Origin of the sequence: Achromobacter sp. Marseille-Q4962, assembly GCF_943737005.1 — a bacterium.
Classification (GTDB): Bacteria; Pseudomonadota; Gammaproteobacteria; order Burkholderiales; family Burkholderiaceae_B; genus Achromobacter.
On record NZ_CALSFU010000023.1, the window covers coordinates 1 to 57,225 of the forward strand.

The following is a 57,225-nucleotide window of genomic DNA, read 5'->3' on the forward strand; positions in this document are numbered from 1 at the left end:
CCGCCGCCCCGTTCGGCCCCACTGATGGCGTTGACGGATGGGAGCGTCGAATGTCGTCGTACAACATTCTATTCGTATTGGAATACGCTGGGACGATTCGGCGTGAACATGCTGTTTTATTGAGCTATTGCGGTGCGATGTTGTACGATGACAAGCTGTTTTCATCGACCACCCCTGCCCAGGACCCAGCCCATGACCCACCCTCAGGATCTCAAAGCCATCATCTCCCAAGGTCTGCTGTCTTTTCCCGTGACCGACTTCGACCGCAACGGCGATTTCGACCCCCGCGGCTATGCGCAGCGGCTGGAATGGCTGGCTCCCTATGGCGCCAGCGCCCTCTTCGCCGCCGGCGGCACGGGGGAATTCTTCTCGCTCGCGCCGCAGGAATATTCGGAGGTCATCCGCACGGCCGTGCAGAGCTGCGCCGGCAAGGTGCCCATCCTGGCCGGCGCGGGCGGCACCACCCGCACCGCCATCGCCTATGCGCAGGAAGCCCAGCGCCAGGGCGCGCAGGGCGTCCTGCTGCTGCCTCACTATCTCACCGAGGCGCCCCAGCAGGGCATCGCCAACCATGTGGAGCAGGTATGCAAGGCCGTGGACATCGGCGTCATCGTCTATAACCGCGCCCAGTCGCGCCTGGGCGCGGACACGCTCGCCGCGCTGGCCGGGCGCTGCCCCAACCTGGTGGGGTTCAAGGACGGCGTGGGCGACATCGAGGCCATGGTGCGCATCCGCCGCAAGCTGGGCGACCGTTTCGCCTATCTCGGCGGCCTGCCCACGGCGGAAGTCTATGCCTCGGCCTACAAGGCGCTGGGCGTGCCGGTGTATTCGTCGGCCGTGTTCAATTTCGTGCCGCGCACGGCCATGACGTTCTACCGCGCGGTCGCGGCGGACGACAGCGCCACGGTGAACCGCCTGCTGGACGACTTTTTCCTGCCGTACCTGGAAATCCGCAACCGTGTGCCCGGCTATGCCGTCAGCATCGTCAAGGCCGGGGCCCGGCTCGTGGGCCACGACGCAGGGCCGGTGCGCGCGCCCCTCACCGATCTCACGCCGGACGAAACGGACCGGCTGGCCGCCCTCATCGGGAAGCTGGGGCCGCAATAGCGGGAACCCCCGGCGCGGAAAGCCCGGTTGCACGGCCCCGCGCCGCCGGGACGACGCGCGCCGGATCAGGCCCCGCCGCCTTCCCCGGCCGGCGCGCCGGCCAGCGTCACGGCCTGTTCCAGCCGCAGCGCCGCCCTGGCGGTGTCCAGCGTGACGGTCGCGCCCAGCGGCAGGGTCAGGTTGGGCTCGATGTGGCCGCTGGGCCAGTTGGCCAGCACCGGAATGCCCAGGGGTTGGAAATGCGCCTGCAACAGCGGATACAGCGCGGCCTGGGCCGACTCGTCGTCCGAGCCCTGGCCGAGCAGCCGGCTGAACCGCCCCGCCAGCACGCCCTTGAGCCCCGCGAACTTGCCCGCCGCCCGCAATTGCGACAGCAGGCGGTCGATGCGGGGAATGGCCTCGTTCACGTCCTCGATGAAAAGAATGGCATCGCGCGTATCGATCGCATGGCGCGAACCCGTCAGCGCGCCGATGAGGGCCAGGTTGCCGCCCACCAGCCGGCCGGTGGCCACGCCGGGCGCGAGCGCCACCGGAGGCGAATCCGCCGGGGGCTCGATCCAGCTCCCCTGCCCCATCTGCCCGCCGAGCATGGCCCAGAGTTCCGGCTCGCTGCCGGCATCGGGCGCATCGCCCAGGCCATCCTGCGCGGGCATCGGGCCGTGGAAGGTGACGAACCCCGCATGACGCTGGATGGCCAGGTGCAGCGCGGTGATGTCGCTGTATCCGATAAAGGGCTTGGGATTCGCGCGCAACAGTCCGTAATCGACCTGGTCCAGCAGGCGCCAGGACCCGAAGCCGCCTTGCAGGCACCACACCGCGCCGATGGCGGGGTCGGAGAACGCCGCGTGCAGGTCCTGCAGCCGCGCCGCGTCGGGTCCGGCCAGGTAGTCGAATGGCGCGGGCATGCGGGTGCGCGCCGCCGGCATGACGACCGGGGCGAATCCGCGCGAGGCCAGCCAGATGGCGGCCCGGTCGGCGGCGCCCGGCGCGGCCGAAGCCGGCGCGACGATCGCGATCTGCGCGCCCGCGCGCAGCGCGGGCACCGGCGCCGCGGCCACCGCGCCCTGCCCCGCGCCGGAAGGCGGCATGGCCGGCCCGGCGCCCGGCCCGGGCGGCCGCCGGGCCGGGCGCGCGGCGCATCCCGCCAGGCCCGCCAGCCCCAGGGCGCCCGCGCCCAGCAGCAGGCGCCTGCGCGATGCGTTCGCGGTCCCGTCCGTATCGCGCCCCGCTTCCGCGCGCGCCGCTGCGCGCGCCGCCTCCGTCTGCCGCATGCCGCCTCGTTCCATTCCGAAAGAAAGAGCACATGGTAATCAAATCGCGGCCGGCGCGCCGGCCGGCACGCCAATTGCTCCTGGCGGCATGTGCCGCCCAGCCGGGGGCGGACTTTTCCGGCGCCGGCCGTCTCCGAGGAACAGAGCCATGCATCCCATACGCAAAGCCGTTTTTCCCGTCGCGGGGCTGGGCACCCGCTTTCTGCCGGCCACCAAGGCCATGCCCAAGGAAATGCTGCCCATCGTGGACAAGCCCCTCATCCAGTACGCGGTGGAGGAAGCCGTGGCGGCAGGGATGACGGAACTGGTCTTCGTTACGGGCCGCAACAAGCGCGCGATCGAAGACCATTTCGACCGGGTGCCCGAGCTGGAACAGGAGCTGGAGTCCCGGAACAAGACGGCGCTGCTGGAAACCGTGCGCAATGTCATCCCCGCTCACGTGAACTGCGTGTACACCCGCCAGCATGCCGCGCTGGGCCTGGGGCACGCGGTGCTGTGCGCGGCCAGCATCGTGGGCGACGAGTCTTTCGCCGTGCTGCTGGCCGACGACCTCATCGACGCGCCGCGTCCCGTGATAGGAGAAATGGCCAAGCTGGCGCGCGAATTCGGCGGCAGCGTGCTGGCCATACAGCGCGTGCGGCCCGCGCACACCGGCCAGTACGGCATCGTGGCGGGCCGCCCGGCCAGCCGCGGCGTGCTGCGCGTGGAGCAGATCGTGGAGAAGCCCGATCCCGAACACGCGCCCTCGGACATGGCCGTGGTGGGCCGCTACGTGCTGGACCCGGCGATCTTCCGGATGCTGGAGCGCACCGAGCCCGGCAAGGGAGGCGAAATCCAGCTCACCGACGCCATCGCCGTCCTGATGCGCGAGCGCCGCGTGTACGGCTACGAATACGAAGGGGTGCGCTACGACTGCGGCAGCAAGCAGGGGTTCTATCGCGCCACCATGGACATCGGGCGCAAGTATCACCAGCTCGGCGGCGGCGAGCCCGATTGATAATATGTCCCTGGTTTTGTCGGCCAGTCCGGCGCGCCGGACGGCCATCCGGAGGCCGCGGCTCCTCCCGCTGGACGAGGCGCGGTATTACAATGTTTGGCTCATGGCACCGCACCTTTCCGGGGGACGCGCCTCGCGCGGCCAATAACGGGCGGGCGGCGCCATGTCGAGCAGGCGCTTTCCGTTGCAAGCATGGGCGCGTCCGCTTTGCCGCCTTCTTCATGCGCCCAGGCGCCGGGCGGCCAAGCGAACGCGTCCGCGCGCGGCCATGCCGCGCAGGCGCCCGCCGAAAAGAACGACAACCACTCTTCGACAACATCTACGGCCTATGCCGCATAGCATGTCCGGGCGCGCGCCCCGCGCCGGCCGGGCGGATTCAAGGATCATGTCTCTTACTCCGAAGATTATCTATACCTTTACCGACGAAGCTCCGGCGCTGGCGACCCGTTCTCTGCTGCCCATCGTCCAGACCTTCGCCAAATCCGCCGGCATCACGGTGGAAACCCGCGACATCTCGCTGGCAGGCCGTATCCTCGCCGTCTTCCCCGACTACCTCGACGAACAGCAGAAGCAGGGCGACGCCCTGGCCGAGCTGGGCGCCCTGTGCCTGAAGCCGGAAGCCAACATCATCAAGCTGCCCAACATCAGCGCCTCCATGCCGCAGCTCAAGGCCGCGATCAAGGAACTGCAGGAACAGGGCTACAAGGTGCCCGACTACCCGGACGCCCCCGCCAACGACACCGAGCGCGACATCAAGGCGCGCTACGACAAGGTCAAGGGCAGCGCCGTGAACCCCGTGCTGCGCGAAGGCAACTCCGACCGCCGCGCCCCGCTGTCGGTCAAGAACTACGCCCGCAAGCACCCGCACAAGATGGGCAAGTGGACGGCCGACTCCAAGGCCCACGTGGCCCACATGGATAGCGGCGACTTCTACGGCACGGAAAAATCCACCCTCATCGAAGAAGCCGGCGACGTCAAGATCGAGCTGGTCGCCGCCGACGGCGCCGTCACCGTGCTCAAGGAAAAAACCCCCGTCAAGGCCGGCGAGATCATCGACGCCGCCGTGATGTCGGCCGCCCAACTGAAGCAGTTCCTGCAGGCCCAGATCGACGACGCGCGCGCCCAGGGCGTGCTGTTCTCGGTGCACCTGAAGGCCACCATGATGAAGGTGTCCGACCCCGTTATCTTCGGCCATGTGGTTTCGGTGTTCTACAAGGACGCGCTGGCCAAGCACGCCGACGCCCTCGCGCAGGCGGGCTTCGATCCCAACAACGGCATCGGCGACCTGTACGCCAAGATCTCGTCGCTGCCGGCCGAACAGCAGGCCGCCATCACCGCCGACATCGACGCGCTCTACAAGACGCAGCCGGCGCTGGCCATGGTGAATTCCGACCGCGGCATCACCAACCTGCACGTGCCCAGCGACGTCATCGTCGACGCCTCCATGCCCGCCATGATCCGCGACTCGGGCAAGATGTGGAACGCCCAGGGCGAGCTGCAGGACGCCAAGGCCGTGATTCCCGACCGCTGCTATGCCGGCGTCTACCAGGCCGTCATCGAAGACTGCAAGCGCAACGGCGCCTACGACCCTGTCACCATGGGCAGCGTGCCCAACGTGGGCCTGATGGCCCAGGCCGCCGAGGAATACGGCTCGCATAACAAGACCTTCGTCATCCCGTCCGACGGCACGGTGCGCGTCACCGACGCCGCCGGCAAGGTGCTGCTCGAGCATGCCGTGCAGGCCGGCGACCTCTGGCGCATGTGCCAGACCAAGGACGCCGCCATCCAGGACTGGGTGAAGCTGGCCGTGACCCGCGCCCGCGCCACCAAGACCCCGGCCGTGTTCTGGCTCGACGAAAACCGCGCCCACGACGCCCAGGTCATCGCCAAGGTCAAGCGCTACCTCAAGGACCACGACACCAGCGGCCTGGACCTGCGCATCCTGGATCCGGTCGAGGCCACCAAGTTCTCGGTCAAGCGCATCCGCGCCGGCCAGGACACCATTTCCGTCACCGGCAACGTGCTGCGCGACTACCTGACCGACCTGTTCCCCATCATGGAACTGGGCACCAGCGCCAAGATGCTGTCCATCGTGCCGCTGATGGCCGGCGGCCAGCTCTTCGAAACCGGCGCGGGCGGCTCGGCGCCCAAGCACGTGCAGCAATTCCTCGAAGAAGGCTTCCTGCGCTGGGATTCGCTGGGCGAGTTCATGGCCCTGGCCGAATCGCTGGACCACCTCGGCAAGACCTGCAAGAACGGTCGCGCCGAAGTGCTGGCCAGGACGCTGGACCAGGCCACTTCCAAGTTCCTGGACGAGAACAAGTCGCCGGAGCGCAAGGTGGGCGGGCTGGACAACCGCGGCAGCCACTTCTACCTGGCAATGTACTGGGCCCAGGCCCTGGCCGCCCAGACCGAAGACCGCGAACTGGCCGCCCTCTTCGCCCCGGTTGCGACCGCGCTCTCCGAGAACGAAACCCGCATCCTCGACGAGCTCAAGGCCGCCCAGGGCAAGCCGCAGGATATCGGCGGCTACTACCGCCCCAACGAGGCGCTCGCCAGCAAGGCCATGCGCCCGAGCCCCACGCTGAACCAGGCCCTGGCCTCCATCGGCTGACCCCCTGCCCCGGCTGTCCGCCTCGCGCGGACAGCGCCGGCGCAAGAGAAACCGGCTGTCTTTCGGGGCAGCCGGTTTTCTTTTTGGCGCGCGCCTGCCCACACCCCGGGCTGGCCGGAATTACCCCCCGCACAGGCGTTGCCGCAGCGCGGCGTCCGCCTCCAGGCGCCACACGGCGCGCCTGCCTTGGGCGTAGACGGGGGCCAGGCCCGCCAGCGCCGGGTAGCGCCGCGCGTCTTCGGGCACGCCCCAGACCCAGAAGCGCGCGCCATCGGGCGCCGCGCACAGGCGCTCGCGCCATTGCGCCTCGGAAACCAGGTTGCGCGCGCCCATGGCCGGGTCGAAGCCGGCGGCGTCTTTCAGCTCTTTGCGCCAATTGTCGCGGCGCGCGATGTCCGGGTCGGACCAGTCGTCCACGACCCAGGGCGCGTTGGCGCTGCGGGTGTAAAAGCCGAGGTCGAAGGGATAGGCGTGCAGCGTGACGATGACGTCGCCGCCTTGCATTTCGCCGCGCAGCGCCCGGGCCGCGGCGCTGGCGCTGTGGCGCGGCTGCGCGGCGGCGATCGCGATGGCGGCCGCGCACAGGGCCGACGCACCCGCGGCGGCCAGGCGCACGGGCCGGCGCGATCCGGCGGCCCAGCGCGGCGCGATGACCTCCCCCAGCAGCAGCGCCGCCGCCGGCAGCGCGGGCAGCACGTAGCCGATGAGCTTGGACTGCGGCATGGAGAAAAACGCCACCACCACCGCCATCCAGATGAGGGCCAGGCGGCGCAGCCCCTGCGGATCGGCCTCGCGCCAGAACGCCCGCCGGAACCAGGCCAGCGCCCAGGCCGACCAGGGCAGGCACAGCCCGGCCAGCACGGGCAGGTAGAACCAGAATGGCTGCGCGTTGTTGAAGCCGCCCTGCGAGAACCGCTGCAATTGCTGGTAGACGAAGAAATAGTGGAAAAAATCCGGATAGCGGACCTGCATGAACCAGAACCAGGGCACGGCCAGCACGGCGAAGAGCGCCAGCGCGGGCCACCACAGCAAGGCCCGCATTCCCGCCCCGTCGCGCCGCAGGCACAGCCAGCCCAGCACGATGGCGCCGGGCAGCGCCACGCCGATCAGCCCCTTGGCCAGCACCGCCAGCGCGGCCAGGGCCGCCGCCGCCAGCGACATGGCGCGGTACGGGCGTCCCTGCGAGCGGCGCAGCGCGGTATCGGCGGCCGCCAGCACGGCGAGCGAAATGAGCGCGGCCACCAGCATGTCCAGGTTGGCGAATTGGGCCGCGCCGTAGTAGAGCGGCATCAATCCCAGCGCCAGCACGCTCAGGCGCGCCTGGCGCGGGTCGCGGTAGCGGCGCACGAAGGCGTAGAGCCCGGCGCCGGCGCACCATGCGGCCAGCAGCGACGGCAGCCGCGCGCTCCAGGCGTGCAGCCCGAAGACCGCATACGAAAGCTGCGCCAGCCAGTAATACAGGGGCGGTTTGTGGAAGTACGGCATGCCATCCAGCAGCGGCACCAGCGGCGAGTCCGCGCGCAGCATTTCCCAGGCCACGCCGGCGTAGCGCCCTTCGTCCGGCAGCGCGAGCGCCCGGGCCCAGGCCAGGCATGCCAGCCACGCCGCGAACGCGGCAAGCACGCGCCAGGCAGGCCAGGCGGGCGAGGAGGCGGCGGGCGCGTCGCGGCGCAGTGCGGCGCTGGTCATGCCCGGCTCCGGCGCGCGGGCGGGAAAACAGGAACGGCGGGAAAACGGCTCATGGACGGCGGACTCCGGAATCGAAACAGGCCCCGGCACGGGGCCCGGCGATTATCGGAAGCCGGCCGTCAAACTTTCATGAAATCCGGCCGATGCCCGGCTACAGCATGTGGGCCAGGAATTCGCGCGTGCGGGGCGCGCGGGGCGCGCGGAAGAATTCCGCGGCGGCCGCCTCTTCCACGATGCGGCCCTGGTCCATGAACACCACCCGGTGCGCGGCTTCGCGCGCGAAGCCCATTTCGTGCGTGACCACCAGCATGGTCATGTGTTCTTCGGCGAGCTGGCGCATGGTGCGCAGCACTTCGCCGGTAAGCTCGGGGTCGAGCGCCGAGGTGGGCTCGTCGAACAGCATGATGTCGGGCTCCATGGCCAACGCCCGTGCGATGGCCACGCGCTGCTTCTGCCCGCCGGACAGCCTGCCGGGATAGTTGTCGCGCTTGCTGAAGAGCCCCACCTTGCGCAGCAGCTCCTCAGCCTGGGGCACGATGGCGTCGCGCCGCATGCGCTTGACGGTGATGGGCGCCTCGATGACGTTCTGCAGCACCGTCATGTGGGGAAACAGGTTGAACGACTGGAACACCATGCCCATCTTGCGGCAGATGCGCCGCACCTCGGCGTCGTTCGCGTAATGGCTGCGCCCATCGGGCCCGGGAGCGGCCAGGGTTTCGCCCTCGATCTCGATGCCGCCCTCGTCGATGGTTTCCAGGTGGTTCAGGCAGCGCAGGAAGGTGCTCTTGCCCGAGCCCGAGGGGCCGATGACCGCCACCACCTCGCCCTTGCCCAGCGTGAGCGACACCCGGTCCAGCACGCGGTTGGCGCCGAAGGACTTGACGATGTCGCGCGCGGCGATCATGACCGGACGCCCCGCCGGCTCCGCCTTATTCGTCGTATTTGGCATAGTGTTTTTCCATACGCTGGAAGAGCCAGGTCAGGATCAGCGTCATGAAGAGATAGAACACCGCCGCCACCAGGAACGGCGACGTGGTGAAATCGCGCTGCACGATGCCGCGCGCGGTGCGCAGGATGTCGTTGAGCGCGAGCACGTAGATGAGCGAGGTATCCTTCACCAGCGTGATGGTTTCGTTGCTCATGGGCGGCAGCACGCGCTGCACCATTTGCGGCAGCACGATGCGCCGCATGGTCTGCAGGTAGCTCATGCCCAGCACCTTGCTGCCCTCGTACTGGCCCCGGTCCACCGACTGGATGCCGGCCCGGAAGATCTCCGCGAAATACGCCGCGTAATTCAGCGCGAAGGCAACGACCGCCGCGGGAAAATCCGGCAGCCGCACGCCGACCACCGGCACGAAGGGCAGCGCGAAGTAGATGAACAGCATCTGCAGCATCAGGGGCGTGCCGCGCATCAGCCAGATGTAGCCGTTGACGAGCTGGCTCACCAGGCGCCACTTGGAGATCCGCAGCAGCGCCAGCACCAGGCCCAGCGGAACCGCCAGGGCCAGGGTGATGAAGAACAGCGTCAGGGTCACTTTCGCGCCCTGCGCCATGGGCCCCAGAAGGGAGAGTACGTAGTCCATGCGGAGGAGGATTCAAGGGCAAGCCCGCCGGCGCGCGGCGGGCGCGGCGGCGGGCTGCGGAAAGTCCCGGCCGGCGGACGGCCGGCGCGGGCGCGTTACTTGACGATATTGGCGCCGAACCACTGGGTGGCGATGCGGCCGGCGGTGCCGTCCTGCTTCATGGCGTCCAGCGTCTTGTTCAGCGCCTCCAGCAGCGCCGTGTCGTCCTTGCGCACGCCCACGCCGTAGTCTTCCGTGCCGAAGTTCTCGTCCAGCACGCGGTATTCGCCCGCGCGCTTGCTGATCAGGTAGCGGCCCACCACCTCGTCCACCACGATGGCGTCCAGCCGGCCGGCGGCCAGGTCCATCAGGGCGGTGACGTTGTCGCCGAATTTCTTCACTTCCTTCAGGCTGGCGGCTACGACGGCATCCTTGGCGATGGCGTCGACGGCGCTGCTGCCGTCCTGCGCGCCCACCACCTTGCCGGCCAGGTCGGCCTTGGTCTTGATGGGCGAGGCGGCGCCCACGATGACGATCTGGTGGTTGGCCATGTAGGGCGCGGTGAAGCTGATGTTCTTCTTGCGCTCCTCGGTGATGGTCAGGCCGTTCCAGAGCACGTCCACGCGCTTGCCGTTGAGCTCGGCCTCTTTCGCGCTCCAGTCGATGGGCTTGAACTCGACTTCCATGCCCAGGCGCTTGCTGGCTTCCTTGGCCATGTCGATGTCGAAACCCACGATCTGGTTCTGTTCGTCGCGGAAACCCATGGGCGGGAAGTTGTCGTCCAGGCCCACCACCACTTTCCGGGCCACGGCCGGCGCCTGGGCGCTGGGCTTGGGAGCCTCGTCGCCCTTGCCGCAGGCGGTGAGCATGGCGGTAGCGGTAATCAGGAGAACGGCTTTGAGTTTTTTCATCATTTTCAGGGGGCGCTTTGCGCGCGCAGGAAATACGCCGACAGGCTCGGCGGGCCGCGAGGCGGGTATTTTAGCCTTCTTGCGCGGCGCGTCCCGCGCGCGCCCCCGCCCGCGGCCCGGCGGACGTATTCAGGCCGCCGGCGGCGGACCGGTCCAGGGCAGGACGCGGCCTTGCGCGTCGGCCGCGCCGCGCAGCCGCACCCGCTGCCCGGCGCGGACGGGCGGCCCCGCCACGCGGGCCACGAGCTGCGGCCCGCGCGGCAGCGCCCGCAACGTGGCCAGCACGGTGTCTCCCTCCGGGCCCGGTACGCGGGTGCAGGCCAGCACCTCGGCCTCGTCCACCGACGCCGGGCGCGCTTGCCGGCCGCCGCAGGCCGGGCACCACAGGCGCCGCGGATACACGCGGTGCCCGCAAGCCCGGCATTCCCAGACGGCAAAGCCCGCGCCGCCGATTTCCGCCGCCCGCGCGGCGCCCGGGTCCATGCTCATGCTCCCTCCTTCAGCAGCACGGCCGCGTTGGCGCACATGCCGTAGCGCGTCTGCACCATGCCGTAACCGGTGGCGACGCCCACGCGGGCGCGCGGCACCTGGCGCGCGCCCGCCCGGCCCAGTAGCTGCCGCGCCACTTCCGCCAGGATGTGCATGCCGCCCGCCGTGCCCGGCTGCCCGGCCGACAGCTGGCCGCCGCCGGTATTGACCGGCAGGCGGCGGGTGGCGATATGACGGGCGACGAAGTCCGCCAGGCCGTCGCGCGGCGCCAGGCCGAGATCGGCTAGCTGGGCAAGCACCATGGCGGGATAGTCGTCGTAGACGCCGGCCACCTCCACCGCTTCCGGGCCCAGGCCCGCTTCCCGCCACAGCCGCGCGGCGAAGTCCGCAATGCCGGTCGACAGCCCGTCTCCCTCCTGCTGGTCGGCGTTGTAGCGCGCGCCGCTTGCCGCCAGCCGCACGCGCACGCCGTCGGCGCGCGCGGCCAGCACCAGCGCGCACGCGCCGCTCGCCACCGGCACGCAGTCCAGCCGGCCCAGGGGGTCGGCCACCATGGGCGCGGCCAGGTATTCCGCGAGACTCAGCGGCGCGCGGTAGGCGGCGTTGGGGTTGTGCGCGGCCCAGGCGCGCTGGGCCACGCACAGCGCGCCGTAGTCTTCGCGGCGCAGCCCCGCGGCCGCCATCTGCCGCTGCGTGAGCATGGCGAAAAGCGGATTGGGCCCCGCGCAGCCCAGCGGACTGAGGTAGTCGCGGGCGCTGCGGTTGTAGTCGCGCACCAGACCGGCGAAATCGTTCCGGGTGAAATGATCGCCCGCCACCAGCACGATGACGCGCGCCTGGCCCGCCTGCAGCGCGAGCCACGCCTGCCTGAGCAGGTTAATGGCGCTGGCGCCTCCCATCTCGTCCTGCATGCACCAGTTCAGCCGCAGCCCCAGCCGCCACGCCAGGTCAATGGCGCGGTCGGGCCGCAGCGTGAACGACGCCAGGCCCAGGCCGTCGACCTCGGCCGGCGCGATGCCGGCCTCCTCCAGCGCCTGGCGCATGGCCCGCGCGATCAGGCCCGCCGTGTCGCAGTCTGGCGGCGGCCGGCGCATGAAGGGCGTCTCGCCCACGGCCACGATGCCGGGCCCGGGGGCGCCGCCCGAGGCGCGGCCCTCGCGCCGGCCATGCCGGGGCACGCCCGGGAAACGGCCCGGCCTGCTCACGCCCGGTCCCGCCGCGCCGGCTCGCGCGTGAGCAGCAGCGTGATTACCGTAATCGCGGCCAGGCCCACCAGGAACCACGCCACCGGCGTGGCGCTTTCGTATTTGCGCAGCAGCGCCATGGCGATCAGCGGCGAAAGCCCGCCCGCGAACACCGACGCCAGCTCGTGGCCCAGCGCCAGGCCGGTGTAGCGCACTTCGGGCGGGAAGAGTTCGGCGAAATACGAGGGCTGGGTGCCGATCATGGCGGCATGGCAGACCGTGTTGCCCAGCAGGAACGCGGCGAAGATCCAGAACGGCTCGCGCGTCTCCACCATCCAGAAGAACGGAAACGCCGCCGCCATCAGCCCGGCCGAGCCCAGCAGGTACACCGCGCGCCGCCCGATGCGGTCGGACAGGTGCCCGAACCAGACCAGCGTGCCCAGCTCCACGAACATGGACAGCAGCACGCCGCCCAGCATGAGATCGCTGGAGATGCCCAGGAATTTGCCGTAAGCCAGGGCGAAGGCCAGGAAAATGTATGAGCCGCCGTTCTCGGCCACGCGCAGCCCCATGGCCGTGAACACCTCGCGCGGATAGCGGCGGAACACTTCCACCGCCGGCATGCCGCGGCGCGCCGTCTTGCGCGCCTGGACGAACGCCTCGCTTTCCGGAATGTGGCGGCGGATATAGAGGCCGATGCCGAAGATGAACACGCTCAGCAGGAACGGCAGGCGCCAGCCCCAGCTCATGAAGGCGTCGCGCGGCAGTTGCTGCGCCAGCATGAAGACGGCGGAAGACAGCACGAAGCCCCCGGCCACGCCGAGCTGGCTGAACGATGAAAAGAACCCGCGCCGCCTGCCCTCCACGGCTTCGCTGATGAGCAGCACGCCGCCGCCCCATTCGCCGCCCGCGGCCGCCCCTTGCAGGATGCGCAGCAGCACCATGGCCGCCGGGGCCCAGAATCCGGCCTGCGCGTAGGTCGGAAGCAGGCCGATCAGGAAGGTGGAGGCTCCCATGATGCCCAGCGTCCATTCGAGCGCGATCTTGCGGCCGCGGCGGTCGCCGATGTGGCCGAACACCACCCCGCCCAGCGGCCGGGCCAGAAAGCCCACGGCAAAGCCCGCGAAAGCGCCCATGGTGCCCAGCAGCGGATCCGTGCCCTTGGGAAAGAACAGCTCGCCGAACACCAGCGCGGCGGCCGTGCCGTAGATGAAGAAGTCGTACCATTCCATCGCGTTGCCGGCGATGGACGCCATCACCACCCGCCGCGTCCTGCGCCGCTGCGCCTGGCCCGCGGCCGTGGCCGCCGCGCCCTCGTATGCCATTGTCATTGCCGCCCCTTGATTGTGTGTATGCGCCGCGACGCCCGCGCGGCCCGGTCAGGCGCTGCGCGCCCGGAGGCGCGCCACCTGGTAGCCGGCGGCGTCCCTGTCCCAGGCGTCGCCGGTGATTCCCTCTTCGCGCAAACTCGCCTTGCGCACCTTGCCGTTCTCGGTGCGCGGCAGATCGTCCAGAAACCGCAGATAGCGCGGCACGGCGAAATACGGCATGCGCGGCTGGCAGAAATCGAGCAGCGCCTCCGGGCTCACGCGGCAGCCCGGCCTGCACACCAGGGCGGCCATGACCTCGTCTTCGGCCAGTTCCGAGCGCACCGCATACACGGCCGCCGCCGCCACCGCCGGATGCGCAAGCAGCGCCTGCTCCACTTCGTACGAAGAGATGTTCTCGCCGCGCCGCCGGATGGCGTCTTTCATGCGGTCCAGAAAGCGGAAATAGCCCTCGGCGTCGCGCACCACGCGGTCGCCGGTGTGGAACCAGAGGTTGCGCCACGCCTGCACGGTCTGCTCCGGCATACCGAAATAGCCGGTCGCGATGGCGAAGGGAGCCCGGGCCCGCAGCAGCAGCTCGCCCGGCACGCCATCGGGCACGGGACGGTCGTGCTCGTCGGCCACGCAAGCATCGAACTCGGGCGCCGCGCGGCCCATGAAGCCGGGGCGCTGGCCGGCCAGCGTGCCGCCCAGCGCGAAATTGGTTTCGGTGGAACCGTAGCCTTCCAGCAGCGCAATGCCCGTGCGATCGCGGAAAGCGCCGTGGAACCGTTCGGGCACCCCGGGCGCCAGCGCGATGCGTGTGCGGTGCGCCCGCTCGGCCGGCCCCGGTTCGCGCGACAGCAGCATGGGCACCATGGCGCCCAGCAGATAGGTCACGGTCGCCCGCGTGGCCGCCAGTCGCTCGAAATAGCGGCTGACCGAAAAGCGCGCATCGCACACCAGCGACGCGCCCGTCACCAGGGCCTGGAAACAGGCGTTGAGCGCATTGGTGTGAAACAGCGGCAGGCTGGTGTAGAGCACGTCGTCCGCGCCGATTTCCAGGTTGCGCGCCGCCAGCACGCCCCACCAGTAGAACTGCGCGTGCGGGCAGCACACGCCCTTGGACGGCCCGGAGGTGCCCGAGGTGTAGAGCACCGCCAGCGTGTCCCCGGGCGACAGGTCGGCCGCCGGCGCGCCGGCGGGCGGCACGGGCGGCAGCGGCTCGACGTCGCAGCCCGCGACACGCCGCGCGCCGGGCTCGCCGTCCAGCAGCCAGATGCGTCGCAGGGCCAGGCCGGACGGATCCAGGCCGGCCAGCGCCTCCAGGCTGCCGGCGTCGGCCGCCAGCAGCTCGCAGCCGCTGTTGGCCAGGATGTGGCGCAGCTGCAGTCCGCGCGAGGCGGTGTTGATGGGCACGGCCACCGCGCCCAACCAGCCGCAGCCCAGCACCAGCGACAGGAACGGCATGCCGTTGCCCGCCATGATGCCGACGCGGTCGCCCCGCGCCACCCCGGCCTGGGCCAGCAGCGCCGCCCAGCGCGCGGCGTGCGCCGGCGCGCCGGCGAAATCGAGCGCGCCTCCCGGCGCTTCCAGCCAGCGGCGCGCGCCGTGGCGCCCGCCCTGCTCCTGCAACAACGACGGCAATGTCAAAGGCTGCATGGACCGATCTTCCCCTTGTGTCGGCGCGCTGCCCGCCCGAGGCGGGCAGCGCCTGAAAATCAGTCTAGGAATCAACTATTTATGTGTCAAATTTATAGGTATTATTTTTCTTATAAACGGCACTGATTTGAGGGGCGCGCGCCATGTTCGATCTCAATCTCATGCGGGTTTTCCTGAGCGTGATGCAGGAGCGCAGCGTCACCCGCGCCGCGGCCCGCCTGCACCTGACCCAGCCCGCGGTGAGCTATGCGCTGGCGCGGCTGCGCGAACAGTTCGACGACCCGCTGTTCATGCGCACGCCGGCGGGCATGCAGCCCACGCCCGTGGCTTTCGCGCTCGCCGGCCCCATCGAACGGGGCCTGCACAGTTTCGAGGAAGCCGTGAACCTGCGGGCGCGCTTCGATCCGGCCGCCAGCGCGCGGCGGTTCCGGCTCTCGATGTCGGACATCGGCGAGATGGTGTTCCTGCCCGCGCTCATGGCCCGCCTGCACGCGCTCGCGCCGCGCATCCAGGTCGAGGTGCTGGAGGTGCCGCTGGAGCGCCTGGCGCAAGCGCTCAACGAGGGCGAGGTGGACCTGGCCATCGGCAACCTGGCCGGCCTGGGCAGCCAGACGCGGCACGCCGGTCTTTTTTCCGAGCGCTATGCCTGCATGGGGCGGCAAGGCCACCCGGTGCTGGCGCACGGCCTGACCCGCGCCCAGTACCGCAAGCTGGACCACATCCGCGTGGCGTCGCGCGCCAGCGCGCACCGGCTGCTCGACGACGTGCTGGCCGGAGGCCGGCCTGCCGCGCGAGCCCTACCTCACCCTGCCGCACTTTTCGGCCGCGGCCGAGATCGTGCGGCGCACCGACCTCACCGTCACGCTGCCGCTGCGGGCCGCCGAATGGTTCAACCAGGGCGGCGGCTTCGAGATCCGCCCCCTGCCCGTCGCGCTGCCGCCCCTGTGCGTGACGGTGCACTGGCATCCGCGCTTCGAGCGCGACCCCGGCCTGGCCTGGCTGCGCGACCGCGTGGTGGAGACGCTGGCCGACCCGGACTGAGCCGCGCCGGCCGGGCGCGCTACGCCCTGGCGGCCAGCATCAGGTCCAGGTTCTGCACGGCCGCGCCCGAGGCGCCCTTGCCCAGGTTGTCGAACACGGCCGACAGCAGGAACTGGCCGGCGGCCTCGTTGGCGTGCACCGCCAGGCGCAGGTTATTGGTGCCGTTTTCGGACTGCGGGTCCAGGCGCTCCAGCGCCGCGGTTTCCGCCTCGTCCGCCACCCGCACGGAGCGCGAGCCCGCGTAGCGGGACGCCAGGCAGTCGCGCAGCCGCGCGCCGTTCACGCCGGCGGGCAGCAGGCGGGCCTGCAGCGCGATCGTCAGCACGATGCCCTGCCGGAACGCGCCGTACGACGGCAGGAAGACCGGCCGCTGCGACAGGCGCGCATGGCGTTCGATCTCCGGGGTGTGCTTGTGGGCCAGCCCCAGCCCGTAGACCTGGAAGTCGGGCGCTTCGCCGGCGTCGGGCCCCTCATAAGCCTGCACCGCCGCGCGGCCGCCGCCCGAATAGCCCGACACGGCGTGGATGGCCAGGGGGCAGTCGGAAGGCACCAGGCCCGCGTCGACCAGCGGCCGCAACAGCGCAACGGCCCCGGTGGGGTAGCAGCCCGGGTTGCTCACGCGCCGCGCGCGGGCAATGCGTCCGGCCTGCTCTTCCTCCATTTCCGGAAACCCGTACACCCAGTCCGGGTGCGTGCGATGGGCCGAGCTGGCGTCGATCACGCTGACCGCCGGGTTGACGATGGAGGCCGCCGCCTGGCGCGCCGGCCCGTCCGGCAGGCACAGGATGGCGATATCGCAACTGTTGATGGCCTCGGCGCGGCGCGCCGGATCCTTGCGCCCGGACTCGGGCAGCGTCAGCAGGCGCAGATCGTCGCGGCCGCGCAGGCGTTCGTGGATCTGCAGGCCGGTCGTGCCCTGGTCGCCGTCGATGAATACCAATGCTTGCGCCATGATGCGGCGTCCTCCGTGGATGGTGTGTGGGTTGCGCCATGATGCGCCCGGCGCAAGCGCCAGCAAAGTTGAATATCATGATTCTTTCATTCAGTTTTTCTGAACCTCGCGACGGCCGGGCGGGCAAGGCGCGCCCGCGGCGAGGCTTCATGGCGAAACGATCGGGGAAGACATGAGGGAAATCAGCCTGGACCGCCTGCGCACCCTGGTCGCCGTGGCCGACCTGGGATCTTTCGCCGAGGCCGCGCGCGCGCTGCACCTGGCGCCGCCCACGGTCAGCCTGCACGTCAGCGACCTCGAAGCCCGCGTGGGCGCGCCCCTGCTGACGCGGCGGCGCGGCCAGGTGCGCCCCACGCCCATCGGGCAGACGCTGCTGGAACGCGCGCGCCGGCTGCTGGCCGACGCCGAGCAGGCGCTCGAAGACGTAGAGCGCCAGGTGCGGGGCCTGGCCGGGCGCGTGCGCCTGGGGGCGTCCACCGGCGCGCTGGCGCACCTGCTGCCGCAAGCGCTGGAGGCGCTGGGCCGCCGGCATCCGGGCATCGACGTGCAGGCGGCGGTGCTGACCTCGCAGGAAAGCCTGCGCCGCCTGGCGGAAGGCACGCTGGACATCGGCCTGGTGGCCCTGCCCCAGCCGGCGACCGGCGGGCTGGACATCCGGCCATGGCGGCGCGATCCCGTCATGGCGTTCCTGCCGGCCGCGTGGCGCGCGCCCGCCCGCGTCACCCCGCACTGGCTGGCCGGCCAGCCGCTCATCCTCAACGACGCCAGCACCCGGCTGTCGCGCCAGACCGCGGAGTGGTTCGCGGCGGCGGGCCTGGCGCCTCGGCCCCGCATCGAGCTGAATTACAACGACGCTATCAAGAGCCTGGTAGCGGCGGGCTACGGCGCGGCGCTGCTGCCGCACGAAGCCAGCGCCCCGCCGCCCGAGGCCCGCATCGCCATGCGTCCGCTGCGCCCGCCGCTGTGGCGTCCGCTCGGCATCGCCCATCGAACCCGAGGGCTGGAACCCGCCACGCGCCACGTGCTGGACGTGTTGTGGGAGCTGCGCGAGCAGTCTGCGGCCTGATGCGCACCCGCCCCGGCGGCCTCCGTAGGGCTACGGATGCCGCCGCGCGCGCCCGGGCGGGCATAATCCCCATTGTGAAATTCCATTCCTTGCCACGCGCGGTCCTGCCATGGCTGCTGATCTTCGGCCTGGGCGCGGCCTGGACCGGCTGGCGCGCCTACGCCGATGCCCTCGACCGCTTCCTGCAGGACACCAGCATCGCGCAACGCATGCTGAGCCAGAAAGCCGTGCAGCATGAGGCCGTGCTCGCCACGCTGTCGGCGCTGTCGCACCCGCCCGCGCCCGAGCGCCTTTACCCCAGCCTGCAGCCCGCCATGCCGCAATTGCGCGGCATCGGGCAGTTGCGCGACGGCGCCTGGACCGGCAGCCGCGCCGAACCGCCCGGCCTCGCGGCCGCGCTCGGGCGGGCGCGCGCAGCCGGCAGGCCCGCTGCCCTGGCCCTGGACGAAGCGCGCTACTGGCTGGTGGCGCCATCGGGCTGGAGCCTGCTCGTCGACGCCCGCGGCCTGGTCGCGCCCGCCGACCTGCCGCCCGGGCTGCGCAACCTCGACCTGTCGATAGGCGCGGCCCCGCTGCGGCTGCTGGACCGCCAGCCCGGCGAGGTCCGCGGCATCGCCATGGAATTCGACAAGACGCTGGGCGCGGCCAGCCAGCCCTTCCGCCTGCGCAGCGCGCGCACCCTCACGGCCGCCGACGCGCCATGGGGCGCGTGGGGCGCGTGGGCGCTGGCCAGCGCGCTGCTGGCGGCAGGTCTGCACGCCTGGCGCCGCAACCGCGCCGATACCCGCCGCCGCCAGGAAGAGGCGCGGCTCGCGGCCCTGGCGCGGCTGGGCACGCTGGGCGAGATGACGGCGGGGCTGGCGCACGAGCTGAACCAGCCGCTCACCGCCATCCTCGCGCACACGCGGGCCGCCGCGCGCCTGCTCGACGACGAAGACGAGCGTCCCGCGGTACGCCAGGCCCTGGCCGCCAGCGCCGAACAGGCGCGCCGGGCGGCCGGCATCATCAGCCGGCTGCGCGCGCTGGTCAAACCCAGCGGGCCGGCGCGGCGCGCGGCGGTGGACCCCGACGCCCTGGCCGCCTCGCTGCGCTTTCTGCGCGAGGCCGATCTGCAGGCCCGGGGCATACGGCTTTCCTGGCGCAATGCCAGTCCCGGCGCGCGCCCGCTCGGCGATCCGGTGGCGCTGGAGCAGATTCTGCACAACCTGGTGCAGAATGCCGCCGACGCCCTGGCCGGCGCGCCCGGCGCGCGCCAGATCGCGTTGCAGGGAGAAGCGCAGGACGCGGCCTACGCCTTCAGCGTCTCGGACACCGGCCCCGGCATCGCGCCCGATGCGCTGCCGCGCATCTTCGACCCCTTCTACACGACGCGCGCCCAGGGCATGGGGCTGGGCCTCACGCTGTGCGAAACGCTGGCCGGCTCCATGGACGGCCGGCTGGAGGCACGCAACCTGCAAGGCGGGGGCGCTTGCTTCACGCTGCGCCTGCCGCTGGCCGGAGCCGCGCCATGAACCGGGCCGCTGTCTCGCAAGACCCCCTGGTGTACCTGGTGGACGACGACGACGCCGTGCGCGACGGCCTGGCCCTGCTGCTGCGCAGCGTGGGGCTGCGCAGCGCGGGCTACGGCGATCCGCTGCGGTTCCTGCAAGAGCTGGCTCCCCAGGCCATCGGCTGCGTGGTGCTGGACATACGCATGCCCGGGGCCGGCGGCCTGGACGTGCTGGCCCGCCTGGCCGAGGCCAGCGACCTGCCCGTGCTCATGCTCACCGGCCACGCCAGCGTGGACCTGTGCCGCCGCGCCTTCAAGGGCGGCGCCATGGAGTTCCTGCAGAAGCCGGTGGACGACGACGCGTTCCTGGACGCCGTGCAGGCCGCGGTGCGCACGCACATCGCCAGCCGCGGCAGGCTGGCCGCGACCCAGGCCGCGCGCGACCGCCTGGCGCGCCTGTCCGGCCGCGAGCGCGAGGTGCTGCAATGCGTGGCGCAGGGCATGAGCAACAAGGAAATCGCCCGCCTCTACGCCCTTTCGCCGCGCACGGTCGAAACCTACCGCGCCCACGTCTTCGAAAAGCTCGAGGCCGACACCCTGGCGCAGCTCATCCGCCAGTATGCCGCCCTGCTCGACTAAGCCGCCTCCGTAGCGCTACGGAGGCGGCACCGTAGCCGGCCGCATACCGCCGGCGCGCGGATTTGGAGACACTGTCCTTTCCCCGATTTTCCCAAGAAGGACACAACGCCATGATCCGCACCCTTGCCGTTTTCGTCTCCGCCCTCGCCTGCGCGGGCGCCCACGCCGCCGTGCTCAACGAAAGCAACCTCGCCACGGCCGACGCGCAGAAACTCGCCGCCGCCGCGGTGGCCGCCTGCCGCGCGCAAGGCTACAGCGTGAGCGCCTCGGTGGTGGACCGCGCGGGCCTGCTCAAGGCTTTCTTACGCGACGACAACGCCGGCCCCCACACCATCGAGGCCAGCCGCGCCAAGGCCTACACCTCGGCCTCGGCCAAGGCCCCCACGCTGGCCATGATGGAAAACGCGCAGAAGAACCCCGGCGCGGCGAACCTGACCGACATTCCCGGCTATCTGCTGCTGGGCGGCGGCGTGCCCGTGAAGGCCGGCGACAAGGTGATCGGCGCCATCGGCGTGGCCGGCGCGCCGGGGGGGCACCTGGATGCGCAGTGCGCCGACAAGGCGCTGGCCGACCACGCGGCCCTGCTGCGCTGACCGCGCGCGGCCGGCCCGCCCCCGCCGCTACGGGCGGGCCGCCAGTTCCTGCGCCAGCAGCAGGGCCTGGCGCAGGAACGGCGAGGTATCGTCCTTGCGGTAGCTGACGATGACCGGCGACACGAAGGATTCCGCCTCGATGCGCACGTGGGCCACGTCCTGCCGCTGCAGGCGCTGCACCGAGGCCGGCACCACCGCCACCCCCAGCCCTGCCGCCACCAGGCCGATGGCGGTCTGCAGCTCGTTGGCTTCCTGCACCACCTGCGGCGCATGGCCCGCCGCGCGGAACAGCCCCAGCACGTGGTCAGAGAAATTGGGTCGGGGCCGCGCCGGATACAGCACCAGCGGTTCGCGCGCCAGCCGCTCGACCGTTACGCCGGCCTGCCCGGCCAGCGCATGGCCCAGCGGCACCGCCGCCATCAGCGGTTCCGTGAGCAGCACCCGGCGCTCCACCGCCGGGTCGTCGAACAGGATGCGGCCGAAGCCCAGGTCGATGCGCCCGGCCTTCAGCGCCTCCAGTTGCGGCAACGTGGTCATTTCCGACAAGCCCACGTCCACCAGGGGGTCCGCGCCCCGTAGCCGCCGGATCAGCTCGGGCACGAAACCGTAGAGCGTGGACGGCACGAAACCGATGCCGAACCAGCGCCGCTCGCGCCGCCCCAGCCGGCGCGTGCTTTCCACCACCTCGTCCAGCCGGGCGGTGAGCAGCCGCGACTGCTCCAGCAGGAAGCGTCCGGCCTCGGTCAGCCGCAGCGCGCGCGTGCTGCGCTCCAGCAGCGCCACCCCCAATTCTTCTTCGAGCTGGCGGATCTGGCGGCTTAGCGGCGGCTGGGCGATATGCAGCCGCTCGGCCGCGCGCGTGAAGCTGCCCTCCTCCGCGACCGCCTGGAAATAACGCAAATGCCTGAGTTCCATAAGATGAATACCTTAAAGGTATGAATCGCAACCCATATAGTCTTGGACATTGCGATAAATCTCAAGGGATACTCGCCCGCATTCGCATTCCGGCCGCAAAAAGTATCAATTGCGCCCGCACCGGCCAGGCCCGCCGGCCCCGGGCGGGAAAGCGCGACGCGCCCGGGACGGACACACACTCAGGAGACGACATGAATCTGCAACGCACCCTCGCCCGGCTCGTCCGCGCCAGCCTCGGCGCGGCGCTTCTGGCCGGCGCGGCCGGCGCCCATGCCCAGGCCGGCGCCTATCCCGACCATCCCGTGAAATGGATCGTGCCCTTCCCGCCCGGCGGCGCGATGGACAGCATCGCCCGCACCCTGGGCGAAGCCATGGGCAAGGAGCTCAACACCTCGTTCATCGTGGAAAACCGCGCCGGCGCGGGCGGCAATATCGGCTCTTCGGCCGTCGCCCGCGCAAAGCCCGATGGCTACACCCTCCTCATCGCGGCCAACGGCATGGCGGTGAACCCGGCGCTGTACAAAGACCTCAACTATGATCCGATCAAGGATTTCGCGCCCATCTCGCTGCTGGCCGTGGTGCCCAACGTGCTGGTCGCCAATCCGGCGCGCAACGACGTCAAGAGCGTGGCCGAGGTCATCGAAAAGGCGCGCGCCCAGCCCAACCACTACACCTTCGCCTCGGCCGGCGTGGGCACCTCCATCCACCTGGCGGGCGAGCTCTTCGTTTCCATGGCCAAGGTGGACATGCTCCACGTGCCGTACAAGGGCAGCGGTCCGGCCATGGCCGACCTGCTGGGCGGCCAGGTGGACTATATGTTCGACAGCATCACTTCGGCCAAGCCGCACATCGAGGCGGGCAAGCTGCGCGCCCTGGCGGTGACCACGAGCAAGCGATCGGCGGCCCTGCCCGGCGTGCCCACCGTGGCCGAGGCCGGCGTGCCCGGCTACGAACTGATGCCCTGGTTCGCCGCTTTCGCGCCGGCCGGCACCCCGCCCGAAGTCGTGGCCCGGCTCAACGCCGCCATGCGCAAGGCCCTGGCCGACCCCAAGGTGAAAAACACCCTGGACTCCATCGGCGCCGAGCCCATCGGCGGCTCTCCCGAAGAACTGCGCGACCACCTCGCCCGCGAGACGGCGCAGTGGAAGGTGCTGGTCAAGGAACGCAACATCAAGATCAACTGAGGACGCGGGCGCGCGGCCCCCTGCGCCTCAATCGACCGAAGCGCCCGATTTGCGCACCACCTCGGCCCAGCGCGGGATCTCGGCGGCCATGAGGTCGCGCAGTTCCTCGGGCGTGCTGCCCACGAGTTCCATGCCCATGGTCTTGCCGAGTTTTTCCTGCACCTCGGGCTCCTTGACGATGGCGGCGATTTCGCGCGCCAGGCGGTCCAGGATGGGCTTGGGCGTGCCCCTGGGCGCGTAGACCGCCTGCCACGACGCCATCTGGAACCCGGGCACGCCGGCTTCGGCCATGGTGGGCACATCGGGCGCGAGCGCGATGCGGTTCCGGGTGGTGACGGCGAGCAGCTTGAGCTTGCCGTTCTGCAGCAGCGGCAGCGCGGCGGTCATCTGGTCGAACATGAAGGTCACCGCGCCGGACGACACGTCCACCATGGCCGGCGGCGTGCCTTTGTACGGCACGTGCGTGAGCGGCACGCCGATCATGCTGGAAAACAGTTCTCCCGCCAGGTGCGTGGAGGTGCCGGCGCCGGACGAGGCGAAGGTGCGTTTGGACGGATCGCGCTTGAGCAGCGCGATCAGATCGGCCACCGAATTCACGCCCAGGTTGGGATCCACCAGCAGCACATTGGGCAGATAGGCGATGAGCGACACCGGCTCGAAGTCCTTGACCGGGTCGTACTTCAGGTTCTTATACAGGCTGGCGTTGATGGCGTGCGTGCTGATGGTGCCGCCGAAGAGCGTATAGCCGTCGGCAGGCGCCTTGGCCACATAGGCAGCGCCGATGCCGCCCGCGGCGCCCGGCTTGTTCTCCACGATGACGTTCTGGTGCAGGCGCTCGCCCAGCTTCTGCGCCAGCAGGCGGCCCACCACGTCGGTGGACCCGCCCACGGTGAAAGGCACCACATATGAGATCGGCTTCTGGCCGGGCCAGTCGGCTGCCAGGGCGGGGCCGCCCCAGGCGGCCAGCGCGGCCGTGGCGGCCAGGGCGGCGCACAGGCCGCGGCGTTGCTCGTTCATGATTGTCTCCTTGCCCTCGTTATGCGTGTATGGACTGCGGCGGGTTTCAGCGCCCGTGCTGCGCGCGCCAGGCGGCAAAGCGCTCGCGCGAGGCGGGATCGGTGGGCGGATACAGGCCCAGGATAGAGGCGCCTTCGCGCACCTGGCTGGTCACGAAGTCTTCGAACGCGGTCATTTCCGCCGCTTCGGCGGCGATCTCGTCGGCCATCCCGGCGGGTATCACCACCACGCCCTCGCCGTCGCCCACCACGATGTCGCCCGGGAATACGGCCACGTCGCCGCAGCCGATGGGCTGGTTGATGTCCAGCGCCTGATGCAGCGTGAGGTTGGTCGGCGCGGAAGGACGCTGGTGATAGGCGGGAAAGCCCAGCGCGGCGATCTCGGGCGAATCGCGAAAGCCCCCGTCGGTGACCACGCCGGCCGCGCCGCGCTTCATGAGCCGCGTCACCAGAATGGACCCGGCCGAAGCGGCGCGCGCGTTCTTGCGGCTGTCCATGACCAGCACCGCGCCTTCGGGGCAGGTTTCCACCGCCACGCGCTGCGGATGGGCGCGGTCTTCGAACACCTTGATGGTGTTGAGGTCTTCGCGGGCCGGGATGTAGCGCAGCGTGAACGCCGGGCCCACCATGTTGGGCAGCCCGGGGGCGAGCGGACGCACGTCCTGGATGAATTGGTTGCGCAGGCCGCGCTTGAAAAGCGCGGTGCAGAGCGTGGCGGTGCTGACCCCGGCCAACCTGGCGCGGGTTTCGGGTTTGAGTGTGGACACGGCGGCTCCAGAAAGTTAAGCGGAATGCGGGGCGGGGAAATCCCCGCCTCAGAAAATGGCGGGCTCGGGCACGGGGGCGCCAAAGCCTGTTTCCAGGAAATCGAAATCGCAGCCTTCGTTGGCCTGCAGAATGTGGCGCGAGTACATCCAGCCGTAGCCGCGCTCGTAGCGGGGCGGCGGCGGCGTCCAGGCGGCGCGCCGCGCGGCCAGCTCCTCGTCGCTCACATTCAGGTGGATGCGGCGCGCGGGCACGTCCACGGTGATGAGGTCGCCCGTCTTCACCAGCGCCAGCGGGCCGCCGATATAGGCCTCGGGCGCCGCATGCAGGATGCAGGCGCCGTAGCTGGTGCCGCTCATGCGCGCGTCCGACAGGCGCAGCATGTCGCGCACGCCCTGCTTCACCAGCTTCACGGGAATGGGCAGCATGCCCCACTCCGGCATGCCCGGCCCGCCCAGAGGACCCGCGTTGCGCAGGATGAGAATGTGATCGGCGGTCACGTCGAGGTTTTCGTCTTCCACCGCCGCCTTCATGCTGGGATAGTCGTCGAACACCAGCGCGGGCCCGGTGTGCTGCAGGTATTGCGGCGCGCAGGCGCTGGGCTTGATGACGCAGCCGTCGGGCGCGATATTGCCGCGCAGCACGGCCAGCGCCCCTTCCTGGTAGATCGCACGCTCCAGCGGACGGATGACGTCGTCGTCGTAGACCTCGGCGCCTTCGATGTTCTGGCCCAGCGTCCTGCCGGTGACGGTCATGGCGCCCAGGTCGAGATGGCCGCGCAGCCGGCTCATCAGCGCCGGCAGGCCGCCCGCATAGTAGAAATCTTCCATCAGGTACTTGTCGCCGCTGGGCCGGATGTTGGCGATAACGGGAACCTCGCGGCTGGCCGCGTCGAAGTCGTCCAGCCCGACCGCGCAGCCGGCGCGCCGCGACATGGCCACCAGGTGCACGATGGCATTGGTGGAGCAGCCCATGGCCATGGCCACGTTGATCGCGTTGCGGAACGAAGCGGGCGACAGGATGCGCGCCGGGGTCAGGTCGTCCCACACCATCTGCACGATACGGCGGCCGCATTCGGCGGACATGCGCATGTGGTTCACGTCCGCCGCCGGAATGGCCGAGGCGCCCGGCAGCGTCATGCCGATGGCCTCGGCAATGGCCGTCATGGTGCTGGCCGTGCCCATGGTCATGCAGGTGCCGTAGCTGCGGGCGATGCCGCCCTCCACTTCCGTCCATTGCTGCGGCGTGATGTTGCCGGCGCGGCGCTCGTCCCACAGCTTCCAGGCGTCCGAGCCCGACCCCAGCACCTTGCCCTTCCAGTTGCCGCGCAGCATGGGGCCGGCGGGCACGTAGATACAGGGCAGGCCCGCGCTGATGGCGCCCATGAGGAGCCCCGGCGTGGTCTTGTCGCAGCCGCCCATGAGCACGGCCCCGTCCACCGGGTGGCTGCGCAGCAGTTCTTCCGTTTCCATGGCCAGGAAGTTGCGGTAGAGCATGGTGGTCGGCTTCACGAACGATTCCGACACCGAGATGGCCGGCAGCTCCACCGGAAAGCCGCCGGCCTGGAACACGCCGCGCTTGACGTCCTCGACCCGCTGCTTGAAATGGCTGTGGCACGGGTTGAGGTCCGACCAGGTATTGACGATGGCGATGACCGGGCGGCCGGCCCAGTCGTCGGGGCCGTAGCCCATTTGCATCATGCGCGAGCGGTGGCCGAAGGAACGCAGGTCGTCCTTGGCCATCCAGGCCGCGCTGCGCAGGCTTTCGTAGGTGCGTGTCATGGTGGGGGCGGCTTTATCCGAATAGGAATGGCGATGACGCATTTATACACTAATATATTAGTGTGTCAGATAGGGGGAAACCCGCTATACTGCCGCTTTGTCCCTTCCCTGGCCGCCCTGCATGCCGCAGCCCAAACTCAAACTGGACCGCTCCCGCCACGCCGCTCCGCAGGTGTTCGAGCACCTGCGCGCCCAGATCGTTTCGCTGGCTCTCGCGCCCGGCGCCGCTCTGTCGCGCGTGGCGCTGGCCGAAGCCTACGGCCTGAGCCAGACGCCCATCCGCGACGCGCTGATCCGCCTGGCCGAGGAAGGCCTGGTCGAGATCTATCCCCAGCACACCACGGTCGTCAGCCGCATCGACGTGGCGGCCGCGCGCCAGGCGCATTTCCTGCGCCGCTCGCTGGAACTGGAGATCGTGCACACGCTGGCCCGGCGGCCCGACCCGGCGCTCTGGAGCCGCCTGCAGGCCGAGATCGACTTGCAGCGCGCCAGCCACCAGGCCGGCCAGACGCAGGCGTTCATCAATGCCGACCAGGCTTTTCACCGCGCCATGCACGAGGCGGCGAACGTGGCCGGCCTGTGGGAGCTCGGCCAGCGGTACAGCGGCCACCTGGACCGCCTGCGCCGGCTGCACCTGCCCGAGGCCGGCAAGGCCGAACGCATCCTGGACGACCACCAGCGCCTGCTGGACGCCATCGTCGCGCAGGATGCGCCGCGCGCGCAGGCCGTGCTGCGCGAGCATCTGTCGGGCACGTTGAGCCAGGTGGCCGAGATCTGCAAGCGCTACCCCGACTACGTGCTGGCCGACTACGCGCCGTCCGACGCCGAACCGCCGGCGGCGCGGGTTTCCGGCGCCTAGGGACGCGCCGCCGCGCGCCCCGCATCCGGCGCTGGCGGACATTCTCTATACTGATGGACCTTGCCCGCCGCTTAGAAGCTTTCATGACCTCCAGCCCCCTCGCGCGCTGCGCGGCGCGACTTCTCCCGCCTGCCGCCCGGCCCATGGCCGCTTGCGCGGCGCTTGCCTGCCTGGCGGGGCTGCCCGGACCGGCGCTCGCCGCGAACTGGACGCCGCTCGAGCCGCAGGCCATGCCCGGCGTGTTCTACGACAGCGCCTCGGTCGAACGCCTCAGCGAGCGGCCGCTGGTCATGGCCGTGACCGTGGGCTGGTTCTACGCCCAGCCCCGCGTCTCCGAATCCACCGGCCTGCGCTACGGCTCGGTCACCCAGGCCGTCACCATCAACTGCACCGACAACACCTACACCGTCATGCGGCGGCTGCACCATGCCGGCGGCAACGCCACCGGCGCGCTGGTCGAATCCATACCGGTGAACACCGTGCGCAACGCGCCCGTGGCGCGCGACCCCGTCCAGCGCAGCCTGCGCGCCATGGTCTGCCCCGCCGATTAGGACGCCTCAACCCTGAACGCAGCGTCGCGGCGCCCGGCGCAGGAGTCTGGCGGAGGGGCGGGAAAAAATGAAGCCCGACACGAACGGCCAGGACCGGCGTTCCCGGCCCTGGCCGCCATCGGCATCGGCATCAGATGCCATGTGCAAAATCTTCAGGGGGGCGATTTCATTGCCTGTCCACGGGCCCCAGCCGGCGCGCACGCCGCTCAGGCGCGCGCCAGCGCCTGGTCCAGGTCGGCGATGAGGTCGTCGATGTGCTCGATGCCGATGGACAGACGCACCATTTCCTCGCTCACGCCCGCCTTGCGCAGCTCCTCGGGGTTGAGCTGGCGGTGGGTGGTGGAGGCCGGATGCGTGGCCAGCGACTTGGCGTCGCCGATGTTCACCAGCCGCGTGAAGAGCTGCAGCGCGTCCTGGAAACGCGCCCCGGCCTCGCGGCCGCCCTTCACGCCGAACGTGAACAGCCCCGGGGCCTTGCCGCCCAGGTAACGCTGCGCCAGCGCGTGGTCGGCGTGGTCGGGCAGGCCCGCGTAGTTGACCCACTCCACTTTGGGATGCGCGCGCAGGAATCGCGCGACCGCGAGGGCGTTTTCCACGATGCGGTCCACGCGCAGCGCCAGCGTCTCGATGCCCTGCAGGATCTGGAAGGCATTGAAGGGCGAGATCGCCGCGCCCATGTTGCGCAGCGGCACCACGCGCGCGCGGCCGATATAGGCCGCCGGACCGAAGGCTTCCGTGTAGACCACGCCGTGGTAGCTCACGTCGGGCTCGTTGAGGCGCTTGTAGCGCTCCTTGTGCTCGGCCCAGGGAAACTTGCCCGAATCGACGATGGCGCCGCCCAGGCTGGTGCCGTGCCCGCCCAGGTACTTGGTGAGCGAATGCACCACGATGTCCGCGCCATGCTCGATGGGACGCAGCAGGTATGGCGACGGCACGGTGTTGTCCACGATGAGGGGCAGCCCATGGCGGTGCGCGATGTCGGCCAGCGCGCCGATGTCGGTGATGTTGCCCAGCGGATTGCCCACCGACTCCGCGAAGATGGCCTTGGTGCGGCTGTCGATCTGCGACTCGAAGGTGGAGAGATCGCGCGGGTCGGCGAAGCGGGCCCGCACCCCGTACTGCGGCAGCGTGTGCGCGAACAGGTTGTAGGTGCCGCCATACAGCGTGCTGGCGGACACGATGTTGTCGCCCGCCTCGGCGATGGTCTGGATGGCATAAGTGACCGCGGCCTGCCCCGAGGCCAGCGCCAGCGCGGCCACCCCGCCCTCCAGCGCCGCCACGCGCTGCTCCAGCACGTCGGTGGTGGGGTTCATGATGCGGGTGTAGATGTTGCCCGGCACCTTCAGGTCGAACAGGTCCGCGCCGTGCTGGGTATCGTCGAACGCATAGGCCACCGTCTGGTAGATCGGCACCGCGACCGCGCGCGTGGTGGGATCGGGGCGGTAGCCGCCATGCACGGCGATGGTTTCCAGGCGCCATTGGGGGTTCGGGGCGTCGGGCATGCGAGTCTCCTGTCGTGATTATCGAAGCGCGCGAGGCGCCGGCGGAATGCCCGATTGTAGGCAGCCCCGCCGCGCGCGGCCAGCGCCCCGCCCGCATATCCATATGCCCCGCAAGCGCCTTGGCGCTGCCCGGGCAACCTCAGCCGCCCGCGCCCGGCCTCGCCAGCCAGGCCGGGCGCGGCGCCGCATCCAGCCAGTTCTTCACGATCAGCCCCAGCTCGGTGTCGCCGCCGATGCGCAGCCGGCGCTGGAAGAACAGCGTGTCCGCATCGGTATGCCCGCGCGCCAGCGCAACCAGGTCCGCCAGGCGCGCGCCCAGCGCCAGGTCGGCGGGCGCGGCGCTCCATACCGGCCGGAAGCGGCCGCCGCACACCTCGAAGCGGTGGCACAGGCCCAGGTCTTCCACCGTGATGGCGAAGCGGCGGCCGTCCAGCTCGGCGGGCGGCGTCAGCCACCGCGCCAGGCGCGCCAGCTCCAGCCCCGCCGCGAACGGCAGCGAGCCCAGCGGCGCCGGCAGGCGGCGCGCGGCGCGCGCCAGCAGCGCCAGGGGGAAGCCGGGCGCGGCGCCCTCGCCCTGGCGCGCGCCGGCGCCCGCGTCATGGAAAGACGGTGCCGGATTCATGATGCGTCCTCGCTCAGGAAAATGCCCGCCTGTCCGTGGTAATAGCCATTGCACCTGGGCATGCCCGCCGGCGGCTCGGCGGGTCCGGCGGGCCGGCCCAGGCGGCGCTCGTGCAGCGCGGCCACTGCCTGCAGCGTGCCTTCCGATTGCGGGCTGACGCGCAGCACCTCCACCCCCATGTCCGCCAGCGCCTGCGCCTGGCCGGTGAGGTCCAGACAGGCGCCCGATTGCACCTGGACGCCGTTGATGGCCAGGAAGTCGCGCGACTCGCGGGTGCGCATGTCCAGCCCGTCCGGGTGTTCGATGCAGCGAAAACCGCAGTCGTCCTTTTTCAGGCCATGATGGCGGGCCGTAAAGCACCTGGCCGAATACGCCAGCGCCATGCGGCCCCACACCATCACTTCGCACTGCAGGCCGGCCGGACGCTCGCGCAACAGGCGCGCCAGCGAGGCGGCGTCGAGTTCCAGGGGAGCGACGAAGCGCGCCGCGCCCCGGCTGGCCAGCCATTGCAGGGTCCCGCCGTGGTAGGCATTGAGATGCGGGCCGGCCACGAACGCGCGGCCGGCCAGGTGCCGCACCGCGCCCAGTTCGCCCGCCTCCACCATGAATTCCCGCTGGTCGCACAGCTTGCGCAGCGCGGCCGCCTCCGCGCCCGACTCGATCAGCGTGCGGCCCGACAGCACCACGGTCTTGCCGGCGCCGCGCAGATCGCGGGCCAGGTCCAGCCAGTCCGGCGCGCGCAGCTCGTGGCGGCGGCTGCACACGGTTTCGCCGAGGTAGACGATGTCGGCGGCGCTGTCGGCCACCTCGGCGTAGAAGGCCACTGTGTGGGCGCGCGTCCAGTAATACTGCAGCGGGCCCACCGATATTCCGAAAGCGGCGGTGTTCATTTCCATGGCCGTTCGAATGCTCCCTGCGTAACCTGCGATCCCTCCGCGTGACGCGCCAGCGCCGCGTTCCATTCCGGACGCGCGCGGTAGCGCGCCGCGTTGGCGTGCGCGCTGTCGAGCGCCGCGCGCAGCGTGGCCACCACCTGCGACACATACGCCGGGCTGCGCTGGCGCCCTTCGACCTTGATCGCCGACACGCCCATCTCCGCCAGCTGCGGCAGCAGCGCGATGGCGTTCAGGCTGGTGGGCTCTTCCAGCGCGTGGTCGGGCCTGCCCTCGACCTCGAAGCGCCCCTTGCACAGCGTGGGATAGGCCGCCGGCTCGCCGGGCGCGTAGCGGTCGATGAGAATACCGTTCAGGCGCGCGTCCAGGTACCCGTTCTTTTCCTCCCAGCGCACCGCGTGCGCGGGCGAGCAGACGCCCTTGTTGTTGGGGGAATCGCCCGTGGCGTACGAGGACAGCAGGCAGCGGCCCTCGGCCATGACGCACAGGCTGCCGAAGCCGAACACCTCCACCTCGGCCTGCGTGCCTGCGCAGACGCGCGCGATCTCGGCCAGGGTCAGCACCCGCGGCAGCACCACGCGCCGGATGCCGAATTCCTCGCGCATCAGCTCGATGGCGTCGGCGTGCGTGGCCGAGCCCTGCACCGACAGATGCAGCCGCAGGTCGGGGTAGCGGTCGCGCGCGTAGGCCAGCAGGCCCGCATCGGCCATGATGACCGCGTCGGCCCCCAGGGCATGCGCCGCGTCCACCGCCGCGCGCCATTGCGGCCCGCGGCCCGGCTGTACGAAGGTGTTGATGGCGAACAGCACCTGCCGGTTGCGGCTGTGGGCGTAGGCCACGCCGGCGCGGATGTCGGCTTCGGTGAAATTGAGCCCGGCGAAATTGCGGGCGTTGGTGGCGTTCTTGAGGCCGAGATAGACCGCATCGGCGCCGGCTTCGACCGCGGCCTTCAGGGCCGCCAGGCTGCCGGCGGGCGCCACCAGCTCCATGGGAGAGGTTCGGGTTTGCATGAACGGCAGTCTAGGCGCGGCGCCGCCGGCCGGCCTTGCTGCAGATCAAAGGGGCCGGCGCCCCGCTCAGTTGTCCTGGCAGAGCGAGTGTTCCACCGCGTAGACGGCTACCTGCACCCGGCTCGTCAGGTTGAGTTTCTTCAGCACGTTTTGCACGTGGATCTTGACGGTGCTCTCGCTGACGTCCAGTTCGCGCGCGATGATCTTGTTGCTCGCGCCGCGCGCGAGCCAGCGCACGATTTCCTGTTCGCGCGCGGTAAGCCGGTGGCGCTCGGCGTGGCCCGCCGGCGCGGCCGGCTGCCCGGCCAGTCCGCGGAACTGCTCCACCAGCTTGGCCGTCATGTTCTCGGCGATGACGGGCTCGCCGCTCGCGGCCCGGCGGATGGCCGCCGTGAGCGCATCGGCGTCGATATTCTTAACCAGGTAGCCTCTTGCGCCGCTTTTCAGCGCCTGGCCGAGTTCATCGGCCTCTTCGGACACCGTGAGGATGATGACCGCGCAGCCCGGCAGGTCCTGCGTGAGCAACTGCAGCGTTTCCAGCCCCGACAGGCCCGGCAGGTTCAGGTCCAGCAGCACCACGTCGGGCTTGAGTTCCTGGGCGCGCTTCAGGCCCTCCACGCCGTCGCCGGCCTCCGCCACGACTTCGAAGTCGGGCTGGCGCTGCAGCAGCAGCTTCAGGCCGGAACGGAACAGGGTGTGGTCGTCGACGAGCAGGATGCGGATAGCCATGGTCTGCGGATAGCGTTCAGGCGGCCTGGCGCTCGGAGCCGGGCAGCGTCAGCGCCACCCGCGTGCCCGCGCCGGGCCGGGAATCCATTTTTATCACGGCGCGCATGCGCGCGGCGCGCTCGCGCATGATGTGCAGGCCCACGTGCGATTCGCCGTGCCGCGCCACTTCGTCCGGGTCGTAGCCCTGGCCGTCGTCGCGCACCGCCAGGGTGAAATCTCGCCCGTTGCGCACCTCGATGTCCACCCGGGCCGCCTCGGAATGCTTGCGCACGTTGGACAGCGCCTCCTGCAGGATGAACAACACCTGCAGTTGCTGATCGGGCGGCAGCGGCGCGCCCTCCCCCTGCACGAAAGACAGCTCCGTGTGCATCCCGGTCTGGCGCCGGAAACGCGCCACGGTGTCCTCGATGGCGGCCTGCAGGTCTCCCTGGGCCAGCTTGCTGCGGAAATTGTTCAGCAGCTCGCGCACGTCCTGGTAGCTCTCGCTCACCCCGGCGCGCAGCAGCGGAAGGATCTCCTCGATCTCGGCGCTGTCGCCGCGCTCGACCGCGCCTTCCAGCAATTGCAGCTGCAGGTTCAGGAAATTCAGCCCCTGCGCCAGGCTGTCGTGCAGGCCCTGCGCCACCAGGCCGCGTTCCTGGACCACGGCCAGCTGGCGCGCCTGCGCGCTCAGGCGCCGGTTGTCCAGGGCCACCCCCAGGTGCTTGCCCAGGGTTTCCAGCAACTGCGATTCGGAGGGCGCCAGCCGGCGCGGCTCGCGGAAATGCAGCGAATACGAGCCCAGCACCTGGTCGCGCGTCACGATGCGGAACACGGCCACGCTGGCGAAGCCGTCGCGCTGGCAGTTCAGGTCCGCCTGCGGCGGCGCCTGGCGCAGGTCCTGGATCACGATGACGCCCGGGCGCCGGGTGGCCGTGCCGCAGTGGCAATCGTCCACCTTCATGCAGTGCTCGGACTCCACCAGTTCGTCCGACAGGCCCACCGACACCACCAGGTTCAGGTTTTCCTGGCCGGGATCCAGGGCGCGGATGCTGCCGCCTTCGGCGTCGAACTGCAGCATGACCCGGCGCAGAAAGCCCTCGCACATGGGCTCGATGTCGTTGGGCTGGTTGAGGAACGCCGTCATGTCGTAGAGCGCGCCGATGTCGCGGTTCTGCGCCGCGAGCAGCGAGGTCTTTTCCTCGACGCGCCGCTCCAGCCCCGTGTAGAGATCCTGTAGCTGGTCGGCCATGCGGTTGAAGCCGTGGGCCAGCACCCCGAACTCGTCGCGGGTTTCCACCGGCAGCCGCGTGTTGAACTCCCGCGCGGCCATGCGCTGCAGGCCGTCGCGCAGGCGCAGCACCGGCGAGATGATCCACAGGTACAGCAGGTAGATCATGGCCAGCGTGCCCGCGCAGGCGATGGCCGCCAGCACCCCTTGCGACATGCGCAACGCCGTGGTCTTGCCCGCGTTGTCGCGCTCGATCATGCGCACCAGCGTGTCGGCCTCGTCCACGAAGACGGGCAGCGTGTCCAGATAGGCGGCCGCGCCGCCGCCGTCCAGCGCGGCCCGGGCCGCGGGGCGCATGGTGTGGTTCCAGTAGTCGGACACCGCCCGCCATTGCTCGCGGATGGCGGCGTCGTCGGGCAGGAACAGCGGGCGCGCCGGATTGCCGCGGGCCAGCCGGGCGATGGTTTCGTCCATGAGGCGCAGCTCCATGCCCGTGCGCTCGGCCCTTTCGGGATGAGGCCGCAGCAGCTCCACCGCCACCCGGTTGGCCCGCATGCGCAGACTGCCCGCGTCGTTGATCGCCGCGCCCGCGCCTTCCAGCTTCCAGGACAGCCATAGGGTGCCGCTCACCATCGACAGCACGACGGCAAGGGCGACCAGCGAGCTGGCGATGATGCGGGTGGACAGGCGGTGACGCGGCGACGGCAGGCCGTCGGCGCCGGCGGGGGATTCCTGGGACGTCATGGGGCGGGGAAAAGTCGGGGCCGACACATTGCCAGTGTAGCCGTTTCCGGCGCGGGCGCCGGCCGCCGCGCCGCGCTCAGGCGAGCCCCAGCGTCTCGCAGATGAAGGCCGCCACCGCCGCCGGATCGTTCAGCGGCAGGCGCGGCAGCGCCGTCTCCAGCGCCGCGTCGGTGGCGACCGCCACGAAACCGCCGTCCTCCGCGTGCAGCGGCGGCTTGCCCAGCTCGGGGCGGTAGACCTCGATACGCGGAATGGCCGCCTGCTTGAACCCTTCGACCAGCACCAGGTCGGCCGGGGCCAGCCGCGCCACTTGCGCCTGCAGCCCGGGCTCCGGCGCGCCGCGCAGCTCGTGCACGATGGCGTAGCGGTACGGCGAAGCCACCATGACCTCGTGCGCCCCGGCCTGGCGGAAACGCGCGCTGTCCTTGCCCGGCGGCTCCATTTCGAAGTCGTGGTGGCTGTGCTTGATGACGCTGACCGTCAGGCCGCGCGCGGCCAGCAGCGGCAGCATGGCCTCGATCAGGGTGGTCTTGCCGCTGCCGGAACGGCCGGCGATGCCGAAAACTGGACTCATGCGATCTCCGTGAACAAGGGGCAGACCATGGGCAGGAAGGCGTCGGCCCGCTGCGAGTATGCCAGCAAAGCGCCGGACATCAGGTCGAAATACCAGCCGTGCAGGGTCAGGCCGCCCGCCTGCGCCGCGCGGTCCACGCAGGGCAGCGCCTGGAGATTGCGCAGCGAGATCAGGATGGAGGCCTGCTCGCAGGCCCGCCGGCGCTCGGCCTCCGGCGCGTCGGGCATCTGGCGCAGCACCCGTGCGCGGGCGGGTTCGGCGATGTCCATCCAACGGTTCAGGTAGTCTTCGCCGGCGCTGCGTCCCTGCGGCCGCGCCATCAGCGCGCGGATGCCGCCGCATTGGGCATGGCCCAGCACGATGATGCGGCTGACGCGCAACTGCTCCACGGCGAACTGGATGGCGGCCAGCACGCCGTGGTGGCCCTGGTCGCGGTCGGGCGGCGGCACCAGGTTGGCCACGTTGCGCACGGTGAAGATGTCGCCGGGGTCGCAGCCCAGCAGCATGGCGGGGTCCACGCGCGAATCGCAGCAGCCGATCAGCAGCGTGCCGGGCTGCTGGCCTTCGCGCAGGTTGCGGTACAGCGACGGCGCCGCCTCGTAGTACTGGCGCTGGAAGCGCTGGAAGCCGTCGATGAAGCGTTCGATGTCGCGCATGTCAGTCTCCGGACGCGCAGGCCCCTCCGAATACGCGCTCCGGCTCGCCCTCGTCCAGGTCTATGCCCACGACGCTGGCGCGCGCGACCAGCAGCTTGACGTATTGCCGCCAGGCCGTGTCGCGGCTGGCCGACGACAGCGCGTGCGCGATCCGCGGCGCGACCTGCTCGTACGGCAGCACGCGGCCCTCGATGCGACGCCGCACGCGCACGATATGCAGGCCATGGCGGGTTTCGAGCAGCCGCGGCAGCAGCGCGCCCGCCGGCAGGGCGAACACCGCCCGCTCGAACTCCGGCACGGTATCGCCGCGGCCGAGCTGTCCCAGGCTGCCGCCCACGGCGGCGGACGGGCAGTTGGACTGCTCGCGCGCCGCCTCGGCGAAGCGCGACGGGTCGGCCAGCAGCCCGGCCAGCACGCCCTCGGCGTGGGCCCGCAGCCGGTCCAGATCCACGCCGGGCGTGACCTGGAACAGGATGTGGTCGGCCTCGACCAGCTCGCCGACCAGGAAACGCTCCGGGTGCGTCTGGTAGAAACGCCGGCAGGCCGCCTCGTCGGCCTCGGGCGCGGCGGCCTGGCTAGCCAGCAGCGCCCCGATGGCGCCCTCCTCGTCGGCGGTGTCCAGCCCCTGGCGGCCGGCCTCGTCCAGCAGCACCCGCCGCAGCACCAGCGCGGTGACGGCGCTGCGCGTGGGATTGACAGTGCCGGCGTGCCGCGGCAGTTCGCGTTCCAGGTCCGCGTCGGTCAGTTCGACGCCGTTGACGATCACAGGCATGGTTGTCTCCGCCGAGGGTTCCGGTTCCGGCCGCTTCAGCGCGGCCGCACGAGTTGCCACGCCCGGCCCAGGTAGCCCAGCGAGGCAAAGCCGCTCCACACGTGCACCAGCCGCGTGAAGGGGAAGATCACGAACAGCGTCAGGCCCATGAACAGGTGCGCCTTGAAGAGCGGCGGCACGTCGGCAATGTGGCTGGCGGCGTCGCCGCGGAAGGTCACGATGTGCTGCGCCCAGGTCATGAGCCGCACCATCATCTCGCCGTCCATATGGCCGGCCGACAGCGCGATCGTGGACAGGCCGAGCAGCAGTGTCGCCAGGATCCAGGCCAGCAGGAGCTTGTCGCCGGGGCGCGTGGCCGCCCGGATGCGGGGATCGCTCATGCGGCGGTGGATCAGGATCAGCAGCCCGATCAGGCAAAGCCCGCCCATCACGCCGCCGGCCGCCATGGCCACGCCCTGCTTCAGGCTGTGCGACACGCCCAGCATGTCCCACACCGCCACCGGGGTGAGCAGGCCCACCAGGTGGCCGAAGAACAGGCCCAGGATGCCCACGTGGAACAGGATGTTGCCCAGTCTGAGCTGCCCGTGGCGCAGCAGTTGCGAGCTGTCGCTCTTCCAGGTGTACTGCTCGCGCTCGAAGCGCACCAGGCTGCCCAGCAGAAAGACGGTCAGCGCAATGTAGGGATAGATGCCGAAAAAGAACTGGTTCAGGGTATTCATGATGCGTCGTCCCGGACGTTAAGGCTGGCGGGGATGGAAATGCAGCGGCTGCGGGCCGGAAGGCTGCTGCGGCCGCAGCAGCGGCTCCACCCCGTCCGGACCGGCGCCGAAGGTTTCCATGGCTTCGTCCATGTCGCGCACGGGCGGATCGGCCTGCTCGCGCGGCGTGACCGTGGAAAGCTCCCTCAGCACCGCGAACACGCAGGCATACGGACTGCCGTTGCGGGCCAGGCGCGCGCCCACCGCCGCCAGCACGTGGATGGCCTCGTCCAGCAGCGCCTGGGCGTCGTCCGGCCCGATCACGCCCAGGAACTCCAGAAACAGCGGCACGTGGTCGGGCAGCTCCGGCGCCGCCGGCTCGAAACCGTGTCCACGATAGGTCTGCAGCAGGTCCACCATGGCCTGGCCGCGGTCGCGGCTTTCGCCGTGCACGTGCTCGAACAGGTGCAGCGAGTGCGAGCGGTTGCGGTCGAAGGTGGCCACGTAGTTCTCCTGCACGGCGATCAGGCCGTGCGAACCCAGGTAGCCGGTCAGCGGCTCCAGCATGTCGGCGGCCCAGGGCGCGTCCGCCAGCGCGGCCTCCACCTCGGGCAGCGCGTCGAGCAGCTCCTGCTCGGGATAGCAGAGCAGCGCGGAAAGCAGTCGGTACAGGTTCATGCTCGTCTCCCTGGCTCAGGCCGCGGCCTTGCGGCGCGATTTGGGCATCTCGATGAAGATCTCGCTGCCCCGGGGCTTGCGGCCGAACAGCGTGCCTTCCGACACGCCGCCGGAGCAGCCGTTGCCGAAGGTGAAGCCGCAGCTGCCCTTCTCGTTGAAGCTGTCTTCGACCGCTTCCTTGTGGCTGCTGGGCACCACGAAGCGATCTTCGTAGTTGGCCAGCGCCATGATGCGGTACATGTCCTGCACGGTTTCCTCCGACAGGCCGACCTGCTGCAGCAAGGCCGTATCGCGCTCGCCGTGCACGGTTTCGGCGCGCTTGTAGGCGCGCATGGCGAGCATGCGCTCCAACGCCAGCAGCACCGGCTCTTCCTTGCCCGCCGTGAGCAGGTTGGCCAGGTAGCGCACGGGAATGCGCAGCGTGGACACGTCGGGAATCATGCCGGTCGAACCCACGGTGCGCTGCGGCATGCGGCCGGATTCGGCCGCCGACTGGATGGGCGACAGCGGCGGGATATACCAGACCATGGGCAGCGTGCGGTACTCCGGATGCAGCGGGAAAGCCACGCGCCATTGCACCGCCATCTTGTAGACCGGGGAGCGCCGGGCGGCGTCCAGCCAGGATTCGGGTATGCCCTGCTCGCGCGCGGCGGCGATCACCTCCGGCGAATGCGGGTCCAGGAACAGGTCGAGCTGCGACTGGTACAGGTCCTGCTCGCTGGCCACGGCGGCGGCGCTTTCGATGCGGTCGGCGTCGTACAGCATCACGCCCAGGTAGCGGATGCGGCCCACGCAGGTTTCGGAGCACACCGTGGGCTGGCCGGCTTCGATGCGCGGATAGCAGAACGTGCACTTCTCGGCCTTGCCGCTGTTCCAGTTGTAGTAGATCTTCTTGTACGGGCAGCCCGAGATGCACATCCGCCAGCCGCGGCACTTGTCCTGATCCACCAGCACGATGCCGTCGTCCTCGCGCTTGTAGATCGAGCCCGACGGGCAGCTCGCCACACAGGCGGGATTCAGGCAGTGCTCGCACAGGCGCGGCAGGTACATCATGAAGGTGTTCTCGAAGGTCGAGTACATCTCCTTCTGCACGCCCTCGAAAAGCGCGTCCCGGCCGCGCGCGTGGAATTCGCCGCCCAGGTCGTCTTCCCAGTTCGGGCCCCAGTGGATCTTGTCCATTTTCTTGCCGGTCAGCACCGACACGGGCCGGGCAGTGGGCGGCGTCTGCGACAGCGGCGCGTTCTTCAGGTGCTCGTAGTCGTAGGTGAACGGCTCGTAGTAATCGTCGATCTGCGGCAGGTTCGGGTTGGCGAACAGGTTGGCCAGGATGCGCAGCTTGCCGCCCTGGCGCGGCTCCAGCTTGCCGGCCTCGGTGCGGCGCCAGCCGCCCTTCCATTTGCCCTGGTTCTCCCAGTCTTTGGGATAGCCGATGCCGGGCTTGGTTTCCACGTTGTTGAACCAGGCGTACTCGACGCCGTCGCGGCTGGTCCAGACGTTCTTGCAGGTCACCGAGCAGGTATGGCAGCCGATGCACTTGTCCAGGTTCAGCACCATGCCGATTTGGGCGCGTATCCTCATGATTGCTTCTCTTCTTGTTGCGTGTTTGCGGCGTCTTCGGCCAGCGGGCCTTCCAGCCAGTCCACCTTCTTCATCTTGCGCAGCACCACGAACTCGTCGCGGTTGGCGCCCACGGTGCCGTAGTAGTTGAAGCCGTAGGCCTGCTGCGCGTAGCCGCCGATCATGTGCGTGGGCTTGAGCACGGTGCGCGTCACCGAGTTGTGGATGCCGCCGCGCTTGCCGCTGGTTTCCGCGCCCGGAACGTTCACGATCTTCTCCTGGGCGTGGTACATGAGGCACATGCCGACCGGCACGCGCTGGCTCACCACGACGCGGGCGGTCAGCGTGCCGTTCACGTTGAACACCTCGACCCAGTCGTTGTCGACCAGCCCCGCCTGCCTGGCCTCGGCCTCCGACACCCACACGTGGGGGCCGCCGCGGCTGAGCGTCAGCATGCGCAGATTGTCCGAATACGTGCTGTGGATGCCCCACTTCTGGTGCGGCGTGATCCAGTTCAGCACCAGCTCCTTCTCGCCGTTCGGGTAGCGTCCGAGCATGGGCGCCACCGTCTTGGTATCGATGGCCGGCTTGTACACGCAGAAGCCCTCGCCGAAATCCAGCATCCAGCGGTGGTCCTGGTAGAACTGCTGGCGGCCGGTCAGCGTGCGCCACGGAATCAGCTCGTGCACGTTGGTGTAGCCGGCGTTGTAGCTGACCTCCTCGCTTTCCAGGCCCGACCAGGTGGGCGCGGAAATGATCTTGCGCGGCTGGGCCTGGATGTCGCGGAAGCGGATCTTGTCGTGCTCCCGGCCCGCCGCCAGGTGGGTGTGATCGCGGCCGGTGATCTTGCTCAGCGCTTCCCAGGCCTTGACGGACACGTGTCCGTTGGTTTCCGGCGCGAAGGTCAGGATCATCTCGGCCGCGTCGATCGCCGTGTCCAGGCGCGGGCGGCCATGGCTCACGCCGGCCTCCGTCACGCTGTCGTTGATGCCCGCAAGCTCGCGCACTTCGTGCTCGGTGTTCCAGCTAATGCCCTTGCCGCCGTTGCCCAGCTTGTCGAGCAGCGGTCCGACCGAAGTGAACTTGCGGTAGATGTCGTTGTAGTCGCGCTCGACCACGATCATGTTCGGCGCGGTCTTGCCCGGCACCAGGTCGCACTCGCCCAGCTTCCAGTCGCGCGGCTCGAACGCCTGGCCCAGTTCTCCCGGCGTGTCGTGCATGAGCGGCGCCAGCACCAGGTCGCGGCGCTTGCCCAGGTAGGGGCCGCCGATCTCGCTGAAGCGCCTGGCCAGCAGCTTGTAGATCTCCCAGTCGGTCTTGCTCTCCCAGAGCGGCTGCACCGCCTCGCTCAGCGGGTGGATGAACGGGTGCATGTCCGAGGTGTTGAGGTCGTCCTTCTCGTACCACGTGGCCGTGGGCAGCACGATGTCGCCGTACAGGCAGGTCGTGCTCATGCGGAAGTCCAGCACGGTCAGCAGGTCGAGCTTGCCTTCGGCGGCGTCTTCCTCGAACGCCACTTCCGAGGGCCTGATCGCGGCCGCTTCGTCGCCGAACACGGCGTTCTGCGTGCCCAGCAGATATTTCAGGAAATATTCGTGCCCCTTGCCGCTGGAACCCAGGATGTTGGAGCGCCACACGAACATATTGCGCGGGAAGTTGGCCGGATCGTCCGGGTTCTCGCACGACATGCGCAGCTCGCCCGACTTCAGCTTTTCCACGGCATGGGCGACCGGGTCCTTGCCCGCGGCGTCCGCCTCGGCCACCAGATCCAGCGGATTGGTGCGCAGCTGCGGCGCCGACGGCAGCCAGCCCATGCGCTCGGCGCGGGCGTTCAGGTCGATCATGCTGAGATTGCCGTACTTGCCCCGGTCGGCCGTGGGGCCCAGCACTTCCTGCACATTCAGCTTCTCATGGCGCCACTGGCTGGTGTGCGCGTAGAAGAAGGAGGTGCCATTCATCTGCCGGGGCGGGCGCGCCCAGTCGGCGGCGAAGGCCAGCGGGGCCCAGCCGAACTGCGGGCGCAGTTTTTCCTGACCCACGTAGTGCGCCCAGCCGCCGCCGCTCTTGCCCACGCAGCCGCACATCATCAGCATGTTGATGATGCCGCGGTAGATCATGTCCATGTGGTACCAGTGATTCAGGCCGGCGCCGACGATGACCATGGACTTGCCTTCGGTGTCGTGGGCGTTCTGCGCGAACTCGCGCGCCACCTGGATCACCTGCGCGCGCGGCACGCCCGTGTGCTTTTCCTGCCATGCGGGGGTATAGGGCACGTCGTCGTCGTACGAGCCGGCGACATTGCCGCCGCCCAGGCCGCGGTCCAGGCCGTAGTTGGCCATCTGCAGGTCGTACACCGTGGCGACCAGGGCCTCGCTGCCGTCGGCCAGGCGGATGCGGCGCGCCGGCACGTTGCGCACCAGCAGCTCGCCATGTTCGCTGCCGAAGTAAGGAAAGCCCACGCCCACGACCTCGCCGGCCCCGTCGATCAGCGACAGCCGGGGCGCGATCTCGCGGCCGCTGCCGCCGTCGCGCGGCTCCAGGTTCCAGCGGCCCGCCTTCTCGCCGCCGTTGACCGCCCCTTCGCCCCAGCGGAATCCGATACTGCCGTTGGGCGCGACCAGTTCGCCGGTCTTTTCGTCATAGACCAGCGTTTTCCAGTCGGGGTTGTTCTGCTCGCCCAGGGCGCCGTCCAGGTGCGAGGCGCGCAGGAAATGGCCGGGCGCGTAGAAGCCGTCGCGCGCTTCCAGCAGCACCAGCATGGGCATGTCGGTGTAGCGGCGCACGTAGTCGCGGAAGTAATCCGAGGCGCCCGACAGGTGGAACTCCTTGAGGATGACGTGGCCCATGGCCATGGCCAGCGCGGCGTCGGTGCCCTGCTTCGGGGCCAGCCAGATATCGCCGAACTTCACCATTTCGCCGAAATCGCTGGACACGGCCACGGTCTTGGTGCCCTTGTAGCGGACTTCGGTATAGAAGTGGGCGTCTGGCGTGCGGGTCTGGGGCACGTTGGAGCCCCACACCATGAGATAGGTGGAGTTGTACCAGTCGGCCGACTCGGGCACGTCGGTCTGTTCGCCCCAGATCTGCGGGCTGGCCGGCGGCAGGTCGCAATACCAGTCGTAGAAGCTCAGGCACACGCCGCCCAGCAGGCTCAGATAGCGCGCGCCGGCCGCGTAGCTGACCATGGACATGGCCGGAATGGGCGAAAAGCCGATCACCCGGTCGGGCCCGTAGCGCTTGATCGTGTAGGCGTTGGCCGCCGCGATGATCTCGGTGGCGGTGTCCCAGTCGGCGCGCACGAAGCCGCCCAGGCCCCGCACCGACTTGTAGCGCCGCGCCCGCTCCGGGTCCTGGCTGATCCATTCCCAGGCCGAGATGGGGTCCATGGTCTTGCGGGCCTCGCGCCACATCTCCATGAGCCGGCCGCGGATCATGGGGTACTTCACCCGCTGCGCGGAGTACACGTACCAGCTGTACGAGGCGCCGCGCGGACAGCCCCGCGGCTCGTGGTTGGGCAGGTCGGGCCGGGTGCGGGGGTAGTCGGTCTGCTGGGTTTCCCAGGTGATCAGGCCGTTCTTGACGTATACCTTCCACGAACACGAGCCCGTGCAGTTCACGCCATGGGTGGAGCGCACGATCTTGTCGTGCTGCCAGCGGGCGCGGTAGGCGTTTTCCCAGCGGCGGTCTTCGTTGACCGTCTCGCCGTGGCCGTCCGCGAAGGTGGATTTCACCCGCGACATGAACTTCAGCCGGTCCAGAAAATGACTCATTGTGTTTCTCCTCGGGCGCCGGCACCGGCCGGCGCTTGCCGCAAACGTTCGTTTGAAACCACTTTAGGCTCGCGCCGCGCCCCCCGCCATTGCCCGGAGGCACAGGAAAGGCGCGTCAAAGTGACTAGTCACCCCGGCCTGTCAGCACGGCACCGGCGCATTGCGGCGCGCGTAGTACCACCAGGTGACCAGCAGGCAGCTCGTATAGAAGGCGATGAAGCAGTACAGCGCCGCCTGCACGCTGCCGGTAAGCTCCAGCGAGGTGCCGAAGCTGCGCGGGATGAAGAACCCGCCATAGGCGCCGATCGCGCCCGAGAAGCCCAGCACCGCCGCCGATTCGCGCGCGGCGTCGGCCAGCGCCTGCTTGCGCGCGGCCTCGCCCTTGCCCTCGGCCGCGCGGGTGCGTTCGCGCAGGAAGATGACCGGAATCATGCGGAACGTGGAGCCGTTGCCCACACCGGTCAGCGCGAACAACACGATGAACATGGCCAGGAAGCCGTTGAAATCCCCGCCTCGGCCGGCCGTGGGCATGAAGACCATCACCCCCAGCACCGCCGCGATCATGGCCGCGAAGGTAAACAGCGTCACGCGCGCGCCGCCCACCTTGTCCGACACCCACCCGCCCAGCGGCCGGGTCAGCGAGCCGACCAGCGGCCCCAGGAACGCATAGGCCATGGGGTCCACGTGCGGGAACAGGGTCTTGGTCAGCATGGCGAAGCCGGCCGAGAACCCGATAAAGGAGCCGAACGTGCCCACGTAGAGCCAGCACATCAGCCAGTTGTGCTTGCGCTTGAAGATCACCGCCTGATCGGCGAAGGAAGCGCGCACGTCGGCGATGTCGTTCATGCCGAACCAGGCCGCCAGCGAGGCGATGAGAATGGGCACCACCCAGATGAAGCCGGCGTTCTGCAGCCAGACATTGACGACCTGGCCGTCCGCCGCCGCCTGCTGCGGGGCGCCGCCCAGCGCGCCGAACATGCCCACCGAGATCACCACCGGCACCACGAATTGCACCAGCGACACGCCCAGGTTGCCGATGCCCGCGTTCAGCCCCGTGGCCAGGCCCTTCTTTTCCTTCGGGAAGAAAAAGCTGATGTTGGCCATGCTGGAGCTGAAATTGCCCCCGCCCAGGCCGCACAGCAGCGCCAGCACCAGCAGCACCGGATACGAGGTGGCCGGATCGCGCAGCGCGAAGCCCATGCCCACCGCCGGGATAAGCAGCGAGGCGGTGGAAATGGCCGTCCACTTGCGGCCGCCGAACACCGGCACCAGAAAGGAATAGAAGATGCGCAGCGTGGCGCCCGAAAGCGCCGGCAGCGCCGTCAACCAGAACATCTGGTTCTTCGACAGCATGAAACCGGCGCGGTCCAGGTTGACCACCACCACGCTCCACAGCATCCAGACACTGAAGGCCAGCATGAGCGCCGGAATGGAGATCCAGAGGTTGCGGTTGGCGACACGCGCCCCGGTTTGCTTCCAGAAACCGGGGTTTTCCGGTTCCCAGCGATGCAGCACATAGGTAGACATAAGATTCTCGCCAAAACGGGAAGAAGGGAAGTCGGGATTCAGGCGGCCTGCTCGCGCATGGCGGGCGCCGCGCGGCGCGAGCGGTAGCTGTAATGCATGAAGATCAGCGATACGCACACCGTTCCGTACATGAGCATGAAGGCGCTGGAGCGGATGTCCGTCAGGTCCAGCAGCACGCCGAACAGGATGGGCAGCACGAAGCCTCCCAGTCCGCCGGCCAGCCCCACGATGCCGGACACCGCACCGATGTTCTGGCCGAACTCGTCGGAAATGAACTTGAAGACCGAAGCCTTGCCGATGGCCATGGCGATGCCCACCACGAACAGCAGCACGGTGAAGGGCACGGCGCCCAGCGCGATCTGGAAGCTGCGCGGACCGTCGGCAGTGGTGACGGTGAACTGCGTCTGCGGATAGCTCAGCAGGAAGAACGCCACCCAGCACACCCACATCACCCACCACGTGGTGCGATAGGCGCCGTAGCGGTCGGAGATCCAGCCGCCCACCGCGCGCAGCACGCCGCCGGGCAGCGAAAAGCAGGCCGCGAGCAGGGCGGCGTGCGTGATGTCCATGCCATACTCGCCGATGTAGTACTTGGTCATCCACAGCGCCAGCGCCACGTAGCCGCCGAACACCACGGAGTAGTACTGGCAGTAGCGCAACACCCGCGGGTCCTTCAGCAGGGCGAGCTGCTCCGACAGGCTGACCGCGCCCTGCGTCCGGTGGGCCGGATCGGACGATGAAAACATCCAGAACAGCACGGCGGTGGCCAGCAGCGCCGCCGCATACACCTGGGGCACGATGGTCCAGGCACCTGCGGCCGCCGCGATCAACGCGGGCGCCACGAACTTGGTAATGGCCGAACCCGAATTGCCGGCGCCGAAGATGCCCATGGCCAGTCCCTGCTTGTTGCGCGGGAACCAGCGCGCCACGTAGGGCGTGCCCACGGAAAACGAGCCGCCGGTCAGGCCCACGAAAAGCGCCAGCACCAGGAAGTGCCAGTACTCCGTGGCATACGACAGCAGCCAGACCGGCACCACCGACAGCAGCATCAGCACAAAGAACACGGGCCGCCCGCCGTAGCGGTCGGTCCAGATGCCCAGCGGCACGCGCACCAGCGAGCCGGTCAGCACGGGCATAGCGGCCAGCAGGCCGAATTCGGTTTCGGAGAGGCCGAGCTGCTGCTTGATCGGTATGCCCAGCACCGCGAAGATCATCCAAACCGCGAAGCAGATGGTGAAGGCAAAGGTGCTGGAGATCAGGACGCGCATCGGCGCGCTACGGCCGGCATGTCGGGAAACTGTCATGGTTGTTCTCGCTACTCAGGGGAATTCATGCGCCCGGGACCGGAGCCCGGCTCCCTTCGGCGTCACAGGTCCTAGACTAGGGATCCGCCGGCATCGCCGCCATTGCCCGGCCGACCATCCGGGCCATGCCGGAATGACTAGTCACCCCCTTGATTCCGCCGCATTTGCGCGGCGTCAAACGGGCGCGCGGGACTGGAGCCGGCGCAAGGTTTAATATGTATCTTCAATACATCTTCAAACACCCGGAGCCGTTCCGCATGAGTCCCCTGCTTTCCATCGACGAGCCGCGCCCCGCCCGCTCGCCCGCCCGGCCGCAGTGGCGCGCCTTCACCGAGATGGGTTTCCGCCCGCTCTACCTCGCGGGTTGCGGCTGGGCCCTGGCATCGGTGCTGGCGTGGGTCTATGCCCCCGGCCTCTTGCGCGGCGACCTGCCGGGCGTGTTCTGGCATGCGCACGAAATGCTCTGGGGGTTCGTCGCCACCATCGCCGTGGGCTTTCTGCTCACCGCGGGCGCCAACTGGACCGGGCGCAACCCCTTGCACGGCAATCCCCTGGCCGCCCTGTGCCTGGTCTGGGCCGCGGCGCGCATCGGCTACCTCGTGCCCGGCCGCAATGCCTTCCTGGTCGCCGGGGCCGCGGACGCGCTGTTCTTCCTGTGGGGCGCCGCGGCCCTGGGCCGTTCGGTCTGGCTCACGCGCAACCGGCGCAACTACGGCGTGCCGCTGCTGCTGGCCGCCCTGGCGGGCGCCCATGCGGCCTATCTTTCCTCGGCCGCCGCGGGCGACTATCTCGGCCTGATGCGCGCCTTCAACGCGGGACTGATCTGCATGGCGGTGCTGACGCTGCTGATCGCGCGGCGCGTCATCCCCTTCTTCGCGCAACGCGCGGTGCAGGGGCTGAAGATCCCGCCGCACACGCGCAGCGGCCATTGGCAATTGGCGGCGGGCGTCGCCGCCGTCGCATTGCTGCTGGCCGGGCAGGCACCGGCCGCCAGCGCGGCGCTGGCGGCCAGCGGCCTGATCGCGCTGGCGCAATGGCTGGCCTGGAAGCCCTGGGCGGTGCGCCGCGTACCCCTGCTGTGGATCCTGTATGCCGGCTATCTCGGCCTGGGCATCGGACTGCTGGTGGCCGCCGCCCAACTGGCCGGCCTCGTGCTGCGCACCGCGTGGCCGGCGCACGTGATCGGCGTGGCGGGCTTCTCGGTGCTCATCCTGGGCATGGTCACGCGCACGGCCCTCGGCCACCTGGGGCGCCCGCTGCGCACCGACCGCAGCATGGTCACGAGCTACGCGCTGATGATCCTGGCCGCCCTGCTGCGGCTGGCCGCGCTGCCGCCCACCCAGGCGAGCGTGGCGCTGCTACACGCCTCCGCCACCGCCTGGGCACTGGCCCTGGCGCTTTACCTCTGGCGCTTCTTCCCCCTCATGATCCGCCCGCGCGCCGACGCGCCCCAGGGCGCCGTGCGGGTAGCGGCCGCCCGGCCGGCCGGACCCGCGCCGCGCCCATGACCCGCCCCTTACGCCGTCTCCCGGGGCGGCGCATGGCGGGTTCACGGTGGGCGCATGGCGGGTTCACGGTGGGCGCATGGCGCGCCCCCGCGGGCAGAACCTGACATCTGGCTGATGCAATAACGCTAATAATTATTATTCCGCTAGAATCGCGGCTGTCTCCATCCCTTTTTTAGACAGTCTCCCATGCCTCAGCCCCGGAATGCGGGCCCCGCCGGCCGCCGCAGGCGCATGGCCCGGGTCGTCCTGGCGCTGTGCGCCCTGGCCGCTTGCGGACTGTGGCTGGCCCTGCGCCAGACCGGCGGCGAGCCGCCCGGCCCGCCCGGCTTCGCGCAGCAGCCCGTGCCCGTTGCCGTGGCGCCCGCCACGCTGGCCCCGCTGCAGCAAGACCTGCATGCCCTGGGCACCATTACGCCGCTGGCGCGCGCCGACCTGCGCAGCCAGGTTGACGGCGAACTGCTGCGGCTGCATTTCGCCGAAGGCCAGGCCGTCGCGGCCGGGCAGCTGCTCGCCGAGCTGGACGCGCGGCCGTTCCGCGCCGCGCTGGCGGCCGCCGAGGGCGAACTGGCCCGCACCCAGGCGCTGCTCGACAACGCCGAGGCCGACCTGCGGCGCTACGAGACGCTGGCCCGCCAGGATGCGGTGGCCGGCCGGCAGCTCGACGCCGCCCGGGCCGAGGCGCGCCGGTATCGCGCCCAGCGCCAGCGCGACCAGGCCCGCGTGGACGAGGCCCGCCGGCAGTTGTCGCACACCCGCATCGTCGCGCCCTATGCCGGACGGGTCGGCCTGCGCCGCGTGGACGCCGGCAACCATGTGCGCGCGGCCGACGCCGAGGGCCTGGTCACCCTGGTGCAGACCTCGCCCATCTCGGCCGTGTTCAGCCTGCCCGAAACCCGCCTCGACGCGCTGCGCCGGGCCTGGGCGCGCGGCGCAGCGCCGCGCGTGCAGGCCTGGGACGCCGACGAGCGCCGCCTGCTGGCCGAGGGCGAACTGGAGGCCCTGGACAACCGCATCGAAACCGCCACGGGCACGGTGCGCCTGCGGGCGCGCTTCGCCAACGCCGACGAATCCCTGTTTCCCAACCAGTTCGTCAATATCCGGCTGATCCTCAGCCGGCCCGACCCCGCGCTTTCCATTCCCTCGGCGGCCGTGCAGTACGGCGCCGACGGCGCTTTCGTCTTCGTCATCGGCGCGGACCGGCGCGCCATGCGCCGCGACCTCGCGCTGGGGCCGGCGCGCGCCGGCCGCGTGGCGGTGGAATCCGGCCTCGAACCCGCCGAGCGCGTGGTGGTGGAAGGCATAGACCGCCTGCAGGACGGGCGCGAAGTGCTGGTCGTGGAACAACAGGGCTAGGGCGTGTCGCCCCCAGGACGTCCCCAATGAGCCTTTCCCGCCCTTTCATTCTCCGCCCCGTCGCGACCTCGTTCCTGATGATCGCGCTGCTGCTGTCGGGCATCCTGGCCTGGCGGCTGCTGCCCGTGGCCGCGCTGCCCCAGGTGGACTATCCCATCATCCAGGTCTCCACTTCGTATCCGGGCGCCAGTCCCCGCGTCATGGCGCGCGTCGTCACCGCGCCGCTGGAGCGCCGCTTCGGCCAGATACCCGGGCTGAAGCAGATGTCTTCCGCCAGCGGCAGCGGCGTGTCGGTGATCACGCTGCAGTTCTCGCTGGATATCTCGCTGGGCGTGGCCGAGCAGGAAGTGCAGGCCGCCATCAGCGCCAGCGGTTCGTTGCTGCCGGGCGACCTGCCCGCCCCGCCCGTGTACCGCAAGGTCAACCCGGCCGACGTGCCCATCCTGACCCTGGCCGTCACTTCCGATACGCTGCCCCTGCCGGCCGTGTACGACCTGGTGGACACGCGCATGACGCAGCGGCTGGCGCAGCTGTCCGGCGTGGGCATGGTGAGCCTGGCGGGCGGCCAGCGCCCCGCCGTGCGCGTGCAGGTCAATCCCATGGCCCTGGCGGCGCGCGGGCTGGCGCTGTCGGATGTGCAGGAGGCCATCGCCAAGACCAACTCGAACCAGCCCAAGGGCAGCTTCGACGGCCCGGTGCGCTCGGTCATCATGGATGCCAACGACCAGCTGCAGAGCGCCGCCGAATACCGCGAGCTCATCGTCGCCTGGCGCAACGGCGCGCCGGTGCGGCTGGGCGACGTGGCCGCCGTGGAAGACGGCGCCGAAAACCGCTACCTGGCAGCCTGGGTGGATCGCCAGCCCGCCGTGCTGGTCAACATCCAGCGGCAGCCCGGCGCCAACGTCATCGCGGTGGCCGACCAGGTCAAGGCCCTGCTGCCCCAGCTCACCGCCAACCTGCCGGCCGCGGCGCAGGTGCGGGTGCTCACCGACCGCACCGAAAGCATCCGCGCCTCGGTGCGCGGCGTGCAATGGGAGCTGGCCTTCGCCGTGGCGCTGGTCGTGCTGGTGACCTTTCTGTTCCTGCGCAATCTGCAGGCCACGCTCATCCCCGCGCTGGCGGTGCCGCTGTCGCTGATAGGCGCCTTCGGCTTCATGTACCTGGCGGGCTATTCCACCAACAATCTCACGCTCATGGCGCTGACCATCGGCGCCGGGTTCGTGGTGGACGATGCCATCGTCATGCTGGAGAACATCGCCCGCTACCGCGAACAGGGTCATAGCCCCTTGAGCGCGGCCCTCAAGGGCGCGGGGCAAATCGGCTTCACGCTGGTTTCGCTCACGCTGTCGCTGATCGCGGTGCTGATCCCGCTGCTCTTCATGGAAGACGTGGTGGGCCGCCTGTTCCGCGAGTTCGCCGTGACGCTGGCGGTGGCCATCCTGATCTCGCTGGCGGTGTCTCTCACGCTTACGCCCATGATGTGCGCGCGCCTGCTGCCCGCGCACCGCGAAACCCGCCCGGGGCCGCTCGACCGCCTGCAGGCGCGCTACGCCGGCTGGCTGGACTTCACCCTGCGCCATCAGAAGTTGACGCTGGCCGCCATGCTGGCCACCGTGGCGCTCACGGGCGTGCTGTACCTGCTGGTGCCCAAGGGCTTCTTCCCGGTGCAGGACGGCGGCGTGCTGCAGGGCATGACCCAATCGGCCGCCAGCGTGTCGTTCGACGCCATGGCGCGCCGCCAGCAGGCGCTGGCCGCAGCCCTGCTGGACGATCCCGACGTGCAGAACCTCTCGTCCTTCATCGGCGTGGACGGCCTGAACGCCACGCTCAACACGGGCCGGCTGCTCATCAACCTCAAGCCCTGGCCGGAGCGCAGCGCGCCGCTGCCCGACATCATGGCGCGGCTGGACGCCCGGGCGCGCGGGGTGGGCGGCATTTCGCTCTACCTGCAGCCCGTGCAGGAGCTGAATATCGAAGACCGGGCCAGCCGCGGCCAGTACCAGTTCACGCTCACCTCGCCCGACAGCGCGCTGCTGGCGCACTGGAGCGCGGCGCTGGTGCGCCAGCTAGCGCAGTCGCCCGGGCTGGCCGGCATCTCGTCGGACCTGCAGGACGGCGGACGCCAGGCCTATGTGGAAGTCTCGCGCGACGCGGCCGCCCGCCTGGGCGTCACCATGGACGATGTGGCGCAACTGCTCTACAGCGCCTTCGGCCAGCGACAGGTCGCCACGCTCTTCACGCAGTCCAACCAATACCGCGTGGTGCTGGAGGTGGACCGCGCGCTGGCCGCCACGCCGCAGGCGCTCGACCGCCTGCACCTGCAGACCGCCGACGGCCGCGCCCTTCCTCTATCGGCGCTGGCCACCGTGAGCGAGCGCGCCGTGCCGCTGTCCGTCAACCACCTGTCGCAGTTCCCGGCGGTGAACCTCTCGTTCAACCTGCCGCCCGGCGGTTCGCTGGGCGCGGCTATCGAGGCCATCGAAAACGCCCGCGCCGAGATCGGCATGCCCGCCAGCGTCGAATTGCGCCTGCAAGGCGCGGCGGCCGCGTTCCAGACCTCGCTGTCGAACACGCTCTGGCTCATGCTGGCGGCGGTGGTCACCATGTACCTGGTGCTGGGCATGCTCTATGAAAGCGCCATCCACCCGGTCACCATCCTCTCCACCTTGCCTTCGGCCACCGTGGGCGCGCTGCTGGCGCTGCTGCTCACCGGGCGGCCGCTGGATCTCATCGCGGTGATCGGCATCATCCTGCTGATCGGGCTGGTCAAGAAGAACGGCATCATGATGGTGGACTTCGCGCTGGAAGCCGAGCGCGCGCGCGGCCTGCGGCCCGAGGCCGCGATCCGCGAGGCCGCGCTGCTGCGGCTGCGCCCCATTCTCATGACCACGCTGGCGGCGCTGTTCGGGGCCGTGCCGCTCATGCTGGCCACCGGCTCGGGCGCCGAACTGCGCCAGCCGCTGGGCTGGGTCATGGTGGGCGGCCTGCTGGCCAGCCAGGTGCTGACGCTGTTCACCACGCCGGCGGTGTACCTGTTCTTCCACCGGCTGGGCCGGCGCAGGGCGCCCGCGGTGCCCGCCGCCGCGCACGCGGACGACGCCGCGCCATGATACGCGCGCTGCTGCACCGCCCCGTCGCCTGCATCTTCCTGGCGCTGGCGCTCACGCTGCTGGGCGCGGTCGCCTGGCGGCTGCTGCCGGTGGCGCCGCTGCCGCAGGTCGATTTCCCCACCATCGAGGTGCAGGCCGCGCTGCCCGGCGCCAGCCCCGAAAGCATGGCCAGCACCGTGGCGGCCCCGCTGGAGCGCGCCCTGGGCGGCATCGCCGGCGTCGCGTCCATGACCTCGTCGAGCAACCAGGGCGCCACCTACATCCAGCTGCAGTTCGACCTGGACCGCGACATCCACGAGGCCGCGCGCGACGTGCAGGCCGCCATCAACGCGGCGCGCGCGGACCTGCCCTCCGGCATGCCCGACAACCCGGCCTACCGCAAGGTCAACCCCTCGCAGGCCCCCATCATGGCGCTGGCGATCAGTTCGCCCACCCGGCCCGCGGGGCAGATCTACGACATCGCGTCCACCGTGCTGGCGCAGAAGATCTCGCAGATCGCCGGCGTGGGCGAAGTGACCCTGGGCGGCAGTTCGCTGCCCGCCGTGCGCGTGCAGGTCAACCCCCATGCCCTGGCCCATTACGGGGTCGCGCTGGACGACGTGCGCACCGCCATCGCCAACGCCGCGCCCATGCGGCCGCAGGGCCAGCTCGACGCTCCCGGGCGGCGCTGGGAGCTTGCCACGCAGGGCCAGCCCCGCCGCGCCGCGGACTACGAAACCCTGGTCCTGCGCCACCGCGACGGCGCCGTGACGCGGCTGTCGCAGGTGGCGCGCGTGAGCGATTCGGTGGAAAACCGCTACAGCAGCGGGTTCCACAACCGCAACCCGGCCGTGGTGCTTACCGTCAGCCGCCAGCCCGGCGCCAACATCATCGAGACCATCGCCGCCATCTATGGGGAAATGCCCGGCCTGCGCGCGCTCATGCCGGCCGACGTGGACCTCGCCGTGGTGCTGGACCGCTCGCCGGGCATCCACGCCACGCTGCGCGAGGCCCACGTTACGCTGGCGCTGGCGGCGCTGCTGGTGATCGCCGTGGTCTGGCTGTTCCTGGGCAGCGCGCGCGCCGCCGCCATTCCCAGCGTCGCCATCCCGGTCAGCCTGGTGGCGACGTTCGCGGTGATGTACCTGTGCGGGTTCTCGCTCAACAATCTCTCGCTCATGGCGCTCATCGTGGCCGCCGGCCTGGTGGTCGACGACGCTATCGTGGTGCTGGAGAACATCTCGCGGCACCTGGAACGCGGGCTGCCGCCGCGGCGCGCCGCCCTGCGCGGGGTGCGCGAAGTGGGCTTCACACTGGTGGCGATGACGCTGTCGCTGGCGGTGGTGTTCGTCTCCATCCTCTTCATGGGCGGGCTGGTGGAGCGGCTGTTCCGCGAGTTCTCCATCACGCTGGTGGCGGCCACGCTGATCTCGCTGCTGGTTTCCGTGGCCATCATTCCCGGCCTGTGCGCGCGCTGGCTGAAACCGGCCACGGCCCTCCCGGCGCGCGAGGCCCGCCCCGGCGCCGTGCGCGCCTTCTTCGGGCGGCTGCACGACGCCTACGGCCGCAGCCTATGGCGCGTGATGCGCCACGCGCGCCTCGCGCTGGTCCTGCTGGCCGCGGTGGCGGCCCTCAACGTCTACCTGTATGCGCAGGCGCCCAAGGGGTTCCTGCCCACGCAGGACACCGGCCAGCTCATCGGCTTCGTGCGGGGCGACGACGGGTTCTCCTTCCAGGTCATGCAGCCCAAGATCGACATCTACCGCCAGCTCGTGCTGCGCCACCCGGCCGTGCAGGACGTGATCGGCTACAACGGCGGCGACCTGGGCATCAGCAACTCGCTGTTCCTCATCCGGCTCAAGCCCGCCTCGCAGCGCGAGGCATCGTCCGGCGAAGTCATAGACTGGCTGCGCGCCAACGCGCCGCCGGTGCCCGGCGGCATGCTCTTCCTGAACGTGGACCAGGACCTGCGCATGCCCGGCGGCTTCGGCAACTCGGGCGACCACGAGCTTGCCATCCTCGCCAGCGACGTGCCGGCGCTGCGCGAGTGGTCGCGCAAAATCTCGCGCGCGCTGCGGGAGATTCCCGAACTGCGCGACGTGGACGCCGTGGGCGATGCCGCCACCCAGCAAGTGCTCATCAACATCGACCGCGCGGCGGCCCGGCGGCTGGGCGTAGACATAGACACCATCGGCAGCGTGCTTGGCAATTCCTTCAGCCAGCGCCAGGTCGCGACCCTGTACGACCCCATGAACCAATACCGCGTGGTGCTGGAGCTGGACCCCCGCCACACCGAAGACCCCGCCGTGCTCGAACAGGTGCAGGTCGTGACCGCCGACGGCGGCCGCGTGCCGCTCACCGCCTTCGCCACCTATGAATACGGCATGGTCAACGACCGCGTGTTTCACGACGGCCTGTACGCCGCGGCGGGCGTCGGTTTCTCGCTGGCCGGCGGCGTGTCGCTGGAACAGGGCCTGGCCGCCATCGACGCGGCCATGGCCCGCCTGATGGTGCCCTCCCACATCCAGGTGCGCCTGGGCGGCGATGCCCGCACCTTCCAGCAGAGCCTGCAAGACCAGCCCTGGCTCATCCTGTCGGTGCTGGTGGCCATTTACCTCGTGCTGGGCATTCTCTACGAAAGCCCGCTGCATCCGCTGGCCATTCTGTCCACCCTGCCTCCGGCCGGCATCGGCGCGCTGCTCGCGCTGCGCATCGCCGGCATGGAGTTCAGCCTGATCGCGCTGCTGGGCCTGTTCCTGCTGGTGGGCGTGGTCATGAAGAACGCCATCCTGATGATCGACTTCGCCATTGGCCTGGAGCGGCGCGAGGCCCTGCCGCCCGAGCAGGCCATACACCGCGCGGCCATGCTGCGCCTGCGCCCCATCCTCATGACCAACCTCGCCGGCCTGCTGGGCGCGCTGCCCCTGGTGCTGGGCATGGGTGAAGGCTCCGAGCTGCGGCGCCCGCTGGGCGTCGCCATCGTGGGCGGGCTGGCCATCAGTCAGTTTCTCACCCTGTACACCACGCCCGTCGTCTACCTGGCGCTGGAACGCCTGCGGCAACGCTGGCGGGCCGCGCGCGCCCGGCGCGCGGCATCCGCCGCCCGGCCCTGAACGGGCCCGGCTCCTACACCGCGGGCGGCCAGGTTTCGCGCTCGGGGTAGCGGTGGCGGGCCAGCGCCTCGATATAACGCGCCGCCGCCTCGCCAGGATCGGGCTGGCCGGCCAGCACGCCCGCCGCGCCCTCCGGGATGCCGGCCAGCGCCAGCAGCTCGTCCGCGCCGTCCAGCGCGAGCAGCGGCTTGCCGTGACGGAAAGCGTCGCGCAGGAATTCCAGTGCGCGGCCGTCGGCGGCCAGGCGTTGCGCCGCGGCCGGCCCGCCCGCCACGACCACGCCGTCGAACAGGCTGGACGGCTGGTTGTCCAGCGAGGCGTCGGCATCCAGCCCGGCCCCGTCGTCAGCCGCCAACGGCCCGATGCGCTGGCCCACCACGCGCAGCACCACGCCGGCCGCGATCAAGGCGTCGGCCAGCGCCGTACAGGACGCGCCGTCCACCCCGTCGGCCGCCAGCAGCGCCACCTTGCGCGTGCGCACGCCGCCCTCGCCCGGCCGCGCCGTCAGCGAAAGCGCGGGCGACCGCGTAACCTCGGGCTTGGGCGGTTTGGCGATGGCGCGCGGCAGAGGATCGGGCAGCGGCGTGTTCAGGCGCTCAGCCACGCCCTGCGCCAGCTCATCCGACACATTGCGCAGCGACGCCAGCATGCGGGCGCGCACCGCGGGCACCGTCACCTTGCTCAGCTCGAAACCGAAAGCGTCGGCGATGTGGCGCTTTTCCCAGTCCGTCTGGCTCTCGTAGAACAGCGCGGCCTGGTTGTAGTGCTCGGCGAACTTCTCCGGCCGGCCGCGCAGCTCGTCGCCGCCGGCCGCCTCCGGAAACGATACGAAGCCGTCCATGCCGGCCTGGAACGGACAGCCGCCGCCCAGGGAATTCGGCTCATACGCCACCCGTCCCCGGTGCACCGTCTGGCGGTGCATGCCGTCGCGCTGGTTGTTGTGCACCGGCGCCAGCGGCGCATTGATGGGCAGCTCGTGGAAGTTAGGCCCGCCCAGGCGCGAGATCTGCGTGTCCACATACGAATGGATGCGCCCGGCCAGCAGGGGATCGTTGGTGAAATCCAGCCCCGGCACGATGTGCGCCGCGCAGAACGCCGCCTGCTCCGTTTCCGCAAAGAAATTGTCCGGATTGCGATTCAGCACCATGCGGCCGACGGGACGTACGGGCACCAGCTCCTCCGGCACGATCTTGGTCGCGTCGAGCACGTCGAAACTGAAGCGCGCGGCCTGCTCTTCGGTAAACACCTGCACGCCCAGCTCCCATTCGGGCCCGGCGCCCGCGTCGATGGCTTCCCACAGATCGCGGCGATGGAAGTCGGGATCGGCGCCCGACACCTTCACCGCCTCGTCCCACACCTGCGAATGCGTGCCCAGCACCGGATTCCAGTGAAACTTCACCAGCCGCGATTCGCCGCGCGCATTGACGAAGCGGAAAGTATGCACGCCAAAACCCTGCATCATGCGGAAACTGCGCGGAATGGCCCGGTCCGACATGAGCCACATCAGCATGTGGGTGCTTTCCGGCATCAGCGAAACAAAATCCCAGAACGTGTCGTGCGCGGAAGCGGCCTGCGGCATGCCGTGGTGCGGCTCGGGCTTGACCGCGTGCACCAGGTCGGGGAACTTCATCGCGTCCTGGATGAAGAACACCGGCATGTTGTTGCCCACCAGATCCCAGTTGCCCTCGTCGGTATAGAACTTCACCGCAAAGCCGCGCACGTCGCGCGCCGTGTCCTTCGAGCCCCGCTCGCCGGCCACCGTGGAAAACCGCACGAACACCGGCGTGCGCTTGCCCTTCTTGGCGAACAGCGAGGCGCAAGTCAGGTCGGCCAGCGATTCGTAGCACTCGAAATAGCCGTGCGCGCCCGACCCGCGCGCGTGCACCACGCGCTCCGGGATGCGCTCATGATCGAAGTGCGTAATCTTCTCGCGCAGCACGAAATCCTTGAGCAGCGCGGGCCCGCGCAGCCCGGCCTTCAACGAATCCTGGTTGCTGCTCACCCGCACGCCCTGGTTCGTGGTCAGCATCTGCCCCGTGTCGTCCGCCCTCACCCGCTCCAGCCCGCCGCCCACGGCGTTGGCCCCTGCTGCGGCGGGCTTTCCCGTCTTGCCGGACGTCTCTTGTTCGGACAACGAGCTCGCGCCGACGGAAGCGGCGCCGGCCTTCGCATGCTGCCCCGCGTAGGGACGGCGCGCGGCCTTTTCTCCATACTCCTGCGCCTTGTCCGCATTGTGGCCGAGCGCTGCCGCCGTGGCCTGCACCGCCGCCGC

45 protein-coding genes and 1 pseudogene (1 of these 46 only partly in view) are annotated in these 57,225 nt (G+C 70.0%); 16 read left to right on the forward strand and 30 right to left on the reverse strand.

The annotated features are described in order from the left end of the window. Positions 1-192 precede the first annotated feature (192 nt). Positions 193-1,107, forward strand: coding sequence for a 5-dehydro-4-deoxyglucarate dehydratase (gene kdgD, locus NGJ44_RS18500; protein ID WP_251864962.1), 915 nt, complete (start codon positions 193-195; stop codon positions 1,105-1,107). A gap of 65 nt (positions 1,108-1,172) precedes the next feature. Here the strand turns inward: kdgD and NGJ44_RS18505 are convergent, their stop codons facing one another. Beyond that, positions 1,173-2,150: a S66 peptidase family protein gene (locus NGJ44_RS18505; protein ID WP_251865037.1), complete on the reverse strand. Its 978-nt coding sequence runs from the start codon at positions 2,148-2,150 to the stop codon at positions 1,173-1,175. A gap of 376 nt (positions 2,151-2,526) precedes the next feature. Here NGJ44_RS18505 and galU point away from each other — a divergent pair, with 376 nt between their 5' ends. Together galU and NGJ44_RS18515 are read left to right on the forward strand one after the other, a co-directional pair. Continuing rightward, positions 2,527-3,375, forward strand: a complete 849-nt coding sequence (galU, locus tag NGJ44_RS18510) for a UTP--glucose-1-phosphate uridylyltransferase GalU (RefSeq protein ID WP_053246798.1) — start codon at positions 2,527-2,529, stop codon at positions 3,373-3,375. Positions 3,376-3,760: 385 nt separating this feature from the next. Beyond that, positions 3,761-5,989, forward strand: coding sequence for an NADP-dependent isocitrate dehydrogenase (locus NGJ44_RS18515; protein WP_053246799.1), 2,229 nt, complete (start codon positions 3,761-3,763; stop codon positions 5,987-5,989). 120 nt (positions 5,990-6,109) lie between these two features. Here NGJ44_RS18515 and NGJ44_RS18520 read toward each other — a convergent pair whose 3' ends face one another. The 8 genes from NGJ44_RS18520 to NGJ44_RS18555 all read right to left on the reverse strand — a co-directional run bounded on the left by NGJ44_RS18520 (position 6,110) and on the right by NGJ44_RS18555 (position 14,793). After that, positions 6,110-7,678, reverse strand: coding sequence for an ArnT family glycosyltransferase (locus NGJ44_RS18520; RefSeq protein ID WP_251864964.1), 1,569 nt, complete (start codon positions 7,676-7,678; stop codon positions 6,110-6,112). 151 nt (positions 7,679-7,829) lie between these two features. Further along, the gene (locus NGJ44_RS18525) at positions 7,830-8,582 is read right to left on the reverse strand and encodes an amino acid ABC transporter ATP-binding protein (RefSeq protein ID WP_251865039.1); all 753 of its coding nucleotides are present in this window, start codon (positions 8,580-8,582) and stop codon (positions 7,830-7,832) included. Positions 8,583-8,607: 25 nt separating this feature from the next. Beyond that, positions 8,608-9,261, reverse strand: coding sequence for an amino acid ABC transporter permease (locus tag NGJ44_RS18530; protein ID WP_251864966.1), 654 nt, complete (start codon positions 9,259-9,261; stop codon positions 8,608-8,610). A 95-nt stretch (positions 9,262-9,356) separates the two neighbouring features. Next, positions 9,357-10,151: an amino acid ABC transporter substrate-binding protein gene (locus NGJ44_RS18535; protein ID WP_251864968.1), complete on the reverse strand. Its 795-nt coding sequence runs from the start codon at positions 10,149-10,151 to the stop codon at positions 9,357-9,359. 129 nt (positions 10,152-10,280) lie between these two features. After that, positions 10,281-10,640, reverse strand: a complete 360-nt coding sequence (locus NGJ44_RS18540; protein WP_251864969.1) for a zinc ribbon domain-containing protein — start codon at positions 10,638-10,640, stop codon at positions 10,281-10,283. Continuing rightward, positions 10,637-11,734: a thiolase family protein gene (locus NGJ44_RS18545; RefSeq protein ID WP_502802147.1), complete on the reverse strand. Its 1,098-nt coding sequence runs from the start codon at positions 11,732-11,734 to the stop codon at positions 10,637-10,639. The genes NGJ44_RS18540 and NGJ44_RS18545 overlap by 4 nt, the downstream gene beginning before the upstream one ends. 107 nt (positions 11,735-11,841) lie before the next feature. Further along, positions 11,842-13,155: an MFS transporter gene (locus NGJ44_RS18550; protein ID WP_251864971.1), complete on the reverse strand. Its 1,314-nt coding sequence runs from the start codon at positions 13,153-13,155 to the stop codon at positions 11,842-11,844. A 48-nt stretch (positions 13,156-13,203) separates the two neighbouring features. Continuing rightward, complete coding sequence (locus NGJ44_RS18555) at positions 13,204-14,793, reverse strand: ATP-dependent acyl-CoA ligase (RefSeq protein ID WP_251864972.1); 1,590 nt, start codon at positions 14,791-14,793, stop codon at positions 13,204-13,206. A 182-nt stretch (positions 14,794-14,975) separates the two neighbouring features. Here NGJ44_RS18555 and NGJ44_RS18560 point away from each other — a divergent pair. Together NGJ44_RS18560 and NGJ44_RS18565 are read left to right on the forward strand one after the other, a co-directional pair. Next, positions 14,976-15,509 (forward strand): annotated as a pseudogene (locus NGJ44_RS18560) (LysR family transcriptional regulator); the annotation flags it as partial. Positions 15,510-15,630: 121 nt separating this feature from the next. After that, positions 15,631-15,834: a type 2 periplasmic-binding domain-containing protein gene (locus NGJ44_RS18565; RefSeq protein WP_251865044.1), complete on the forward strand. Its 204-nt coding sequence runs from the start codon at positions 15,631-15,633 to the stop codon at positions 15,832-15,834. A gap of 19 nt (positions 15,835-15,853) precedes the next feature. Here NGJ44_RS18565 and argC read toward each other — a convergent pair whose 3' ends face one another. Next, entirely contained in the window at positions 15,854-16,786 is a 933-nt protein-coding gene (argC, locus tag NGJ44_RS18570) for an N-acetyl-gamma-glutamyl-phosphate reductase (RefSeq protein ID WP_251864973.1), read from the reverse strand. Between the two features lie 172 nt (positions 16,787-16,958). On the opposite strand from argC, the gene NGJ44_RS18575 reads away from it, so the two are divergent. The 4 genes from NGJ44_RS18575 to NGJ44_RS18590 all read left to right on the forward strand — a co-directional run bounded on the left by NGJ44_RS18575 (position 16,959) and on the right by NGJ44_RS18590 (position 20,573). Next, the gene (locus NGJ44_RS18575; protein WP_251864974.1) at positions 16,959-17,852 is read left to right on the forward strand and encodes a LysR family transcriptional regulator; all 894 of its coding nucleotides are present in this window, start codon (positions 16,959-16,961) and stop codon (positions 17,850-17,852) included. An 89-nt stretch (positions 17,853-17,941) separates the two neighbouring features. Next, complete coding sequence (locus NGJ44_RS18580) at positions 17,942-19,363, forward strand: sensor histidine kinase (protein WP_251864975.1); 1,422 nt, start codon at positions 17,942-17,944, stop codon at positions 19,361-19,363. Further along, positions 19,360-19,980, forward strand: a complete 621-nt coding sequence (locus tag NGJ44_RS18585) for a response regulator transcription factor (RefSeq protein WP_251864977.1) — start codon at positions 19,360-19,362, stop codon at positions 19,978-19,980. The genes NGJ44_RS18580 and NGJ44_RS18585 overlap by 4 nt, the downstream gene beginning before the upstream one ends. 110 nt (positions 19,981-20,090) lie before the next feature. Beyond that, positions 20,091-20,573, forward strand: coding sequence for a GlcG/HbpS family heme-binding protein (locus NGJ44_RS18590; RefSeq protein WP_251864979.1), 483 nt, complete (start codon positions 20,091-20,093; stop codon positions 20,571-20,573). A gap of 27 nt (positions 20,574-20,600) precedes the next feature. Here NGJ44_RS18590 and NGJ44_RS18595 read toward each other — a convergent pair whose 3' ends face one another. Further along, positions 20,601-21,488 carry a LysR family transcriptional regulator gene (locus NGJ44_RS18595; RefSeq protein WP_251864981.1) on the reverse strand — a complete coding sequence of 296 codons (888 nt, stop codon included), beginning with the start codon at positions 21,486-21,488 and terminating at the stop codon, positions 20,601-20,603. 191 nt (positions 21,489-21,679) lie between these two features. Between NGJ44_RS18595 and NGJ44_RS18600 the strand changes: the two genes are divergently transcribed. After that, positions 21,680-22,672 carry a tripartite tricarboxylate transporter substrate binding protein gene (locus NGJ44_RS18600; RefSeq protein WP_251864983.1) on the forward strand — a complete coding sequence of 331 codons (993 nt, stop codon included), beginning with the start codon at positions 21,680-21,682 and terminating at the stop codon, positions 22,670-22,672. Positions 22,673-22,699: 27 nt separating this feature from the next. Here NGJ44_RS18600 and NGJ44_RS18605 read toward each other — a convergent pair whose 3' ends face one another. Genes NGJ44_RS18605 through araD form a run of 3 tightly spaced genes read right to left on the reverse strand, consistent with a single transcriptional unit; the run spans position 22,700 to position 26,234 of the window. Beyond that, positions 22,700-23,689, reverse strand: a complete 990-nt coding sequence (locus tag NGJ44_RS18605) for a Bug family tripartite tricarboxylate transporter substrate binding protein (protein ID WP_251864985.1) — start codon at positions 23,687-23,689, stop codon at positions 22,700-22,702. A 46-nt stretch (positions 23,690-23,735) separates the two neighbouring features. Then, on the reverse strand, positions 23,736-24,455 hold the full coding sequence (locus tag NGJ44_RS18610) for a ribonuclease activity regulator RraA (RefSeq protein WP_053246143.1): 720 nt from the start codon (positions 24,453-24,455) through the stop codon (positions 23,736-23,738). 48 nt (positions 24,456-24,503) lie between these two features. Next, entirely contained in the window at positions 24,504-26,234 is a 1,731-nt protein-coding gene (araD, locus tag NGJ44_RS18615; protein ID WP_251864987.1) for an L-arabinonate dehydratase, read from the reverse strand. Between the two features lie 121 nt (positions 26,235-26,355). On the opposite strand from araD, the gene NGJ44_RS18620 reads away from it, so the two are divergent. Beyond that, on the forward strand, positions 26,356-27,093 hold the full coding sequence (locus NGJ44_RS18620) for a GntR family transcriptional regulator (protein WP_251864989.1): 738 nt from the start codon (positions 26,356-26,358) through the stop codon (positions 27,091-27,093). 83 nt (positions 27,094-27,176) lie between these two features. Beyond that, the gene (locus tag NGJ44_RS18625) at positions 27,177-27,644 is read left to right on the forward strand and encodes a surface-adhesin E family protein (RefSeq protein WP_082308488.1); all 468 of its coding nucleotides are present in this window, start codon (positions 27,177-27,179) and stop codon (positions 27,642-27,644) included. A gap of 206 nt (positions 27,645-27,850) precedes the next feature. Here NGJ44_RS18625 and NGJ44_RS18630 read toward each other — a convergent pair whose 3' ends face one another. The 15 genes from NGJ44_RS18630 to NGJ44_RS18700 form a co-directional block, all read right to left on the reverse strand. After that, positions 27,851-29,146, reverse strand: coding sequence for an O-acetylhomoserine aminocarboxypropyltransferase/cysteine synthase family protein (locus NGJ44_RS18630; protein ID WP_053246141.1), 1,296 nt, complete (start codon positions 29,144-29,146; stop codon positions 27,851-27,853). 139 nt (positions 29,147-29,285) lie between these two features. Then, on the reverse strand, positions 29,286-29,768 hold the full coding sequence (gene ubiT, locus NGJ44_RS18635) for a ubiquinone anaerobic biosynthesis accessory factor UbiT (protein WP_251864991.1): 483 nt from the start codon (positions 29,766-29,768) through the stop codon (positions 29,286-29,288). Beyond that, positions 29,765-30,664 (reverse strand): ubiquinone anaerobic biosynthesis protein UbiV, encoded by a 900-nt coding sequence (gene ubiV / locus NGJ44_RS18640; protein WP_502802146.1) that lies wholly within the window; start codon positions 30,662-30,664, stop codon positions 29,765-29,767. Before ubiV ends, ubiT begins: the two co-directional genes overlap by 4 nt. Next, positions 30,655-31,671: a ubiquinone anaerobic biosynthesis protein UbiU gene (gene ubiU, locus NGJ44_RS18645; protein ID WP_053244931.1), complete on the reverse strand. Its 1,017-nt coding sequence runs from the start codon at positions 31,669-31,671 to the stop codon at positions 30,655-30,657. Before ubiU ends, ubiV begins: the two co-directional genes overlap by 10 nt. A gap of 66 nt (positions 31,672-31,737) precedes the next feature. Further along, the gene (locus NGJ44_RS18650; RefSeq protein ID WP_053244930.1) at positions 31,738-32,400 is read right to left on the reverse strand and encodes a response regulator; all 663 of its coding nucleotides are present in this window, start codon (positions 32,398-32,400) and stop codon (positions 31,738-31,740) included. Between the two features lie 16 nt (positions 32,401-32,416). Then, positions 32,417-34,354 (reverse strand): type IV pili methyl-accepting chemotaxis transducer N-terminal domain-containing protein, encoded by a 1,938-nt coding sequence (locus NGJ44_RS18655; protein WP_251864992.1) that lies wholly within the window; start codon positions 34,352-34,354, stop codon positions 32,417-32,419. A gap of 76 nt (positions 34,355-34,430) precedes the next feature. Then, positions 34,431-34,928, reverse strand: a complete 498-nt coding sequence (gene mobB / locus NGJ44_RS18660; protein WP_053244928.1) for a molybdopterin-guanine dinucleotide biosynthesis protein B — start codon at positions 34,926-34,928, stop codon at positions 34,431-34,433. Then, positions 34,925-35,584 (reverse strand): carbonic anhydrase, encoded by a 660-nt coding sequence (locus tag NGJ44_RS18665; RefSeq protein ID WP_053244927.1) that lies wholly within the window; start codon positions 35,582-35,584, stop codon positions 34,925-34,927. The genes mobB and NGJ44_RS18665 overlap by 4 nt, the downstream gene beginning before the upstream one ends. A gap of 1 nt (position 35,585) precedes the next feature. Next, positions 35,586-36,356 (reverse strand): peptidylprolyl isomerase, encoded by a 771-nt coding sequence (locus tag NGJ44_RS18670; protein WP_053244926.1) that lies wholly within the window; start codon positions 36,354-36,356, stop codon positions 35,586-35,588. 35 nt (positions 36,357-36,391) lie between these two features. Continuing rightward, positions 36,392-37,075, reverse strand: coding sequence for a respiratory nitrate reductase subunit gamma (gene narI, locus NGJ44_RS18675; protein ID WP_251864994.1), 684 nt, complete (start codon positions 37,073-37,075; stop codon positions 36,392-36,394). A gap of 18 nt (positions 37,076-37,093) precedes the next feature. After that, entirely contained in the window at positions 37,094-37,732 is a 639-nt protein-coding gene (gene narJ, locus NGJ44_RS18680; RefSeq protein ID WP_053244924.1) for a nitrate reductase molybdenum cofactor assembly chaperone, read from the reverse strand. 15 nt (positions 37,733-37,747) lie between these two features. Then, entirely contained in the window at positions 37,748-39,310 is a 1,563-nt protein-coding gene (gene narH, locus NGJ44_RS18685; protein WP_053244923.1) for a nitrate reductase subunit beta, read from the reverse strand. After that, entirely contained in the window at positions 39,307-43,059 is a 3,753-nt protein-coding gene (locus NGJ44_RS18690) for a nitrate reductase subunit alpha (RefSeq protein WP_053244922.1), read from the reverse strand. The genes narH and NGJ44_RS18690 overlap by 4 nt, the downstream gene beginning before the upstream one ends. 141 nt (positions 43,060-43,200) lie before the next feature. Further along, positions 43,201-44,586 carry a NarK family nitrate/nitrite MFS transporter gene (locus NGJ44_RS18695; protein ID WP_053244921.1) on the reverse strand — a complete coding sequence of 462 codons (1,386 nt, stop codon included), beginning with the start codon at positions 44,584-44,586 and terminating at the stop codon, positions 43,201-43,203. 38 nt (positions 44,587-44,624) lie between these two features. Next, positions 44,625-45,854, reverse strand: a complete 1,230-nt coding sequence (locus NGJ44_RS18700) for an MFS transporter (RefSeq protein WP_251865042.1) — start codon at positions 45,852-45,854, stop codon at positions 44,625-44,627. A gap of 293 nt (positions 45,855-46,147) precedes the next feature. On the opposite strand from NGJ44_RS18700, the gene NGJ44_RS18705 reads away from it, so the two are divergent. The 4 genes from NGJ44_RS18705 (at position 46,148) to NGJ44_RS18720 (ending at position 54,953) form a co-directional block, all read left to right on the forward strand. Next, positions 46,148-47,398: an NnrS family protein gene (locus tag NGJ44_RS18705; protein WP_251864997.1), complete on the forward strand. Its 1,251-nt coding sequence runs from the start codon at positions 46,148-46,150 to the stop codon at positions 47,396-47,398. A 231-nt stretch (positions 47,399-47,629) separates the two neighbouring features. Then, positions 47,630-48,751, forward strand: coding sequence for an efflux RND transporter periplasmic adaptor subunit (locus tag NGJ44_RS18710; RefSeq protein WP_251864999.1), 1,122 nt, complete (start codon positions 47,630-47,632; stop codon positions 48,749-48,751). Between the two features lie 26 nt (positions 48,752-48,777). Further along, positions 48,778-51,861, forward strand: a complete 3,084-nt coding sequence (locus tag NGJ44_RS18715; protein ID WP_251865001.1) for a multidrug efflux RND transporter permease subunit — start codon at positions 48,778-48,780, stop codon at positions 51,859-51,861. Beyond that, positions 51,858-54,953, forward strand: coding sequence for an efflux RND transporter permease subunit (locus tag NGJ44_RS18720; protein ID WP_251865003.1), 3,096 nt, complete (start codon positions 51,858-51,860; stop codon positions 54,951-54,953). The genes NGJ44_RS18715 and NGJ44_RS18720 overlap by 4 nt, the downstream gene beginning before the upstream one ends. A 13-nt stretch (positions 54,954-54,966) precedes the next feature. Here NGJ44_RS18720 and NGJ44_RS18725 read toward each other — a convergent pair whose 3' ends face one another. After that, positions 54,967-57,225, reverse strand: partial view of a catalase gene (locus NGJ44_RS18725; protein ID WP_251865005.1) — the 3' portion only. The gene runs 126 nt beyond the window's last position; 2,259 of the gene's 2,385 nt are visible here — the last part of the coding sequence; the start codon falls outside the window, past its right edge — the gene reads right to left on this strand; it ends in the stop codon at positions 54,967-54,969.

Coding starts and splice junctions, on each gene's coding strand:
- NGJ44_RS18710 (WP_251864999.1), top strand. CDS start 47,630: ATGGCCCGGGTCGTCCTGGCGCTGTGCGCCCTGGCCGCTTGCGGACTG.
- kdgD (WP_251864962.1), top strand. CDS start 193: ATGACCCACCCTCAGGATCTCAAAGCCATCATCTCCCAAGGTCTGCTG.
- argC (WP_251864973.1), bottom strand. CDS start 16,786: ATGGCGCAAGCATTGGTATTCATCGACGGCGACCAGGGCACGACCGGC.
- NGJ44_RS18525 (WP_251865039.1), bottom strand. CDS start 8,582: ATGATCGCCGCGCGCGACATCGTCAAGTCCTTCGGCGCCAACCGCGTG.
- NGJ44_RS18630 (WP_053246141.1), bottom strand. CDS start 29,146: ATGCCCGACGCCCCGAACCCCCAATGGCGCCTGGAAACCATCGCCGTG.
- NGJ44_RS18555 (WP_251864972.1), bottom strand. CDS start 14,793: ATGCAGCCTTTGACATTGCCGTCGTTGTTGCAGGAGCAGGGCGGGCGC.
- NGJ44_RS18605 (WP_251864985.1), bottom strand. CDS start 23,689: ATGAACGAGCAACGCCGCGGCCTGTGCGCCGCCCTGGCCGCCACGGCC.
- ubiU (WP_053244931.1), bottom strand. CDS start 31,671: ATGCAAACCCGAACCTCTCCCATGGAGCTGGTGGCGCCCGCCGGCAGC.
- mobB (WP_053244928.1), bottom strand. CDS start 34,928: ATGAGTCCAGTTTTCGGCATCGCCGGCCGTTCCGGCAGCGGCAAGACC.
- NGJ44_RS18695 (WP_053244921.1), bottom strand. CDS start 44,586: ATGTCTACCTATGTGCTGCATCGCTGGGAACCGGAAAACCCCGGTTTC.
- NGJ44_RS18625 (WP_082308488.1), top strand. CDS start 27,177: ATGACCTCCAGCCCCCTCGCGCGCTGCGCGGCGCGACTTCTCCCGCCT.
- ubiT (WP_251864991.1), bottom strand. CDS start 29,768: ATGAATCCGGCACCGTCTTTCCATGACGCGGGCGCCGGCGCGCGCCAG.
- NGJ44_RS18535 (WP_251864968.1), bottom strand. CDS start 10,151: ATGAAAAAACTCAAAGCCGTTCTCCTGATTACCGCTACCGCCATGCTC.
- NGJ44_RS18575 (WP_251864974.1), top strand. CDS start 16,959: ATGAGGGAAATCAGCCTGGACCGCCTGCGCACCCTGGTCGCCGTGGCC.
- ubiV (WP_502802146.1), bottom strand. CDS start 30,664: ATGGAAATGAACACCGCCGCTTTCGGAATATCGGTGGGCCCGCTGCAG.
- NGJ44_RS18690 (WP_053244922.1), bottom strand. CDS start 43,059: ATGAGTCATTTTCTGGACCGGCTGAAGTTCATGTCGCGGGTGAAATCC.
- NGJ44_RS18650 (WP_053244930.1), bottom strand. CDS start 32,400: ATGGCTATCCGCATCCTGCTCGTCGACGACCACACCCTGTTCCGTTCC.
- NGJ44_RS18540 (WP_251864969.1), bottom strand. CDS start 10,640: ATGAGCATGGACCCGGGCGCCGCGCGGGCGGCGGAAATCGGCGGCGCG.
- narI (WP_251864994.1), bottom strand. CDS start 37,075: ATGAATACCCTGAACCAGTTCTTTTTCGGCATCTATCCCTACATTGCG.
- NGJ44_RS18520 (WP_251864964.1), bottom strand. CDS start 7,678: ATGACCAGCGCCGCACTGCGCCGCGACGCGCCCGCCGCCTCCTCGCCC.
- NGJ44_RS18585 (WP_251864977.1), top strand. CDS start 19,360: ATGAACCGGGCCGCTGTCTCGCAAGACCCCCTGGTGTACCTGGTGGAC.
- galU (WP_053246798.1), top strand. CDS start 2,527: ATGCATCCCATACGCAAAGCCGTTTTTCCCGTCGCGGGGCTGGGCACC.
- NGJ44_RS18665 (WP_053244927.1), bottom strand. CDS start 35,584: ATGCGCGACATCGAACGCTTCATCGACGGCTTCCAGCGCTTCCAGCGC.
- NGJ44_RS18670 (WP_053244926.1), bottom strand. CDS start 36,356: ATGCCTGTGATCGTCAACGGCGTCGAACTGACCGACGCGGACCTGGAA.
- NGJ44_RS18620 (WP_251864989.1), top strand. CDS start 26,356: ATGCCGCAGCCCAAACTCAAACTGGACCGCTCCCGCCACGCCGCTCCG.
- NGJ44_RS18715 (WP_251865001.1), top strand. CDS start 48,778: ATGAGCCTTTCCCGCCCTTTCATTCTCCGCCCCGTCGCGACCTCGTTC.
- araD (WP_251864987.1), bottom strand. CDS start 26,234: ATGACACGCACCTACGAAAGCCTGCGCAGCGCGGCCTGGATGGCCAAG.
- NGJ44_RS18550 (WP_251864971.1), bottom strand. CDS start 13,155: ATGACAATGGCATACGAGGGCGCGGCGGCCACGGCCGCGGGCCAGGCG.
- narH (WP_053244923.1), bottom strand. CDS start 39,310: ATGAGGATACGCGCCCAAATCGGCATGGTGCTGAACCTGGACAAGTGC.
- NGJ44_RS18530 (WP_251864966.1), bottom strand. CDS start 9,261: ATGGACTACGTACTCTCCCTTCTGGGGCCCATGGCGCAGGGCGCGAAA.
- NGJ44_RS18595 (WP_251864981.1), bottom strand. CDS start 21,488: ATGGAACTCAGGCATTTGCGTTATTTCCAGGCGGTCGCGGAGGAGGGC.
- NGJ44_RS18705 (WP_251864997.1), top strand. CDS start 46,148: ATGAGTCCCCTGCTTTCCATCGACGAGCCGCGCCCCGCCCGCTCGCCC.
- NGJ44_RS18720 (WP_251865003.1), top strand. CDS start 51,858: ATGATACGCGCGCTGCTGCACCGCCCCGTCGCCTGCATCTTCCTGGCG.
- NGJ44_RS18600 (WP_251864983.1), top strand. CDS start 21,680: ATGAATCTGCAACGCACCCTCGCCCGGCTCGTCCGCGCCAGCCTCGGC.
- NGJ44_RS18515 (WP_053246799.1), top strand. CDS start 3,761: ATGTCTCTTACTCCGAAGATTATCTATACCTTTACCGACGAAGCTCCG.
- NGJ44_RS18545 (WP_502802147.1), bottom strand. CDS start 11,734: ATGCGCCGGCCGCCGCCAGACTGCGACACGGCGGGCCTGATCGCGCGG.
- narJ (WP_053244924.1), bottom strand. CDS start 37,732: ATGAACCTGTACCGACTGCTTTCCGCGCTGCTCTGCTATCCCGAGCAG.
- NGJ44_RS18700 (WP_251865042.1), bottom strand. CDS start 45,854: ATGCGCGTCCTGATCTCCAGCACCTTTGCCTTCACCATCTGCTTCGCG.
- NGJ44_RS18655 (WP_251864992.1), bottom strand. CDS start 34,354: ATGACGTCCCAGGAATCCCCCGCCGGCGCCGACGGCCTGCCGTCGCCG.
- NGJ44_RS18590 (WP_251864979.1), top strand. CDS start 20,091: ATGATCCGCACCCTTGCCGTTTTCGTCTCCGCCCTCGCCTGCGCGGGC.